The following is a 57274-nucleotide window of genomic DNA, read 5'->3' as shown; positions in this document are numbered from 1 at the left end:
CGCTCTGCTCGCCCCACTTCGCCACGCTGCTGCGCATTTCCACCGGGCGCATGCGTCCGTCGGGACCGTGCAGCTCGCCGGTGACGGCGCCGTCGGCACGGTGCAGCAAGGGCACGAACAAGCGGGACAGCTCGGTACCGATCAGCACCTCCGTGCTGAGTCCGGTCCATTCACGCGCCGTGCGATTCGCGCCAAGCACGCGGCCGCTCGCCTCGTCCACCATCACGATGGCGTCGGCGGCGCTATCGAACAGCAGGCTGTAACGCTCTTCCGTGCCGCGAATGCGCGACAGCGCCCGCTGCGCCATGCTTAGCCACAGCAAGGAAGCCAGGCAGGCGGCGAAGAACACGCCAACGAACAACACGCGCCCCAGCCAGATCGCACCATGCGCAACCTCCAGCGAGAATCGCTTGGTCAGCGGCTCCAGCTCGTCGTTGAGCGCATTGATTCGCGCCCGCTGTGCGGCAATCAGCGCATCGTCGGGCCGCCCCTGCGCATAGGCGCGCTGCAGATCCCCGGCAATGCCGCCGAGTTGTGCGATGGGACCGTCGGCGGCGCGCCAGGCCTCCACGGCCTCGCGCATGTGGCGCGCGTTGGTCAGATACCGGAGCATGAAGATCATGCCGGGTTCGGCCGCCGGCAGGATCCTGCCGCGGGCGAACGCCTTGTGCACGTCCGCGCGATCGAACACGCCGGATGCAATCGCGTCGCGCGCCCGGCCATCGGAGATCAACAAGCCATAATTGTCATTGAAGCTGGCCAACCGAGCCGCATCGCCGGTCTCGGCGAAGTTCAGCAGGTCGATGACCGTCTGTTTCTCGGCCTTGCTCCAGACACTCTCGCCGTTGAGGAAACCGGCGAGAGTGACCTGGACCTGGAGCGCCCCCCAGGTCAATAGAAGAATCAGACCAATCACGGCCACCAGCCCATAGGCCAGTGGCCTCAAGCGCCGCGACAGAGGTCTTTGAGAGGTGCTACGGATCGAATCCATGGCGTACCTTTTACACGACCACTTCAAAAACCAACATCTCGCTGATCACACTGTCGACGACGCCGTCTGAAACTTAGGCAGCGCGCTCCCCGATCTCCTCGGCCAGCTGCGGCACCATGCAACGCTCCAGTCCGTAATGGAGGCTGGTATAGCTGCGCGCGATGCATTCACGCACATGCTCGACCTGCTCCGGCGCCGGCCGCGTGCCCATCAGCGTGCACACGATTTCCAACGCCTCCCAGGGATGGGTATCGTCATAGGCAGCGTGCAACTGAAGCCAGCGCAACGTCGCCTTGCGCCCCTTCTCCGGCAGGCTCTGCGCGTAGGCTACGCTGTCGTAGACTTTTTGCGACCAGTCGCCGGTCACGCCCTCGATGGCGTAACTGGTTGCGGCGATGCCCGCGGCCAGGGTGTCGCGGCCGCACACCTCATGGCACCAGTCGGCCGCGGTCTGGGTTCCCCGCGGCGGGCGCGCATTCAGCACGTCCTCGCGCGCCACGCCAGAGCCTTCGGCCCAGTCCAGCCAGTATTCGGCATGGTTCTGCTCGACGCGGATGTTGCGCACCAGCCAGCGGCGGGCGAGGTTGTCGCCCGGGCTACGGCCGTACTGGGTCTTCAGCAGGTTCTGCGCCATGAACGAGGGAAAGCGCTCGATCAGCGACCAGGTACCGACCATGAAATTGCGCATGGTCTGGTGATCGATACGCCCCTCGCTCATCAGATCCCACATGGCGTGGTCACGGACGCTCCGGCGGGCGGGTTCGCAGGCGGCGATCATGTTTTGCGCCCACTGCGGGTAGCTGGCGAGTTCAGTCAGCGAGCCGGTGCGTTCAAATTGAGCTTTCATGCAGTTCTCCAATCATCAGTAGGGAAAACCGCCGACCCCTTGCCGGCGGCCCGACGCGGGTAGGCGTCGGAGCCGCATAGTGGTCATGCTCTGGTGCTCTTGCGAACACCCTACTTAATGTTAAACGGCACGAAGTTATCTTAACTAACTGATATTAGTTGATAATTAATCGCAGGCTGATGCCCCGGCGCGAATCCATGCCGCGGAGATGGCGAGTTACTGGCGTCAAGAAATCGACGACCGTCATATGAATGACGGCACTCGTGCCCCAGGCCCACGTGGGCCTGGGGGAGAAGTTGTCGCTGGCGGAGTCGCCGCGGGCTTCGGATCAGAGAAGCGCGAAGGCCACCATCAACAGGCCAGCCAGCGAGGTGGCCCATACCAGGGTGCGCAAATACGGAATGCCGACCACATAAACCGGCAGGTACACCACGCGGGCCCAGAAGAACAATTGCGCACCGAGCGCAGTCGACGCATTCGTGCGTTGCGCCGCGATGACGGCCAGGACGGCCGCCGCAAAGAACACAAACGTTTCCAGGAAATTCCTGCTGGCCCGATCACAGCGGCCGGCAGCCCCAGACAGCAACTTCGACTCGCCTTCCCGGTTGCTGGCAAGCCAGGCCATGCCACGCTGCGGTATACCGAGCGTCGTCGCGAGCAGGACATAAATCACCCCAAGCAGGATCGACCACGCAAGCATCTTCAGTTCGACCGGCATGTTGCCACTCCCCCTATTGGATGTGGCGCCATCATGCGCGCTCGGCTGGGCAGCGCCAAGACTCGGTTTGCTGGGCGGCCGGAGCGGGCGAGCTGAAGCAGGTGCGTACCGCGCTGGGTGGCGCGGTACGCGACCAGGCTCAAAGCATCGGCAGCTTCAGGCCCTGTTCCTTCGCACACTCGATTGCGATCTCGTAACCGGCATCGGCATGGCGCATGACGCCGGTACCAGGATCGTTCCACAGCACGCGCGCGATGCGCTTGTCGGCCGCTTCGGTGCCGTCGCAGACGATCACCACGCCGGAATGCTGCGAGTAACCCATGCCGACGCCGCCGCCATGATGCAGCGACACCCAGGTGGCGCCACCGGCCACGTTGAGCATCGCATTCAGCAGCGGCCAATCGCTGACCGCGTCGGAGCCATCGCGCATCGCTTCGGTTTCGCGATTCGGGCTGGCGACGGAACCGGCGTCGAGATGATCACGGCCAATCACCACCGGCGCCTTCAACTCGCCGTTGCGCACCATCTCGTTGAACGCGAGGCCAAGCTTGTGGCGCAGGCCCAGGCCAACCCAGCAGATACGCGCCGGCAGGCCCTGGAAGCTGATGCGGTCCTTCGCCATGTCCAGCCAGCGATGCAGGTGCGGATCGTCGGGGATCAGCTCCTTCACCTTCTGGTCGGTCTTGTAGATGTCTTCCGGATCGCCCGACAGCGCGACCCAGCGGAACGGGCCCACGCCACGGCAGAACAGCGGGCGCACGAACGCGGGCACAAAACCCGGGAACGCAAACGCGTTGGCCAGCCCTTCGTCCTTCGCCATCTGGCGGATGTTGTTGCCGTAGTCGAACGTGGGAATGCCTTGCTCGTGGAACGCGAGCATCGCTTCCACATGCTTGCGCATGGACTGCTTCGCGGCCTTGGCGGTACCTGCCGGATCGCTCTTGCGACGCTCGAACCACTGCTCCACCGTCCAGCCACTCGGCAAATAGCCGTTGACCGGATCGTGCGCGCTGGTCTGGTCGGTCACGGCATCCGGGCGAACGCCGCGGCGCACGAGTTCGGGCAATACATCCGCTGCGTTGCCGAGCAGCGCGATGGACTTCGCCTCACCGGCGGCGGTGTATTTCGCGATGCGGGCAAGCGCATCGTCCAGGTCAGTCGCCTGCTCGTCGACGTAACGCGTCTTCAGGCGGAAATCGATGCTCTTCTGCTGGCATTCGATGTTCAGCGAGCAAGCGCCTGCCAAGGTCGCGGCAAGCGGCTGCGCGCCGCCCATGCCGCCAAGGCCGGCGGTGAGAATCCACTTGCCCTTGAGGCTGCCGCCGTAGTGCTGGCGGCCCATCTCGACAAACGTCTCGTAAGTGCCCTGCACGATGCCCTGCGAACCGATATAGATCCACGAGCCGGCCGTCATCTGGCCATACATCATCAAGCCCTTCTTATCGAGCTCGTTGAAATGCTCCCAGTTTGCCCACGCCGGCACGAGGTTGGAATTCGCGAGCAGCACGCGCGGCGCATCCACGTGGGACGGAAACACGCCGACCGGCTTGCCGGACTGGATCAGCAGCGTCTCGTCGTCGCGCAAGTCGCGCAGCGCGCGCAAGATCGCGTCGAAACATTCCCAGTTGCGCGCGGCACGGCCAATGCCGCCATAGACGACGAGTTCGGCGGGATTTTCTGCCACTTCGGGATCGAGGTTGTTCTGCAGCATGCGGAACGGCGCCTCGGTGAGCCAGCTCTTGCAGCTCAGCTCGGTGCCGCGCGGTGCACGCACGGTGCGGGTGGTGTCGATGCGGGTGGGAGCGTTCATGGACGAAGGTCACGATCGGTGGGAAAAGCCGATTGTGGCGGGGCGGGCCGGCACCCGCAAACCGCACTGCGGCAAAAAGCGCGTCCACGGCGGTCCGATGCGCGCAAGCGGCCGTGACGCCCGCGCCGGCACGAGCCGTCTCAAGCCGCTCTGCCATCCGGCTGATTGATTCGCGATTTCTCCGCACCCAGGCTGGGCAAGGGGATCCAGGTGGGCCATCGTGAATCCACATGGGAGTACACGTCCATGAGCGCGAAATACCTGATCGGACCGGTCATCGTCGTCACGGCCATGGTGAGCATCAGCGCCGGCGCCTGGGCGGCGGACAAGGCGATCCCGACGGACGCGGCGCTGATCGCGAGTGCGATGAGCGCGGCGCCAGCGGGCATCGCGAAAAACGCAACGATCGTGGTGGCGGACGAGAAAGGCGGCATGCGCACGCTGCGCGAGGGCACGAACGGCTTCACCTGCATGCCGGACAACCCGGCCACGCCAGGGCCGGACCCGATGTGCATGGATAAGAATGCGTTGGACTGGGCGAACGCCTACATGTCGCACAAGCCGCCGCCGAGCGGCAAAGTCGGCTTCATTTACATGCTGGCGGGCGGCACGGATGCGAGCAACACGGATCCGTACGCAACGAAACCGACGGCTGGCAATCATTGGATCAAGACGGGGGCGCACGTGATGATCGTGGGCGCGGAGCCGTCGTTCTACGACAACTATCCGAAAGGCGCGGACCCGGATACGAGCGCGCCGTATGTAATGTGGGCTGGCACGCCGTACCAGCACCTGATGGCGCCGATCAAATGAGCGGCCGAAAACCACGCCGGCATTGATGTCCGAAAACGGCGAGTCTGGTCACCCGATCGGTGCTAGCCTGCAGGCATGGCACCGATCCATGACCCGCAACTTCCCGATGAGCGCGCCTGCGAACAGGCTCGCCTGAGCCGCGATGCGCGCTTCGACGGCCTCTTCTTCACGGCCGTCACCAGCACGCGTATCTATTGCCGCCCGATATGCCCTGCGCCGTCGCCGAAACCGGGGAACGTGCGCTATTACGGCAGCGCGGCAGCAGCCGAAGCGGCCGGTTTTCGCCCGTGCCTGCGTTGCCGCCCGGAACTCGCGCCCGGCAATGACGCTTGGCAACGCGGTGACCACGTCATCGCGCGAACGCTGAAGCTGATGGAGGACGGCGCGCTGGAAGAGCTGTCGATGGACGCGATGGCCGCGCGCGTCGGCGTCGGCTCACGGCAGTTGCGACGCCTGTTCGTGGAGCGCCTTGGCGCGCCACCGATCAGCGTGCACACGACGCGTCGCCTGCTGTTCGCAAAACAGCTGCTGACGGAGACCGCCCTGCCCGTCACGGAAGTTGCGCTGGCGTCCGGCTTCCGTAGCCAGCGTCGATTCAATGCGGCGTTCCTGCAGGCAAACCGCATGCAGCCACGCGAACTCCGGCGCCACCCGGGTGCAGTGAGCGGCGACGCGATCACGCTACGGCTAGGCTACCGTCCGCCGTACGACTTCGAGGCGATACTCGCGTTTCTGCGCGGGCGCGCACTGCCTGGCGTGGAACTGGTGGACGAACACAGTTACGCGCGTGTGTTCGGTCCCGCCGATGCACCGGGATGGCTGCGCTTGAGCGCGTGGCCAAATGGCGAGCATGCGCTGCAGCTACAGCTGCATTGCCCGCAACCGGCGCACATGCTTGGCGTCGTCGCGAAACTTCGCCGCATGTTCGATCTGGATGCGAACCCTGGTTCGATCAGCGACACGCTGAAACAAAGTGCTGTGCTGGCGCCGTTGCTGCGCAAGCGTCCCGGTCTGCGTCTGCCAGGTGGCTGGGACGGCTTCGAAATCGCCGTGCGTGCGATTCTTGGCCAGCAAGTCAGCGTGGCCGCCGCGCGCACGCTCGCGACGCGCATCGTGCAGCGCTACGGCATGCCGCTCGCGGCGTCGCCGATACCCGGCTTGGAGCGGTTGTTTCCGAGCCCGCACGCGTTGGCCGATGTCGATCTGCGCGAGTGCGGCCTGACCACGGCACGGGCGGCAACGGTTCGTGGCGTGGCCCAGGCGCTGCTGGATGGTCGCATCGATTTTCGCAGCGAACAGCCGCTCGACACGTTCGTCGAACGCTGGGTGGCCTTGCCGGGTATTGGTGAGTGGACGGCGCACTACATGGCGATGCGCGCGTTGAGCCATCCCGACGCGTTCCCTGCGGCGGACCTGATCCTGCGCCGGGCTGCCGCCGGCGATGCCGCGGAACTGAGCACGAAGGCGCTTGCCGCACTGGCGGAAGCGTGGCGTCCCTGGCGTGCTTATGCGGTGATGCATTTGTGGCGCAGCGCCAGCGATGCGGCGAGCGCCGCACCGAAGAAGCGAGCGAGCTGATGTCATCAAACGAGCCGATCTGGTATGACGAACTGCCGAGCCCGGTCGGGATCCTGCGACTGGTGGCGGACGACAGCGGGCTGCGCGAAATCTGGTTCGAAAACGGACGTCACCAGAAAGCGCCGCATTCGCAGTGGCGGCGCGCGGCCGCACCGTTCGTGCTGGTGCGACGACAGCTGGAGGAATATTTCGCAGGCGAGCGCCAGCAGTTTGAGCTGCCGCTGCACCCGCACGGCACGGCGTTCCAGTTGAAGGTGTGGTGGGAACTGGCGCGCATCCCTTACGGCGCCACGATCAGTTACGGTCAGCTGGCACAGCGCATCGATCAACCGCTAGCCGTGCGCGCCGTCGGCGCCGCGAACGGCCGCAATCCATTGCCGATCGTGCTGCCCTGCCACCGCGTGATCGGCAGTGACGGCAGCCTTACCGGCTTCGGCGGGGGCTTGCCGACGAAGCGTTATCTGTTGGCATTGGAGAACGGCGTCGCCCACGGCGATTTGTTTGGCTCAGCACTGCGAACACGCTGACTGGGCACACGCGCAAACGGCTAGCGACCCTCATCCACCGGCGGCGTCACGGCATTCTGATACTGCCCGATCAGATTGCGCTGGGCCGGTTGATAGTGATCGTCATGCGCTTTGTCGCCCGCTTTGGCCCGCACGCTTGCCATCCGGTTTTCCGCCCGCGTCGTTGTCGCCGGCACGCGGGTGCTTTGCGCTTTGGCGGATGTTGCCGGCGGCCGACGATGACCTGCGTTTACCGCAGCCTGAGGTGACGGCGCGTCCGTTCCGCCTGTGCTCGCCTGTTGCGCACAAGCCACGCCAGCCCAGGCGAGCGTGGCGAGCAGAACAAGCGTGGTGAAACGGTAAAAAGATCGTGTAATGGTCATATGACTAGGCGATGATACGGCGTTTGATTCCATCGTACGGACCGTCGCATGAAATTCCTGTTTCGCCTGCTGCTTTGCTCGCTGATCGCGTTCAGTGCGGGTTGCGCCAATCAACCCTCACCCGCGCGCCCCGCGCCTACCGCCAGCACGGCGAAACCAGCAGTCACGCCCTTGCTGCTGATTTCCATTGATGGCTATCGCGCCGACTATATCCAGCGTGGCCTCAGCCCCGCGCTGGACGCGCTTGCGAACGACGGCGTGCATGCCGCCAGCATGCAGCCCTCGTTTCCTTCGCTGACATTCCCGAATCACTACACGATCGTGACCGGCCTGCGGCCCGATCACCACGGCATCGTGAACAACACGATGGTCGATCCGGTGCTGGGCAAATTCTCGTTGAGTGACCGCGATGCGGTCGGCGACGGCCGCTGGTGGGACCAGGGCACGCCGTTATGGATAACCGCGAGTCAGCACGGCCTCAAGAGCGCCACCATGTTCTGGCCGGGCTCCGAAGCCGGCATTCATGGCCAGCACCCGGACTTCTGGCAACCGTACGACGGCCATGTCACGCCCGACCAGCGCGTAGACCAGGTGCTGGCCTGGCTGGATCTTCCTGCCGACCAGCGCCCCAGCTTCCTCACGCTGTACTTCGATGAAGTCGATCATGCCGGCCACACGTTCGGCCCGGACACGCCGCAGGTGGACCAGGCGCTGCGCGAGACCGATGCCGCCCTCGCCCGCCTCGTGCAAGGCCTGAAGCAACGTGGCTTGTTCGACCGCGTGAACATGATCGTGCTGGCCGACCACGGCATGGCTTCCGTGCCTGCGCAGAACAGCATCCTGCTGGACAAGGTCATTCCGCTCACGCGCGTGGACGTCGTCAGCCTGGGCGTGCTGGCAGGCCTGAATCCCACGCCAGGTCATGATTTCGCGAAGATCGAAGCGCAGCTGGAGAAGCCGCAGAGGCATATGACGTGCTGGGACAAGTCACGGGTGCCCGCGCGACTCGCCTATGGCAGCAACCCGCGCGTGCCCCAGCTGCTGTGCCTGGCCGATGTTGGCTGGCGCATCACCACGACGGACTTTATCGCGAAGAAGCATGGCAAGCTCAGCCTCGGCGAGCATGGCTACGACAATGCATCGCCGCTGATGCAGGCCGTGTTTGTGGCGCACGGCCCGGCGTTCCGCGAGGGCATCAAGGTCGCCTCGTTCCCGAATGTCGACGTCTATCCGCTGATGACTCACCTGCTCGGCCTGCCCGCGGCTGCAAATGACGGCGATTACCAGGCCGTGAAGGACATGCTCAGGCCGGAAGCGCAGTAAGCGCTTCCACAGCCGTGGCGGCTCCGCCAGGCAGCGGGGCCGCTGCCGTTCCGGCTTATTGCGGCAACGGCGGCTCGGTGCCGGGGGACGGCGGACCGGGCAGCGGCGGCAGGAAGTACAGCCGCCAGGCGATCAGCAGCCCCGCGATCACCAGCGCCGCCACGAACAACGCCACGCCATTCCAGCCGTGCGACGCATAGAACAGGCCGCCACTCGCCCCTGCCAGGCTGGAGCCCATGTAGTACGAAAACAGATACATCGACGATGCCTGGGCCTTGGCATTGCCGGCGCGGCGCCCCACCCAGCTGCTCGCGATCGAGTGTCCCCCGAAGAAGCCAAACGTCACCGCCACGATACCCGCAACGATCAAGATGAGCGGACGCGTCATGGTCAGCCCCACGCCGAACAGCATCAGCGCGAACGCCGTCCACAACACTTTGCGCCGCCCCAATCGCCCGGCCAGATGTCCCATCCACGCCGAGCTGAACGTGCCGATAAGGTACACACTGAAGATCGTACCCACCACGGCCTGGCTCAGTCCGTAGGGTGGCGCCAGCAAGCGATAGCCGATGTAGTTGTAGATCGTGACGAACGCGCCCAGCAGCAGGAAGCCCTCGGCAAACAGCCACGGCAAGCCGGCGTCACGAAACGCCAGCCGGAAGCGTCCCATCAAGGCACCCAGATGCAACGGCTGCCGCATATGGTGTCGTGACGGCGGCAAGCTGCGCCAGAACACCAGGCCAGCAATCAGTCCGATCGTGCCGACGGTGGCGACGCCGACGCGCCAGCTGAAGAAATCGGCCATCACGCCGGCGACCAGGCGCCCACCCATGCCACCAATGGCATTGCCGCTGATGTACAAGCCCATGCCCAGGCCAATCGATTCCGGATGCATCTCTTCGCTGAGATAGGTCATCGCCACCGCGGGCAAGCCGCTCAGGGTCAGCCCCAGCAGGGTGCGCAGGATCAGCAGCATGTGCCAGTCCGGCACCAGGGCGGTCAACAGCACCAGCACGGCCGAGGACAGCAGCGATGCCGCCATCACCGACTTGCGTCCCCAGGCATCGGACACGCCGCCGGCAAACAGCATGGCAACCGCCAGCACGCCGGTGGTGAGCGACAAGGACAGCGATGCCGTGGCGGCACTCACGCCGTAGTCCTTGCTGAATTCCGGCATCAGCGGCTGGGTGCAATACAGCAGCCCGAACGTCGCCAAGCCCGCGGCGAACAAGGCCAGGTTGGTCTGCCTGAAGATCGGCGTGCCGTGGCGAATGAATGGTGCCGGCTCAAGCTCCGGCGGTGCTGGCCGATGTCCTGAGTGAGGCACCGATTCCACTTCGCCCTGACTTGCCATGTTGCAACCGCCTTGCCCACGTCTCGAAGTGGCAAGCATAGAACTTGCGGCGGCCGTGATCGAGGGTCACTCAAACGTCTGTTCGCATTGCAGTTTCTTACGCGCCAAATTTTTCGCCGGTAGCCTGCAAGCGGCCCGCCGAACGTGATACATAGTGCACAACGAGGTATCAGCCGATCGATCGGCTGCACTCGGGGTACCGGCAACGGGGGGCCGGACAATGGGGGGATTTATGTATCGCGGACCCATCGTGGTTTTCGTTGCATGCCTGTTCGCCGCGCTCTATGTGCTGGTGGCGCATGCGGCGCCTGCCGCGGAGCCCGGAAGCGCACTGCAGATAGCGGCGCTGCCAGCGACGACGCAAGTCGTCGATCCGGCGCAAGTCGTGCATGGCCCAATGGACGCCTTGTTCGTGCCGAGCCACTCGGCTTATACCCCCAACGCCGTCGAAAGCGAACGCTGGTATCGACTGGATACGAACGCGGACTGGCAGGGCGAGACGTCGCCGGTGCTGAGTTTCACGGGCGCGACGTACATACGGATCACGGTTTACGCGCCGCCCGACTACCAGCCGCGTGCACTGTGGTTTGCGCAAACCGAGGAGAACTCGCGCTTCTCGCGCCATCGCCTCGCGATGGAGCTGCCGCATGACCTGCACGCTGGACAGCCGATCTACGTGCAGATCGCTGCCGACAGCTTCACGCGGCAGATCAAACCCGCACTGACGGACCTGGCCAGCTACCAGTCCGAGGATCTCAACCACGTCCGCCTGACCACCATGTTTGCCAGCGTGCAGGTCACCATGATCCTGGCGGCGCTGTGCCTGTGGATGGTGCTGCGTGACCGCGTGCTAGTGTATTTCATCGGCTACACCACGTTCCAGCTGATGTTCCAGATGCTCACCAGCGGCGAGATCTACGAGCTGCCGGGCGGCAAGCTGCTGGTGCCCCTGGGTACGCACGCGCCCTGGCTGTTCGCGGCGCTGAGCACACCGCTGCTGGTCTCGTTCATCCTTGAATTCTGCGAACTGCGGCAGATCACCCCCACGGCCGCGAAGATCCTGGGCTGGATGCGCTGGCCGTTCCTGCTTGCCGCGCTGCTGCTATGCCTGCCGTTTGCCGTGCGCACGCACTTGCTGGCCAGCAGCTTCAACGTGTGGTTCATGCTGACCGAGTTGTGGACCTTGAGCACGGTCGTGCTGGCGGTGTCGCGTCACGGCCGCCAGGCCCGGTTCTTTCTGATCGCCTGGATGCCGCAGGTGATGTTTACCCTGCTGCGCCTGAGCCAGGTCCTGCTCAACCTCGACCAGCCACGCTGGCTCGAATACGGCTACCCGTTCACCATGGCGTTCGCCAGCATCGTGGTCACGATCGGTTTGGCGGATGCCTCGCTGCGCGCACGGCGCGAGCGCGACATGGCGCATCACCTCGCCGACCATGACGCGCTCACCGGCGTACTCAATCGCCGTGCCCTGGTGCGCCGCCTCAACGCCGCGATCACCGAGGCGCGCCTGCAGAAGGAACCGTTTGCGCTGTTGTTCCTGGACATGGACCACTTCAAGTCCATCAACGACCGTTTCGGGCATGCGGTCGGCGATGCCTGCCTGCGCGCCGTGGTCGTGGCGATCGCCGAAGAGCTGCGTCCAGCGGACTGGCTAGGCCGCTATGGCGGCGAGGAATTCATCGTCGGCCTGCCTGGTGCCAGCCATGACAACGCCGTGGCGATTGGCGAGCGCATCCGCAAGCGTATCGAGACCTTGCACGTCCATTCCCGCGGCACCACGCTACAGACGACAGTAAGCCTCGGTGCGGCCAGCCTCGACGGCCCCACCGACACGGCCGATGAACTGCTGGCGCGCGCCGATGCCGCGCTTTATCGCGCCAAGAGCGACGGTCGCAATCGCATCGTGTCGCATCCGCCACTCGCCGCCACGGGCACCTGAGGCGCCCGCTGGCGCCGGCTCATTCAAGGCCGGTTGGTGCCGTAGGCCCAGGTCAGGAAAACCGGCAACACGCGCTTCCAGGTGGCCTGGTTGTGTTCGCCATCAGGGAGCACATACAAGGCGACACTGGCACTGCGCGAGGGGTGCTGGAGATAGTCCATGTCCACCGCATAGCCGAGATCGCGCAGCCCGCGCAGCTGCGACCCGTCGGCTGCGCGGTAGCCGCCGACCAGATCCTGTACATCCTCGACCGCATCGATGATGCCGTTGCCATTGCGGTCATTGGTTTCCTCGCGTGCGCCCACGGAGAACCAGAAGCGCAGGTCGCGATGCCGGGTCGAGTCGTTCACCATGGCTTGCGCCAGACGCGATGATTCGATCGCCTGCGCACTGCTGCGATCGCCCGCCAACCAGAACGATGGCGAGAACGCCGCAACACGAGCGAACACCTCGGGATACTGCCAGCCCAGGTTGAACGCGTTGAGGCCACCCAGCGACCAGCCCAGCATGGTGCGCCCGCGTGCCGTTCGCTGCGTGCGGTAATGGGCATCGACATAGGGCACCAGCTGCGTCGCCAGCCAGTCGGAGTACTCGTAGGCACGACGACCGATCGGACCGATGCGCGAATCGCCGACCAGGCTGCGCTTCGCCCGGCGATCGGACAGGCCGTAAGCGGACGCACGGTCGGCAAGCATATCGATCGCGATCACGATGACCGGCTGCAGCGCATGCTCGGCATACAGCTTGTCCAGCGTCTTCTGCAAACCCACCGCGGCCATGTCCTGGCCGTCATTCGCGTATAGAACCGGGTAGCGGATGCTTGCCGACGACGTCGCGTCATAGCCCGGCGGCAGATAGACGGACACCTTGATCTTCTCCGGCGCGAACGCCGGCGCATCCAACACGAGTCGGGTGACAGGCGGCGGCGCCTGCTCGGGTGCCGGCGACGCGTCGGCAACATCAGCGCTCGCAGACGTGGCCCAGAACAACACCAGCGCCACCACCCAGGCGAGCGAACGCGCACCCTTCTTCCGTTTAATCCCGATGCGCATCATTCGACGACCAGCAACCAGCCCTTGCCGGGCTCGACGGGAACCGCATCACCCGGCTTGAACGTCGCCTGCGGCTGGAAGCCGTCGACCGCCGGCGCCACCAGGGTGACCTTGCTGGCCGAAAGACCCAGCGCATGCCAGTCGATGCTGAGCTTCACTGCGGTTTTTTCAGGCGCCCATGAAGCCAGGGCGATCAGCGTCTTTTTGCCCTTGCGCACATAACTGGTCGCCAGCACGTCGTCGCGATCGGTCTTCACCGGCGTGTCGTGCACCCACCAGCCGATCATCTCCGCCTGGGCGATGCCAAAGCCGTCCCATAGCTTCCACAGCCCGCGGGGATCGCTGCCCGGCGACCAGCCCAGCCGGTTCGTCATGCCGAACAGCATGCCGCGCCACGGGTTGCCGTCGTTCTGCAGCATCTCGCCCATCAGGCCATACGGAATGCCCGAGATCTCGGTGAGCCAATAAGCGGGCGAGGTCTTCTCGTAATCGAACTCCTCGCCGAACCACAGCCGGTCGATATAGGGAAACAGCTCCATGTAGAGCAGCGCGCTGTTGATATAGCCGTCGCGCGGGTTGTACTGGCTCGCCGAATGCAGGTCGATCAGCGGATGCGGGCGCCGCGCTTCCAGCACCTTGCGCACGCGCTTCATGGTGGTGCGATCGTATGCGACATCGTCGAGGTACAGGCCATCGATCCCGACATTGCGGGCAAGCCAGTCCAGCCCTTCGATGTAGTAGTTGTGCCAGCGGCTCTGGCCCGCATTGATCACCGCTGCATCGCGATTCTCCGGCACGTGCCATGCCGCGATGTAGTCGCCGTCCAGATGCTCCTGCAGCCACGAGAAACCGCCGCCCTTGCCGGCGCTGATCACTTCATGGCCCAGGCTTTCCAGCATGGGCAGTTCGGGCGCACGGTCGGAAAGCTCGCGTACGGTGTCATAGATCTTCACGCGCATGCCGCGCTGGTGGGCCGCATCGACATACGCACGCATCGCGCCGGCTTCGAGGAACGGGTAGTTGATCCAGGGATTGATCGGCGTGGCGTGATGGATATTCACCACGTTCGCGCCTTCGGCCTTGATTGCATCGAGATCGCCGTACTTGTGGAAGTAGCGTTCGGAGAAATGCTCGGCCGGGTTGATCGTCTTGAACGGCGTCACGCGCATCACGATGTCGTAGCGCAAGGTCTCGCCCGCCTTCATCGTGCGCGGACCACTGAACGCCTCGGCCAGGTACGCGTTTGGCTGGCTGCGCAAGCGGATGCCGCCTTGCCCCTGGTTGTCCCACGACAGGGGCATGCGCAACGGCTGCTGGTGGTAGAAATTCGTATTCAGCGGGCGCAGGTAGTGTTCGTCGCGCAAATGGAAGGCCAGGCCGGCATTCACCGTGCCGATCCAGGCGCCATCCTGGTTGTTCTGAACGTTCCACTTCCAGTCGAAAGCGGCAGGCGCGCGATCGCCTTGGCGGCCAAGGCCGAGCTGATACTTGGCCACGTCGTGATTCAGCGGAATTTCCAGCCGGATATCACGCAGCGTAGTGGCCTGTTTCGCGGTGAGGGCAATCGCATAAGTCAGCGTGCCATCCGCCTCTAGGCTGGCCTTGACCTCGCCCTGCAGCGGCCCCGCACTTCCTGCCACCTGCCAGTGCACCTTGCCGGGGCCATCGCGCTGCATCTTGGCTACCCCGGATGCGTCCAGCGCATGGTCACCCGTGCCGTCCTGCACCACCAGGCGCATGGGAGCTGCCAGCAGCGCCGTCGGTTGTTTAGCAAAGCCGGTCATGCGCTCGTCGAAGGCGCTGGTGATCTGCGCCGGCAGGCCACTGGCCGCTAGTTTCACGTCGCGCCCGAGGATGCCTAGCGTCGGCCCGTTCACGCTGATCGCGGTGAACGGCTTTACCAGCGAATCGTCCTGGGCCAGGGTGGAATTGAGCCAGCGCATGCGGGTCAGCTTGAACGGGTCGTCATCGCCATGCGCCACCGCCTGGCCCTCGCCCACCGTGATGAGCAGCGGCACTTTCTGCGCCGCCACGCCATCGGCAGCGATGGTGACTTCGCCACGGTACACATCCGCCTTGGCAGACGCCGGCACATCAAGCCCCATCCACAAGGGCTGCACTCGCCCCTGCGCCACGTCGACGCGCAACGAGAATGGCTTGCCGATTGAATCGACACCGCCGAGGTTCAAAACGGTGAATGCACTGGCAGGGATGCGCGCACCCTCAGCGCCGACCAGGTCACTGAACTCGACACGCAGGTTGTCGACCTTGCCGCGCGGGGCCCAGGCGCCTATCTGGAAGCTCAGGTATTCGCCGCGCAGCGCGCGCTCGCTCAAGCTGCCGCCCGCTCCACGCTGCGCCCAGCTTTCGGGAATGCTGTCGAACATGCGTACCGGGTTGGCCCGCGTTTCCGGGAACAGGAGCAAGGATTCGGACGGATGCGCTGCCAGCAACGCCTGCACTTGCGCCGGCGTGGCGGTTCGCTCCATCCCGGTATAGGCGTCGAAATCGTCCACGGCTTCATAGCGCAGCACGCTTGCCTGCGGCAGCTTGGCCCAGGCCTGCGCGCCACTGCCGATCTTGCGTGACCAGGCGGCCTCGGCGCTGTCCTTCGGCGTCGCATAGGTGACCGTGGGATAGTTGCTGCGACCCACGCTGACGTAGGGCTGGTAATAAATCGCGTACACACCCGCCTGCGCCGCCTGAAACACGAGTTCGCCGCTGGCGCGGTCGATGTTTCCACGCAGCACATTGCCGACCGGCTTGCCGCTTGGATCGGTGACGACGACGGCGACCTGCTCGGGGTGCGCGTCGCGGCGACGCCACGGGATCACCACATGCACCGCGGCAGCCGGCGCATCCACTTGCACCAGATACCGATGGTTGCCCAGGGTCGATGCGTCCCAGCGCAATGATGGCGGCATCTCTGGTGCTGTCGCGTTGACCCAGGACGTTGCTCCCAGCAACACGCCCGCCATGATCCATGCACTACGCCGATAACCCATCACCACCCCAGATTGCGAAAGGAAGCCGGCAACGCGCTGCAGCTTCGGATGCGCGCGCAGCTGCCGGAACCTAGGGTGTAACCCGAGCCTGCGGCTGGAGGCAAGGTCCAAACGTCCGGGTCAGGCGCCGCGATCGGTGCGCAGCGTGCGCACGACCTCATCGTGCCCGGCCGCCGAGCGTCCGCTGACCCAGCCAAACAGGCCAATGCCGACGATGATCATCAGTGCGCCGGCTGCCGAGAAACCGTGCGGCCAGGCTTCGCCGAGAAAACTCGCACCGATCACCGTGGCGAACAGCAGCTCCGCCGCCTGCATCGCTTCCACCGCCGCCAGCGAGGTCGGCTCGCTGCGCACCATGTCGGTGGCGCGGAAAAACAGCACGGTGGCGATCACACCGGACGATAGCGCCACGCCACCGGCCAGGCAGACTTCACGCAAGCTGGGCGGCCCGATCGTCCACCACGCCACCGCCGCCAGCAGCCACCACAGCGGCCAGCTGCACAAGGTCATGCCGAACACGCGTTGCGTCGCGCCAATACGCAAGCCGCTCTGCTCGAGATGCAACAACAGCATGCGGTTGCCCAGCGGATAGGCGAAGGCGGCGAACACCACGGCAGCCATCGCCAACCAGTCGCCCGGCCGCAGGCGCCCCTGCGCGTGCCCCCACTGAAGCGCGAACACGCCGGCCACAATCAACACGCCGATGGCCACGCTGCGCCAAGGCAGCCGCCGCCTTTCGTCGCGATAAATGAAAGGCGACAACAATGGCCCCGCCAGTACCGTGGTCTGGAAGCTGCCCGCCACCAGCCACGAAGGTCCGCTATTGGCCGCCCAGGTGAGCGGCAGGCCGAACAGGACGAAGCCGACCGCGCTCCACAACAACCACGTGCGCGGGGACTGGCGCAGTTCCCTGGGCAACTCGCCCAGGCCGCCTTGCCAGGGCAAGGCCAGCGCCAGCAGGGGCAGCGTGATGAGATAGCGCAGGATGACCGCCCACGCCCAATGGCCACCACCCGCCACCAGGCTGCGGTTGAGCACATAGGTCATGGTGAAGAACAGCGCCGCGCATAGCGCCAGACCCACTGCGGCTAGAGCGTTCGAGCGCATCGGCGACCCACGGCAAAGGAACCGAGTGTGGCAAATGTCGCGGCGTTTTCGTAGAGCTGCAAGGGAACAAGCCCTGCCCGGTTTCCTGCCGGCAAGACCTCAGGCCCGCTCCGCCGGTGCCAGCGGCAGGTCCAGTTGCACGATCAGGCCACCGCCATCGGCATTGCTGGCGCGGATATCGCCACCATGCGCGCGCACCACGCGCTGCACGATCGCCAGCCCCAGGCCGTGACCGTCAGCGCGTGCAGCGTTGCTGCCGCGAAACAGCGGCCGGAACAAGGATTCCAGCTCGGCGGACGGCACGCCGGGACCATGGTCGCGGATCGACAACGCGACCTTGTCCTTGCCGGCCTGCACGGACAGCTCGACACGACCACCCACCGGGCTGAACTTGATGGCATTGGAGAGCAGGTTGTCGAACGCGCGCTCCAGCAATAGCTCGTTGCCGGACACCATCACCGCCGCGGCCGGGTGCAGCGCCAGCGTGATCTCGCGCGCATGCGCCTCCAGCCCGGCGCGGCGCACGCATTCGCTCAACAGCCCGACCAGCTCGACCGGCTCACGGCTGACGCCCGGAATGCCACCTTCGAGGCGCGAGAGCGCGAGCATCTCGCCAGTCATGCTGTCGAGCCGGTCGATTTCCTGCTCGGCCTGCTGAAAATAGCCAGCCGCTTCGTCGGCATGCTTGCTGCGCCGGGCCAGATCGAGGATCAGGTGCAGGCGCGCCAGTGGCGAGCGCAGTTCGTGCGACAGGTCCTGCAGCACGCTGCGATCGTGCGCGACCAGCGCTTCGATGCGTTCGGCCATCGTGTCGAAATCGCGCGCCAGCTGGGCGAGCTCGTCATGCGCGTGGCCTTGGTCGCGACCCACGCGGGCGGACAGCTCCCCCGCTGCCATGCGTTGCGTTGCATGCCGAATCGCTTCCACCGGTCCCGCCACGTTGCGCGCCACCCACCAGCCCACCATGCCGATGAAGATCAGCGACAGCACGCCCTGAATGGCCAGGAAAATGGTCTGCCGCGTCTGCGGCCGCAAGCGCGTGTGCACGCGACTCAAGGCGACCAGTTGACGCGTCTTGCCGTCCGCCCCCGTCACTTGCTGCACGGCGAGATAGAGATTCGGCCATGGCTGCAACACCACGTCGCGTTTGGCGTCGAGCCAGGTCTGCAGCGAGCCCTGCACGGATGACGGCAGGCGAATCGGCACCAGCGCCTGCCCTTGTTCGTACAAGCTGGCCTCGATGCCCTCGTGACGCTGCTGCAGCGCCCACTCGGCCAGCGCGGCGGTACCGCCTGCCTCATACGCCTGGTCGGCACCCTGGGCCAGATTGGCCCAATTGATTTCCACGGCCGTGGTGTACGCGGCAAAGCGCGTGGTGAGGAAACCACCGAGCGCCAACGCCAGCAGATTGACGGCGCAGAAGCTGATCAGCAGGCGCCAGTACAGCGAACTCTTGAACGGACTCACGCGCCCCCCGCGACCAGACTGTAGCCGGCGCCGCGCACCGACTCGATGCGCGGCGACTGCGCCGAGGCTTCGGTCAGCTTGTGGCGCAAGCGGCTCACATGCACGTCGATGCTGCGATCGAAGCGCTCCAGCTCGCGCCCCAGCGCCATGCGCGTCAAGGTCGCCTTGTCCACCAGCTCGCCGGTGCGCTGCGCCAGGGCCAGCAGCAGCTGGAATTCCGCGCCGGTCAGGGACAGTTCCTGCTCCTCCACATAGGCGCGCCGCTCGCTGGGCTCCAGCCGCAACGCGCCGACCTGGAGCGTACCCGCCGCGATCGGCGTATTGCGCCGCAGCTGCGCGCGCACCCGGGCCAGCAGCTCGCGCGGCAGGCAAGGTTTGGTCAGGTAGTCGTCCGCCCCCAGCTCCAGCCCGATCACACGATCCACCGGTTCACCTCGCGCAGACAGCATGATGACCGGGAGGCGGTGTTTCAGGCGCAGCTCGCGCAGCGTCTCCAGCCCGTCGCGGCCGGGCATCATCACATCCAGGATCAGCAGGTCGGGGCGCGTGGACTGGTTATGCAACTGGGCCAGGCCAGACTCGCTGTCATGGGCGACATCCACCACAAAGCCTTCACGCTGCAAATACTCCGCCAGCAAGCTGCACAGGGCACGATCGTCGTCGACAATAAGGATTCTTGGCATGGGTGATCCGTAGCTGCGAGGCCATTCAAGCCGCGCCACCGGGCGAACTCTATCGGCTTTACGCTTCTTTACCTTTCGGCAAAGAACATACACATAGCGCTGTCGTCAAATGGACACCAGCAAGTCCACCCCAACGACCAAGGAATTCCCCATGCGCAAGAATGTAACTGTCGCCCTGGTGCTGGCATCGGCCATGGCCCTCGCCCCGTTCGCCATGGCTGCCGCCCAGGATGGCGGTTTTCATGGTGGCCACGGCCACCATGGCGGCTTCGAGGCATACAGCAAGCTCAACCTGACCGACGCGCAGAAGGCCAGCATCAAGCAGGTCATGCAGAACGCGTTCGCGCAGAACAAGCCGCAGCGCCAGGCCCTGCAGCAGCAGCGTCAGGCGTTTGAGGCGATGGCGCCGAACGCCAGCGGCTACCAGGCCGCCGCTACCGCCCTGGCCCAGGCCGAAGGCGCCGCGATGCAGGCCCGCGTGCAGCAGCGCGCCGCCATCCGCGCGCAGATCTATTCGATCCTGACCCCGGCACAGCAGAGCCAGCTTGCCACCATCCAGGCGCAGAACCAGGCTCGCCGCCAGCAGTGGCAGCAGTTCAAGGCCCAGCATCCGGTGAGTGGTTCCAGCTCGGCCCAGTAAAGAGTGATTCGGACGACGTCATAACAAGACCACGGCGCTCCTCACGCCGGCAACACCAACGGCGCCAGCCTGCATGCTGGCGCCGTTTTTTTTGGCTCAGTCCGCCTTGAAGCCGCCCTGCGCCTGGGCAGGCACATAAACCGGCGGCGCATAACCCGCCGGCTTGTTGCCCACGGCCACGCCGCCATGCAGGCGCGACTGCTGCACGTCGCTGAAGAACCAGTAGGGAAAGGTCGGCTCCAGCGCGCTGGCGGCATCCAGGCGGGCGCGCAACTCGAGCGGGATCTCGAAGGACAGGGCCGCGAGGTTGTCGTCCAGCTGCGCAAGCTTGGTAGCGCCTACGATGACCGACGCCACGCCAGGCTGCGTCGCCACCCAGTTCAGCGCCACCTGGGCCATCGGCCGGCCCATCGCCGCCGCCACTTCCTCCAATGCCGCGACGACACGCCAGTTGCGCTCGGTAAAACGATCAAATCCCGGCGCTCCCGAAATCTTGGCCAGGCGTCCCTCGCCGCTGCCGCCGGCCTCGCTGGCCTTGTACTTGCCCGACAACAGGCCCATGCCCAGCGGACTCCAGGCCGTGATGCCCATGCCCAACTCGGCGCTCATCGGCACGAACTCGTGTTCGATATGCCGCTCGATCAGGGAGTACTCCAACTGCAGGTTCACCAGCGGGGTCAGCGCATGCGCCTCGGCATAGGTCTGCGCCCGCGCGGCATACCAGGCCGGCACGTCCGACAGCCCCGCGTAGCGGATCTTGCCGGCCCGCACGAGGTCGTCGAGCGTGCGCACCACTTCCTCGGCCGGGGTCAGGCGGTCCCAGGTATGCAGCAGGTAGAGATCGATGTAGTCGGTGCGCAGGCGACGCAGCGAGCCGTCCACCGCGCGCAGGATGTGCTTGCGACCGTTGCCCCCCGCATTCGGGTTGCCCGGCTGCGCGTTGTAGCTGAACTTGGTGCTGAGTACGACGCGATCGCGCGTCCCCGTCTCGGCCATGAAGCGTCCCAGCAGCTCCTCGCTGGCGCCGTCGGTGTACAGATCGGCGGTGTCGACGAAGTTGCCGCCCGCGGCCAGGTAACGGTCGAACATGGTGCGGGCGGTGTCCTCCGCCGCGCCCCAGCCCCAGTTGTCACCGAAAGTCATCGTGCCCAGGGCGAGGCGGCTGACGCGCAGGCCGGAGCGGCCCAGGGTGTAGTAGGTGTCGAGCGACATGGCGAGAACTCCCGGTGGATGGATCGGATGGGCGCAGTCTGCGCCTTGCCATTGCGGAGAAAAATCGGCATTTTGTAGATGCTTTATTAAGCATGGCTAACTAATGCGCCTCGATGACACCACCGCCCTGCGCGCGTTCCGGCTGATCGCCCGGCATGGCAGCTTTACCCGTGCCGCGGCCGAGATGGAGGTCACCGCCTCCGCCCTCAGCCAGTCGCTGCGCCATTTGGAGGCCCATGTCGGCGTGCGCCTGCTGCATCGGACCACGCGCCGCGTCGGCCTGACCGAGGCCGGCCGCGCGTTTCTGGAACGCATTTCCCCTGCCCTCGGCGAAATCGATGCCGCCATCGAGGCGCTGCGCCAGCACGGCGACAGGCCCATCGGCACGCTGCGCATCGCCGTGCCGCAGATGGTGCTCGATCACCTGATCGCGCCGATGCTGGCGGACTTCATCCGCGCATGGCCGGAACTGAAACTCGACATCCACGTCGAGAACCGGCTGACCGATCTGATCGCCGAGGGTTTCGATGCCGGCATCCGGCTCGGCGAGCGCCTTGCGCGTGACGTGGTGGCGATACCGCTGGGCGGTCCGCAACGCGCCGTCGTGGTGGGCTCACCGTCTTACTTCAATCAACACGGCAAGCCACGGCATCCACGCGAGCTGGCCGCACACGACTGCGTGCGCTTCCGCTTCAACAGCGGTGCGATCTATCGCTGGGAATTCGCGCATCCCGCCGGCCCATCCAAGGGACAATGGTTCGAAATCGACGTGGATGGTCCGCTGACCACCAACGAGCCCGCCATGGCGATACGCGCGGCGCTCGACGGGCTGGCGTTGACGCATATGGTGGAACCATCCGTGCGTGCAGCCATCGCTGCCGGCCAACTGGAAACCGTGCTGGACGACTGGCTACCGCCGTTCGATGGCTTCTATCTGTATTACCCCAGCCGGCTGCAGGTGCCGCCGAAGCTGCGCGTGTTCATCGAACACTTGCGCAGGCAACTCGTGACGGGCACCTGAGCGGCACCATCATCAGCGCCAGTGTCCGGACACATAAACACTGCCCGGTGCATAGTAGGCCGGCACCCAGACACGTGCCGCGTAATGCGGCCTTGGCGCCACCACCACGCAGCCGGTGAGCGAGAGGCTCGCGCTGAACATCACGACGAGGCCGAGACCAATCAGCATGAGTCGACGCATGGTGTTCTCCTTGGTGGGTGTTAGCCACGGAGAACGCCAGCCTGGAGGAGTCGATGACGAAATCACCCGAACGCGATGGCTGCGGTTCATGCATTTCGCAGCCACCATTCAGCCTGACGGAAAGCTTACGCGTCACTGCTGCGCCAAGCGTTCCATGGTCGAGCGATAGCGCGCGGCGATGCGCTCCTCATCGCGATGCATGAAATGGCGCACGACCCATTCGCCGCCCACCATCACGTCACGCACCAGCGCTGCATTGCCAGCAAACAGGAAGCTGTCGATCACGGAACGCTCATCACGCGCCGCCAGCAGTGGCGCGCGATCGTCCAGCACGAGCAGATCGGCACGCGCGCCCTCCCGCAGTTCGCCGACCGGCAGGCCCGCTGACAGCGCGCCACCACGCAGCGCGGCACGCCACAAGGTTTCACCCACGCTATCGCCCTGATGGCGCGCGGCGATATTGCGATGGCGCGTCGACAGGCGCTGACCGTATTCGAGCCAGCGCAATTCCTCTACCGGCGACACCGAGATATGCGAATCCGAACCGACGCCGAGCGTGCCCTGCGCGTCCAGATAATCGGCGAGTGGGAACAGGCCATCGCCTAGATTCGCCTCGGTCGTGGGACACAGGCCAGCCACGGCCCCGCTGCGCGCCAGCCGCGAGGTTTCCTGCGCGCTGAGATGCGTGGCATGCACCAGGGTCCATCGCGCATTCACCTCGGCGTGGTCGAACAACCATTCCACCGGACGGGCGCCGCGGGTAGCGAGGCAGTCCTGTACCTCGCCGATTTGTTCGGCGATATGGATGTGAATGGGACAATCCCGCGCCGCATCGCTGGCGAGCACGCTTTGCAGCGCCTGCTCCGGCACGGCGCGCAACGAGTGCAACGCGATACCTATCCGCAGCTTCTCGTTTTCATGGGCTCGCAACGCTTCCAACAGGCGCAGGTAGGAAGGGACGTCGTGACCAAAACGACACTGACGCGGCGTCAGTGGCCGGCCATCGAAACCACCACTCATGTACAGCACCGGCAGCAAGGTCAAGGTGATCCCTGCTTCGCGCGCGGCCTCGATCAACGCCAGCGACATCGCCTCAGGCTGCGCGTAGGGCGTGCCGTCCGGCTGATGATGCAGGTAATGAAACTCGCACACCTGGGTGTAGCCGCTCTTGAGCATTTCCACGTAGAGCTGCGCAGCAATGGCCTTGAGTTCCTCCGGACCGATGGCGGCAGCGAACGCGTACATGGTTTCGCGCCAGGTCCAGAAACTGTCGTCACTCTTGCCTTTGCGTTCCGCCAGCCCGGCCATGGCGCGCTGGAAGGCGTGCGAATGCAGGTTGGGCATGCCCGGTAGCACCCAGTGTCCCAGGCGTTCGGCCCCAGCAGCGCTGGCGCCGACCAGGTAACCGCGATCGTCGACCGCGAGCCCGGCATCGCGGCTCCAGCCTTGGGCCGTCCAGAGTCGATCTGCAACGTAGTGGGTCGGAATGGTGGCGCCCATCAGCCTGCTCCTTGGGATATCCCGCGGAGTTTAACCGCCCTGCCCGGCCGCGTCGTTCAGCGTGCTGCGGCATAATGCGCAAATGGCCAAGAAGATCCGCGAAGACGCCCCGAAGCTGCTGGTCCGCCAGGCCAAGCCCGCCGATGTCCCCGGGCTGGTCGACCTCACCGCCCGTGTCTATACGCCCGAGTGGGGTCATTCCGCGGAAATGCTGCGATCCCAGCAGACGCACTTCCCCGAAGGCCAGTTCGTGGTCGAGTACGAAGGCAAGATCGTCGGCTATTGCGCCACCTTCCGCATCGACGAAGCGACCGCGCTGGCGCCGCATACATGGATGCAGATCACCGGTGGCGGCATGGGCTCGCGCCACAAGACCGATGGCAACTGGCTGTACGGCATGGAGGTGGTGGTCCATCCCGACTACCGCAACATGCGCATTGGCCAACGCCTGTACCAGGCACGCAAGCGCCTGTGCACCGACCTGAAACTGCGCGGCATCGTGTTCGGCGGACGCATCCCGGGCCTGGCGCGCAACCTGCACCGCTACGGCAGCGCCGATGCCTACGTGCATGCCGTGGTGGAAGGCAAGCGGCGCGACCCCACGCTGAGCTTCCAGCTGAGCAACGACTTCGAGGTGATCGGGCTGCTGCGCGGCTACGTGCCGTCCGATTACGAATCGCTGGGCTACGCAGCGCATCTGGTCTGGCGCAATCCGGAGCTGCTCAACCAGCCGGATATCCCGTCGATTCCGTCGACCCAGCGACTGCCCGACCTGGTACGCGTCGCTTCGGTGCAGTACCTGCAGCGGCGCATCCGTTCGTTCGAGGAATTCGCGACCCAGGTGGAATACTTCACCGATATCGCGGCCGACTACAGCGCGGATTTCGTCACCTTCCCCGAATTGATCACGCTGCAGCTGCTGTCGATCGAGAACGAGGAACTGTCGCCTGTCGAGTCGATTCGCAAGCTCAGCCAGTACACACCGCAGGTGAAGCAGCTGTTCAGCCATCTGGCGGTGCACTACAACATCAACATCATCGCCGGCTCGCACCCGACCGAGCAGCCCAACGGCGACATCCACAATGTCTGCTATGTATGCCTGCGCGACGGCTCGATCCACGAGCAGGAAAAAATCCATCCGACGCCGAGCGAACGCACGGTGTGGAACATCACCGGCGGCGACAGCGCGGCGACCATCCCCACCGACTGCGGCCCGATCGGCGTGATGATCTGCTATGACGCGGAGTTTCCCGAGGTGGCGCGCCACCTGGTCGACCAGGGCGCGCTGATCCTGTTCGTGCCGTTCTGCACCGATGTGCGCGAAGGTTACCTGCGCGTGCGCTACTGCTCGCAGGCGCGCGCGATCGAAAACCAGTGCTACGTCGTGCTGTCGGGCAACGTCGGCAACCTGCCTGGCGTGAACAATTTCGACATCCAGTACGGCCAGAGCTGCATCCTGACGCCGAGTGACTTTCCGTTCGCGCGCGATGGCATCGCCGCCGACTCCACGCCGAATATAGAAACCGTGCTATTCGCCGATCTCCATCTGGGCAGCCTTGCCCGTGCCCGCAACGCCGGCGCCGTGCAAAACCTCAAGGATCGCCGCTTCGATCTTTACGAGACACGCTGGACGCGCAAGTCCGAGGTGAAGAAGTGAGCGATGCCGAGGACGAAGTCGCCGGCACCGCTTCGCCGGGTGCCACCGGACGGCTCAAGCGCCTGACCGATTCCGAGCTGTTTTCGCCCATGCAGTGGCGTCGGCGCGTGCTGTTCTGGAGCGGCGCCGTGCTGGTGGGCTTGGCCGCCGTGGGCTTTGCGCAGGCGGCCGACTATGCCTACGGTTTGTTCCGTGGCGTGGTGACGCACAACCGTTTCTGGGCGTTCCTGATCACGCCGGCCACGTTCGCCCTGCTCGCCTGGCTCACCCAGGGCGCGCTGAAACCCACACGCGGCTCAGGCATTCCCCAGGCCATCGCCGCACTCAAGGTGGAAGACGAAGACTTTCGCCACAGCCTGCTGTCGCTGCGCGTGGCGATCGGCAAGATGGCGCTGACGCTCGCCGCACTGGCCGGTGGTGCGTCGGTGGGACGCGAAGGCCCTACCGTGCACGTTGGTGCGGGTCTGCTCTATTCGCTGGGTCGCCGCTTCGGCTTCGATGAACCCGCTGCGGCGGGTCGTTTCATCCTGGCGGGCTCCGCCGCCGGCCTCGCCGCAGCCTTCAATACGCCGCTGGCTGGCGTGGTATTCGCCATCGAAGAAATGAGCGGCGCGTTCGAGCACCGCATGAGCGGCACCTTGCTGACGGCCGTGATTGTCTCGGGTGTCGTCTCGCTCGGCATACTTGGCAACTACGCTTATTTCGGCCATTTCGATATCGGCCTGCCGCTGGGCGAGGCATGGTGGGCCGTGCTCGCCGCCGGCATCGTCTGCGGCCTGGTGGGCGGATTGTTCGCCCGCCTCATCCAGCCCAGCGACCACGGCTTCCGTGGCGTCGTCGGCCGCCTGCGCGCGCGTCAGCCGGTAGTGTTCGCCGCTGCATGCGGCCTCGCCCTGGTGCTGCTCAGCCAGCTTACGCGCACCGGACTCTACGGCACGGGTTACGCGCAGGCGAAGGAAATCCTCGAGGGTCATGCCGAAACCGTGACGAGCTTTGGCGCGCTGAAGTTCCTCGGCAATATCGCCTCGTACTGGGCGGGCATTCCCGGCGGCATCTTCTCGCCGGCCCTGGCGGTGGGCGCGGGCCTGGGCCAGAACCTCAGCACGATCATGCCCGGCGTCGACGTCTCGGCGATGGTCCTGCTCGGCATGGCGGCCTATCTCGCCGGCGTCACCCAGGCACCGCTCACCGCCACCGTGATCTCCATGGAACTGACCGCCAACCAGCAGATGGTCTTGCCGATCATGGCGACCTGCCTGATCGCGCGAGCTGCGTCATCCATTTTTTCGCACAAGCCGGTGTACCGCGCGCTGGCCGACAAGCTGATCGAGGGCTACGAGCATGAGCTGGCGCGGCGTCATGCAGACGCCCAGCGCGATGAGCTTGCCGACGACGATCTTTCCGCCAGCGATAGGGCGATGCAAGAGCGCGCCAGCAGGCCCATGGTTGAAGACCCGGCCACGCCGATTCCGCCTTCCGACGATCACCCGGACGACCACGCGTCGTCCCCACAACCGCGCTGACGCTCATGACCACACGCTGGGACCACTTGCTGCTCGATGCCACGCTGGCCACGTTTGTCGGCGAAGCGCCTTATGGACTGATCGAGAACGGCGCGATCGCGCTACACCAGGGACGCATTGCCTGGGTCGGACCACAGCGTGAGCTGCCCGGCGATGCCGAGACGCTGGCCACGCGCGTGGACTACCTGGACGGTGCGCTGGTCACGCCAGGACTGATCGATTGCCACACCCATCTCGTATTTGGCGGCAACCGCGCGCACGAATTCGACCTGCGCCTCAATGGCGCCAGCTACGAGGAGATCGCACGCGCCGGAGGCGGCATTGTCTCCACCGTCAAGGCCACCCGCGAAGCCAGCGAAGATGCGCTGTTCGCGCAGGCGCTACCGCGAGCGCATGCCCTGCTCGCCGACGGCGTCACCACGATCGAGATCAAATCCGGCTACGGCCTGGATCTCGACACCGAACGCCGCATGCTGCGGGTCGCACGTCGCCTCGGCAAGGCGCTGGACATCACCGTGCGCACCACCTTTCTCGGCCTGCATGCGCTGCCGCCGGAATTTCGCGACGATCGTGATACCTATGTCGACCTGGTCTGCGACGTGATGTTGCCCACGCTGGCTGGCGAAGGGCTGGTCGACGCCGTTGATGCGTTTTGCGAAAACATCGGCTTCACCCCCGCGGAAACGCTTCGCGTCTTCGAGCGCGCGACGCAACTCGGCCTGCCGGTCAAGCTGCACGCCGAGCAGTTGTCCGATCTCGACGGGGCGGCCCTGGTTGCTTCCTTCAACGGGCTTTCCGCCGATCACCTGGAACATCTCAGCGAGCATGGTGTCCACGCGATGGCCCATGCAGGCACGGTCGCCGTGCTGCTGCCTGGCGCGTACTACGCCCTGCGCGAAACAAAGCTTCCGCCAATCGCCAGCCTGCGCGAACACGGCGTCGCCATGGCCGTGGCTACCGACTGCAATCCAGGCACCTCGCCCCTGCTTTCGTTGCGTCTTGCCGCCGGCATGGCGTGCACGCTGTTTCGCCTGACCCCGGAAGAAGCCCTGCGGGGCGTCACCGTGCATGCCGCCAAGGCGCTTGGTCTTGCCGATCGCGGCACCCTGGCCGTCGGGCAGCGCGCCGATCTCGCGCGGTGGAATGTGCACTCGCCGGCCGAGCTCTGCTACTGGATCGGCGGCAGCAATGTACTGCGGGAAATTTTCCTCGGTGGCGAACTGCTGTCGCCCGAGCCCTGAGCCAGTCGCCTCACCAGGAGGATCGGCCATAAAAAAACCCCCGCAAGCGCGGGGGTTTTGTCGAAGCGAGTACGGCTTATGCCGACTTCTTCTTGGGAGCAGCCTTCTTGGCGGCGGCCGGCTTGGTCACGGTCGCCTTGGCGCCAGCAACGGCCGGCTGCAGCGAATGCGCGCGGGAGTTGCCATAGCTGCCACGGTAAGTCTTGCCACGACGGGTCTTGCGATCGCCCTTGCCCATAAGGGAACTCCTTGATTCATGAGGGTGAACAGTCATCCATCCTATCAGCGACCGCTCAAATCGCAATAGTCAGCGATGGTCGTGACCCGCGCAGTCGCGCTGGTGTTCAGGACATGGCTCCGAATCGATCTGCACCGTGACGTGCCGAATACCGAAACGCTCGGCCAGGACCTGGTTGATGGCACTGATCGCGGCAGCACTGTTGCCGCTTTCGTTCAGCTCTGCATGCAAGGTGGCCATGCGCGAGCCGGTGGCCAACTGCCACACATGCAAATGGTGGATGTCGCGAATCGACGCGTCCGCGACGCGCAACGCATCGGCCACGTCGCCGGTATTCATGCCTTCGGGCACGCCTTCGAGCAGGATGTGCGCGGACCGGCGCAGCAGGCGCCACGCGCTGTTGAGGATCAACAGCGACACCAGCAGCGAAAGCACCGGATCCGCCCAGTTCCAATGCATCCAGCGCACCAGCAAGGCGGCAACCACCGCCGCCACCGAGCCGAGCAGATCACCCAGCACGTGCAGCGTGGCGCCGGCGAGGTTGACGTCGTCATGCGCATGGCCATGCAGCGTGCGCAGCACCAGCAGGTTCACGACCAGGCCGGCGCTCGCCACCCCCAGCATCATGCCGGAGAGGATTTCCGCTGGATGGAACAAGCGCCCAATGGCCTCAAAGGCGATGAAGGCGACCAGTACAAACTGCGTGAGCGCGTTGACGAAACCAGCGAGCACTTCCAGGCGCCCGTAGCCGTACGTGCGCCGCGCATCGGCTGGCCGCCGGGCAAACCACGCGCCGACCACGGCCAATAGCAAGGCCAGCGAGTCGATCAGCATATGGCCGGCATCGGCCAGCAAGGCCAGCGAACCGGACCAGAAGCCGCCAACGACCTCGATCACCATCATCAGCGTGGTGAGCACGAAGGCGACGATCAACTTGCGCTCGCGCCCGCTTACGCCGCGGTGGTCATGCGTCGCGCCATGGGCGTGACCATGATGCCCGTGCTCATGATCGTGGTGGTCATGGTCGTGCGTCCGCACGTGAGCGGTATTCATACGCGAATGCTAGAAAGCACGGGCCCCGTTACACAATCACGGCAGCGCTTACCGGCGTTTTCAGTGCGCACACTGTGGGCCGTGCACGTGCGCGGCGCGATGCGTGCGCAGATTGATGAAATGCGCGGACGCCACCAGCAAACCGCCGCAGGTCACCAGCACGCTGTGCAGAACGATGGAATAGTTTTCGGCAAACGTGACGCCGGTGATCAGCAGGGCGAGGCCGGGCAAGGCCAGCAGCAACGGTCGCTGACGATGGTGGCGCCGATAACCGCTGATCAGGCTGACCAGGGCGAGCGCACAGGCAAACATGACAAAGCCACGCTCGAAGCGGTGGTCGGCAAGAAAACTCAACCCGAGCAGGGGCAGTACCGCCAGTACGAACGGCAAGGCGGCGCAGTGGATGGCGCACAGGAAGGATGCCGTTGCACCAATCCGGTCGGCCATGAACCACCAGCGGGATTTTTTTTCTTGCCTGGCATCCATCGGATAAGACCGAAGCGCACCGCGAGTCGAGCTGGGCCACCCCAGGCGAGACATGTTACATTATAACGTAGCAAACGCAAGCGAAGCGCCGACCAGACGCTTCGCGGCCTTAGCCCTTGCGGCAGTTCTTGCAGAGACCGTGCACTTCCAGCGTCTGCGCCTGCGGCCGGAAGCCGAACGCCTTGGCCTGGGCTTCGATCAGCTCGGCCACGCGCTCGTCGCAGACTTCCTGGGCGCTGGAGCAGTTGTCGCAGATCAGGAACGGCACTTGATGCGCCTCCGCCGGGTGATGGCAGGAGACGAAGGCGTTGATCGATTCCAGCTTGTGGATGAAGCCGTGTTCGAGCAGGAAGTCGAGGGCGCGGTACACCGTGGGCGGCGCCGCATTGCCATGGCGCTCACGCAGCTGGTCGAGCAGATCGTAAGCCTTGACCGGCTGGCCCGCAGCGGCGACCAATTCCAGCACTTCCTTGCGCAACGGCGTCAGCCGCAGGCCGCGCGCCTCGCTGGCATGCTCCACCGCACGCACGAAGCTCTGGGCGTCGTCGTGATCATGGTGGTGATGCACGTGCAGCTTGTCGGAAGCGATATGACTCAAAGAATTCACCTCGGTAGCCATCATACACTCCCGCCCGAGAACCTCCGTTAGCGCCTGCGCGGCAGCGGCGGCGGCTCGGGTCGCGGCTTGGGGCGGGAACGCCCCAGCACCACGATCCAGCCGAGCGGCCCCAGCACCACGGCCCAGACGATGCCTTCCACCAGCCGTCCACGCCACCAGCCCAGCACGGCCCCCACCACCACAAAGACCACGCTCCACCAGAACAGCGCCGCCCAGGGCAGCAAGGCCATCAGGTTCAGGAAGATGTGCATGAAGGCATCGGGACTGTCGGGATCCACGCCCTGCATTGCCTTTTCCAGCCATTGCTCCACGTCGACCCCGCCGAATCACTACGATAGTGCCGATGATGAAGCGTCGACACCCGGCTTGCACCCACGGGCGTCGCATACCGGACGGAAACCATGCGCTGCCTGTTGATCGAGGATGACCTCCACACCGCCGACCTGATCCGCGAAGGCCTCCACGAAGCTGGCCATCAGGTCGAGGTATGCCATAGCGGCACGGACGGCGTAGAGCGCGCCAATGGCGAGCTGTGGGACCTCATCGTCCTGGACCGCATGCTGCCTGGCGGCGTGGATGGACTGGAGATCCTCGCGACGCTGCGTTCGCGCGACGACCGCACGCCGGTGCTGGTGCTCAGCGCACTCAGCAGCCTGGATGAACGTATCCGCGGCCTGCGCAGCGGCGGCGACGACTACCTGACCAAGCCGTTTGCCCTGGACGAGCTGCTGGCTCGCATCGAAGCCCTGGCACGGCGCGCCAGCCCGCGCATCGAGCCGGAGTTGCTGAGCGTTGGCGACCTGACGCTGGACCCGCGCACCCGCCGCGTGTTCCGCGACAACCTGCCGATTCCGCTGCAACCACGCGAATACCTGCTGCTGGAATACCTGATGCGTCATCAGGACGAGGTGGTCACGCGCAAGATGCTGCTGGCCGCGGTCTGGGGCTATCACTTCGATCCGGAGACGAATGTGATCGACGTGCAGATGAGCCGCTTGCGCAACAAGATCGACAAGGACAACACGCAGCCACTGATACGCACGGTGCGTGGCGTGGGTTTCACCCTTGGTATGCGTAGCCAGGACTCCAGCGATGGCTAGCTTTCGCCACTCGGTGGTGTTTCGCATGTCGGCCGGCTACGGCGCGCTGCTGCTGCTCTCGGTGGCCTTGATTTCCACCGTGTTCTATATCGGCACGGCCGGCCTGCTTGGCCGCAACATCGACACCCAGCTGCGCAGCACCTCGCGCCACCTGGTGCAGGTACGCGAGCAACGCGGCAGCGACGCGCTGGTGCGCGAGATCCACAACCTGCTGACCGACAACCAGGACAGCGATACGGAGATCTATCTGCTGCTCGATGCCGACGGCCACAAGCTCATCGGCAACCTCACCGCATGGCCGCGCCCGGCAACGATTGCCGAAGGGCTGGAAAAGGTCGACGTGGAACGCGTCGGCCGGCAATCCAGCAGCCGCCTGCTGACTTATCGTTTCGCCGACGGCGGCATGCTGCTGGTCGGCCGCGACATGCAGGACGTGCGCGAACTGGAGCACATGGTGCTGGTGGCGCTGGGGCTGGGTGGCCTGCTCGCGATCCTGCTGGCGGGCGCGGGCTCGATCCTGTTTCGCGACCAGCTGCAGCGGCAGCTGAAGGCCATCCACCATGCGACCACAGAGATCGCCGCGGGTCGGCTGGACCGCCGCATCACCATCGGCGCCTCCAAGGACGAGTTCGCCGTGGTGGCCCGCGACGTCAACGACATGCTCGACGAGATCGAGCGTTTGATGGATACCTCCCGCCAGGTGTCCAATGCCATCGCGCACGATCTGCGCACGCCGCTGGGCCGCATTCGCGCGGCGCTGGAACAGGCGTTGCGCTCACCCCAGCGCCCCGAGCGCCTGCCCCAGGCCGGGCAGTACGCCATCGACGAGATCGACGGCCTCATTACGGTGCTCGACAAGCTGTTGCAGATCGCCGAGGCGGAATCAGGCGTCCGGCGACAAAGCTTCGAAACCCTGCCGGTGCGCGAACTGCTCGACGACATCATCGAGCTCTACCAGCCCGCAGCGGAGTCCCTCTCGATCCATCTGACCCATGACGTCGACGGCGAACCCCAGATCCTCGCGGATCGCCATCTACTGGCCAACACCTTGGCCAATTTGCTGGATAACGCGTTCAAGTACGCCGGCCATGGGGCAACGGTCGACGTGCGTACCGTGGAAGCGAACGGGATGGTGGCCATTACCGTGCAGGACAACGGGCCGGGCATCCCCGCCGCCGCGCTGTCGCGCGCCACCGAGCGCTTCTTTCGGGTCGATAGCAGTCGCCACCAGCGCGGCAACGGCCTGGGCCTCAGCATCGTGGCTGCCGTGGTTTCGCTGCACCGAGGCCAGCTGACCCTGGAAAACACCTCGCCTGGGCTGAAAGTGAGCATGCTGCTGCCCGCCGCCAACCTTTCCAAACCGTAACTGTTGCCGGCGCCAGCGCGCGACTAAGGTGCGCGCGGGCAGCTCTTGCGTCATCCCCGTCACGACGGCCGTCGTCGATACCGTGCGCGAGCGCCAGCCAGACCAAAACGCCACTCCCGGCGTTTGGCGCGATCGGCAATGAGGGCCATGAAGAAACTCGGCGAACGATTCATCGCTGGCGGCTGCCTGTTGGCGGCCATGTTGCTCGCCTGGTCTTGCCAACAGCACGGCACTACACCACCGGGTGCCGCGTCACGCACCGCGCCGGCATCGAGCCAGACCGTCACGATCAATGCCGAGCAGGCGCGCCAGGTCCATGTGACCTCGACTACCGATCGCGATTTTGCGCCTTACATCCAGGCCGTCGGCTATGTGGACTTCGATCAGGATCACCTGGCCCAGGTCACCTCGCCGTATGCAGGGCGCGTGCGCGAGGTATTCGCCAAGGCCGGCGACGCCGTGACGCGGGGCCAGCCGCTGTTTTCGGTGGACAGCCCCGACCTCGCCCAGGCGGAAGCCACCCTGGTCAGTGCCGCGGCCAGTTGGACGCAGACCCGGGCCGCGCTGACGCGGGCCAAGGGCATGGCGCAAGTCCAGGCCAATGCACCGCGTGACCTGGAACAAGCCGTAGCCGACCAGCAAACCGCCGAGGGCAATTACCAGGCGGCACGTCGCGCCTTGCTGATTTTTGGCAAGAGCGAGGCCGACATCGACCGCATCGCGGCCGCACGCCGCGTCGATGGCGAATTGCGCATCAACAGCCCGATCACCGGCCTGGTGGCCACGCGCAATATCGCTCCCGGCAGCCTGATTCAGCCCGGCAGCAGTCCGGCGCCGTTCAATGTCGCCGATGCGTCCAGCTTGTGGCTGGTTGCGAACGTCGCCGAGACTGATTCGCCCCTGTTGCATCCAGGCCTGCCGCTGGTCGCCAACCTGGACGCACTACCAGGCCAGCGCTTCGAGAGCCCGATCGACTACGTGGGCAGCAGCTCCGATCCGAATACGCATCGCGTCGTCGTGCGCGCCACCTTGCATGCGCCGGCCGCCGGCCTTCGGCCGCAGATGTTGGCCGACTACACCATCCGTACCGCCGAACCGACACGCCACATTGCGGTGCCTGAAGACGCGGTGGTGCGTGAGGGCGACGGCAGCATGGTGATCTTCACGACCCGCGACGGCCGCAGCTTCACTCGTCGTCCGGTGAAACTCGGCGCACCGCAGGACGGCTACTTCCCGGTGCTGTCCGGCCTTTCGAGCCACGAGCAGATTGCGGCGGAAGGCGCGCTGTTCCTCAGCAACGCACTGACCCTGCAGTCGCAGTAGGGCCGGTGGCGCCACTCCCCTTCCTTATCAGGGACTGATCGTGCTCAGAGGTATCGTCGCGTTCGCGCTGACCCGTCGCGCCATTGTGCTGATGGCGCTGGCCGCCTTCGCCGTGGCCGGCGTGGCGGCTTACTCCAGGCTCAATATCGAGGCCTATCCCAACCCTGCACCGGTCATCCTGGAGATTACTGCGCAGGCGCCCGGCCTGTCGGCCGAGGAGATGGAGCGCAGCTATACCCGTCCGATGGAAGTCGGGCTTGCCACCACGCCCGGCGTGGAAAGCATCCGCTCCACCTCGTTCTACGGCTTGTCCTTCGTGCGCGTCACCTTCAAGTACGGCACGGACTATTACTTCGACTACACGCAGGCCGCGCTGGCACTGCAGCAAAACGTCAGCTTGCCAAACAACGTGCAGCCGCAGATCCAGGCCTCCAGCCTGGTCGGTGAGATCTTCCGCTACCAACTGGTGGGGCCGCCGGGCACCAGCCTTACCGATCTGCGCACGCTGCAGGACTGGGTGGTAACGCGCCGGCTGCTGTCGGTGCCGGGTATCGCGCAAGTCGTCACCTGGGGCGGCACGACCAAGGAGTACGACGTCGAAGCCGACCTGCACAAGTTGCAAGGCTACGGCATCACCCTGCCCCAGCTGGTCGCAGCGATCGGCAACGCCAACACCAACGTGGGCGGCCGGACGATCAATATCGGGCAACAGTCGGTGAATATCCGCGGCGTCGGCTTGATCAAGGACGTCGACGACATCGGCAACATCGTGCTCAACCAGTCCAACGGCACGCCCGTGCTGGTCAAGGACCTGGCCAAGGTCAAGATCGGCTTCGTGCCGCGACTGGGGCGCGCCGGCCGCGACCACCAGGACGACGTGGTCACCGGCATCGTGGTGATGAATCGCACGCTGCAAACCAAGGAAGTGGTGGCCAGGGTCCAGGACGAAATCACCAAGCTCAATAGCGATGGCACGCTGCCAGCGGGCGTCAAGCTGGTGCCGTTCTACGATCGCTCGACCTTGATTGCGGTGACCACGCACACGGTGCTGCACAACCTGATTTTCGGCTGCCTGCTGGTATTCCTGATCCAGTGGATCTTCCTGGGCGACCTGCGCAGCGCCATTATCGTCAGCGCGAATATTCCCATCGCGCTGTTCTTCAGCATCATCATCCTGGTCCTCCTGGGCGACTCGGCCAACCTGCTCTCGGTAGGCGCCGTGGACTTCGGCATCATCGTCGACTCGGCGGTGATCCTGATCGAGAACATCTTCCGCAATTTCCAGAAATCCTCGGCAGAACACCAGGAGCTGCTGCAGGACCTCGCGCAAAGCGACATGGCCGGCTATGTGCGCGGCGGTGCCGCCAAGGGCTGGACCGACCGCTTGCGCCTGCTGTTTGTCAGCACGATCCAAGTCGATCGCGCCGTGCTGTTTTCGTCCGCCATCACGGTGGCCGCGTTCATCCCGCTGTTCACCATGCAGGGCGTGGAAGGACAGATCTTCAATCCGATGGCGCGCACCTATGCGTATGCGCTGACCGGCGCCTTGATTGCCACGTTTACCATTTCGCCCGTGCTGGCATCCTTGCTGCTGCCCAAGCACATCAAGGAAACCGAGACGATCTTCGTGCGCGCGATCCGTCGCGTGTATTCGCCGGTGTTGCGCTGGGCGCTGGATCGTCGCAAGACCACGGTGGCGGTCGGCGTGGGCTTCCTGTTGTTCGCCACGCTGCTGTTGACGCGGGTCGGCACCGAATTCCTGCCGGCGCTGGAAGAAGGCAATTTGTGGATTCGTGCATCGATGCCAACCACGATCTCGCTTGAGGCCGGCAAGGACAAGGTCGACCGCATGCGCGAGATCCTGTTGAAGCATCCCGAAGTCATCACCGCGGTGTCGCAGCACGGTCGCCCCGACGACGGCAGCGATGCCTCCGGCTTCTACAACGTCGAGCTGTTCGTGCCACTGAAACCCGAGGGTGAGTGGCCTCGCGGTCATACCAAGGCCCAGCTGGTCGCCTCGCTGCAGCAAGAGTTCGACAACGCCTTGCCGGGCGTCGACTTCAATTTCTCCCAATACATCCAGGACAACATCGAGGAAGGCCTGTCCGGCGTGAAGGGCGCGAATTCGGTAAAGATCGTCGGTCCCGAGCTACCGGAACTGGAACGCCTGGCGGACCAGGTGATGCATGAGATGCGGCAAGTGCCCGGCGTGCAGGATCTGGGCGTATTCCATGTACTGGGCCAGCCCAACCTCAACATCACGGTCGACCGCGCCAAGGCGGCCCGCTATGGCCTCAATACCGGCGATATCAATACCGTGGTGCAGGCAGCCGCAGGCGGTACGGAAGCGACCGTGGTGCAGGAAGGCGAACGACAATTCTCGCTGCAGGTACGGCTGGCGCCGCAGTTCCGTTCCAGCATCCAGGCCATTGGCAACATCCAGGTGGGTTACGCGCTGCCGAACGGCGGTACGGCCTATGTGCCGCTGCGCGATGTCGCGGCCATCTCGCTGGACACGGGTGCCTCGTACATTTATCGCGAGCGCAACGAGCGCTTCGTGCCGGTGAAATTCAGCGTGCGTGGTCGCGACCTGGGCAGCACCGTGGCCGAAGCCCAGCAGCGCATCGCCGAACACGTCATCCTGCCCACTGGCTATCACCTGGCCTGGGCAGGCGAATTCGAGGACCTGCAGCAGGCCAAGCATCGCCTCGCGGTGGTGCTGCCCATCGCGATCGGCCTGATCCTGGCCCTGCTGTTCGCCTTGTTCAACTCCATGCGCGACAGTCTGTTGACGCTCGCCGCGATTCCGTTCTCGATTGCGGGCGGCATCATCGCGCTTTACCTGTCCGGGCTTGATTTAAGCGTCTCCGCGGCGATCGGCTTCGTGTCGCTGTTTGGCGTGTCGGTGATGAACGGCATCCTGGTGATCACTTATTTCAACCATCTGCTGTTCGAGGGCCATACGCCGATTGAGGCGATGTATCGAGCCGCCGAGCAACGCATGCGACCGATGCTGATGACCGCGCTGTCGGCCTGCATCGGACTGTTGCCGGCGGCACTGTCCACCGGCATCGGCAGCCAGGTGCAGCGACCATTGGCCACCGTGGTGGTCGGCGGCATGCTGCTGGGTCCGGTGATGCTGCTGGTCGTGGCACCGGCCCTGCAGGTGCTGGTGGTGGAATGGTCGCAGCGACGCAAGCAGCGACGCCTGGAAGGAGCTGCGCCATGAGCCGTCCCATGAAAACCTGGCGCCGCACCTTGCTGGCCACGACCCTGGCGACCTGCTGCGGCGGGTGCGCCGTAGGCCCGAACTACCAGCGTCCGGAAACACCCTCGCCTGCGCAGTTCACGCGCGAGGCGCTACCTGCCGCGACCGGCTACGACGAGGCCAAGTTGCAGCAGCTGGCCGCCGGCCAGGCCATCGCGCAGACGTGGTGGCAGGTGTTCGGCTCCGCTGCGTTGAACGATCGCGTGCAGCGTGCGCTGGCCCACAATCCGGACCTGGATGCCGCGATGGCGGCACTGCGCCAGGCACAGGAGAACGTCGCCGCACAGCGCGCCACTTATTTCCCGTCGGCCCAGCTCAACTACACGCCATCGCGTCAGCGCGACGCCGTGGGCACGCTGGCGCCCACGCTCGCATCCAATGCCACCTACTACACGCTGCACACCACGCAGCTGAATATCAGCTACGCACCGGACGTGTTTGGGCTCAACCGGCGCACCGTGGAGTCACTGCAGGCGCAGGCCGAGAACCAGCGCTATCAACTCGAAGCGGCACGCCTCAGCCTGGCCTCCAACGTGGTGAATGCGGCCATCCAGGAAGCATCGCTGCGCGCGCAGATCGACGCGACCGAGGCGGTCATTACTGCGCAGACGCGAGCGCTGGACATCCTGCATAACCAGGCACGGCTTGGTTACGCCTCCGGGCTGGATGTCGCCGCCCAGGAAAGCGCGCTCGCCCAGGCCAGACAAGCCTTGCCCGGGCTGCAGAAGCAGTTGGAGCAGAATCGCGACCTGCTGGCCGTGCTGTGCGGCGACACGCCCGACCAGGCTGGCGCTGCGCAGTTCGATCTCGAACACCTCAACCTGCCGGTGACGCTGCCGCAAGGCGTGCCCTCGCAGCTGGTGGACCAGCGTCCCGACGTGCGCGCCGCCGAGGAGAATGTGCATGCGGCCAGCGCCGAAGTCGGCGTGGCCCTGGCCAATCGCCTGCCACAGTTCACCCTCTCCGGTGCCTATGGCGGTAGTTCCACCTCGTTCACCCGCATGTTCACCGACGACAATATTTTTTGGGCGCTGGCCGGCAGCGTCAGCCAGACCGTGTTCGACTTCGGTGCGCTGAAGCACAAGCAACGGGCCGCGGAAGCCGCCTTGCAGCAATCAGCCGCGCAATACCGCAGCGTGGTGCTCGGCGCGTTCCAGAACGTGGCCGACACCTTGTATGCCATCGACAGCGACGCACGGGCCTTTGCCGCGGCCGACGACGCCGAACACGCGGCAGCGCGCACGCTGGAACTCACCCAGAAACAGCAGCAGCTTGGCTACGTGAACGTGTTGGTGCTGATCAATGCGCAACAGGCGTACCAACAGGCGCGCATTGCGCGCATCCAAGCCCAGGCAGCGCGGCTTAGTGATACGGCGGCGTTGATACAGGCGCTGGGCGGTGGGTGGGAGGCGAGCGAGAAGTCAGGTTGACGACTCCGTCATCCCCACGGCTTTCAACAGCCGAAGGGCTGGTCAAGCGGGGATCCAGTGTCTTGGCTTCGGCCAGTAAAGTCGCTGGATCCCCGCTTTCGCGGGGATGACGATGAGGGAGACCAGCCGATTTTATGCCGCTGCTCGCCTCAGCTTCCTCTTGCGCCTCAGCCCTTCGCCTTGGCGATGGCGTCATCGACCCGCTTGAGCGCTTCCGCGCGGCCCGCCAGATACACGGTGTGCTCGATCGACGGCGACACTTGTGTACCGGTCATCGCCACGCGCAGCGGCTGGGCGATCTTGCCCATGCCCAGCTCCAGCTTGGCGGCGACCTGCTCGATCACCTGATGGATCGCCTCGGGCGTCCAGTCGCACCCCGCCAGCAGCGCCTTGGCGGCCTCCAGCACCGCTACGGCGCTATCGTTCTGCAGGTGCTTGGCGACGGCCTTGTCGTCCCACTCCAGGATTGGCCCGTACCAGATCTTCGCGCGCTCGGCCATTTCCTTCAGCGTCTGCACGCGGTCGCGCAGCGCCACGATCACTTCGGACGGCTTCGGTCCCTGGTTGAAATCGATCCCCGCCTGGCTCAGGTGCCACTCGAATTCCGGCGCGATCGCGGCCGGATCTTCGGACTTCAGGTAGTGCTGGTTGAGCCAGGACAGCTTGGTCACGTCGAAGCGCGAGGCGGCCTTGTTGACGTCGCCGATGTCGAACAGACGCACCATCTCCTCGGCGGAGAAGATTTCCTGGTCGCCATGCGACCAGCCCAGTCGCACCAGGTAGTTCAGCAGTGCGTGCGGCAGGAAGCCGTCGTCGCGATACTGCATCACGCTTACCGCACCGTGGCGCTTGCTGAGCTTCTGGCCGTCCGGGCCCAGGATCATCGGCAGGTGCGCGAACTCCGGCACCGGCGCGCCCAGCGCGTGGTAGATATTGATCTGGCGCGGCGTGTTGTTGACATGGTCGTCGCCACGGATCACCTCGGTGATGCCCATGTCGATATCGTCGACCACCACAGCGAAGTTGTAGGTGGGCCAACCGTCGGATCGGAAGATCACCAGGTCGTCCAGCTCGCTATTGCTCCACTCCACCCGGCCCTTGACCTTGTCGTCGAACACCACCGAGCCTTCGGTCGGGTTCTTGAAACGGATCACGCGGTTCGGATCGTCGCGATACGGCTCGTTGCGCTCGCGGTAATAGCCGTTGTAGCGGGGCTTCTCGCCCTTGGCCATGGCCTCGTTGCGCATGGCCTCGATCTCGTCCTTGCTCTCGTAGGCGTAGTAGGCCTTGCCGGCCTTCAACAGCTCGTCGGCGACCTGCTTGTAGCGCTCCAGGCGGGCGGTCTGGTAGATCGGACCTTCATCGTGATTGAGGCCAAGCCAGTGCATGCCGTCGAGGATGGCCTGGACGGCCTCCTCGGTGGAGCGCTCGCGATCGGTATCCTCGATGCGCAGCACGAATTCGCCACCGCGGCGACGCGCCTCCAGCCAGCAATAGAGTGCGGTGCGTGCACCGCCGATATGCAGGAAGCCGGTGGGACTGGGGGCAAAGCGGGTGCGGACGGTCATAGGACGCGGCTGTCTTGAAAGGCGAAAACGAAGATTTTAGCCGATCCGCACCGTCGACCGGCGAGCCGGAGGCGGCGATCGCATCGGACCGCCGCCCCGGACCGGATTTACTTCACGTGCACGGTGATCTTCGGCGACACCAGCGGCGGGTCGAACGGAAGATGATTCTCGTCGGCCAGCTCCAGCTGCAGGGTGTGCGTGCCCGGTGCGAGCTTGAGCGTGGTTTCGGTCTGGCCGTTGCCGAAGTGCAGGTGGTGCTCGTCCTTTGGAATCGGCTGGCCGGCGGCCGGCATGTCGGTCACATCGACCAGCAGGTGATGGTGGCCGGTACCTTCCTTCTTCACCCCGGCGGGCGCGACACCCATGCCCTTGAGGCCGAATACCACGGTGAATTCCTGGCCCACGGTGGCACCGTCCTTCGGCGAGACGATGTAGACCTCGGCACCCGCGGGGGCCTTTGTCACCGGCAATCCCGGTGCATCGGCGGCGAAGGCACTGCAAGTCAAGGTGGCCAGGGCCAGGGCGAGCAAGATGCGTTTCATCGACGTGTCTCCTCGGTGACAGGTGCGGGGAGTGTACTCGTCCAAAAGCATTCTCAGCGTTTGCAGCGACGCTGCGGAACCGCCGTCACGCCGTCGTCATACGTACGCCACGCCCCGGCAACGCCACGGGTGGAATCTGCTCCGGGCCAGCAGACGGTATGTACAAGTGCGCATCGGCATTGTCAGCGAGACTTATCCACCCGAAATCAACGGCGTGGCACTGACCGTGCACAGCCTCGCCGCCGGACTGGCGTCGCATGGCCACACGGTCGATCTGATCCGCCCCCGCCAACAGCAAGTGTTCGACGACGAACCGGGCATCACCACGCTGGAAGTCCGTGGGGCCTCCCTGCCCCGCTACCCAGGCCTGCGCTTCGGCCTTCCCGCCAGCAGCGCACTGCGGGAGCGCTGGACCCGCCTGCGTCCCGACGCGATCTACGTCGCCACCGAAGGCCCCTTGGGCTGGTCTGCCGTGCGCACTGCCAAGCGGCTCGGCATCCCCACCGCCACCGGCTTCCATACCCGCTTTGACACCTATGCCGACCACTACGGCGTCGGCTTTCTTACGCCGGTGGTGAGGAATTACCTGCGTCGATTCCATCGCCGCGCGGCAGCCACCCTGGTGCCGACGGAGGCCTTGGCCAAGGAATTGGCCGCCCTCGGCGTCGACACGGCTCGCCTGCTTCGTCGCGCGGTCGACACCCAGCTGTTTCATCCGCGCTACCGCGATGTCGAACTGCGCCGTAGCTGGGGCGTGGATGGCAACACGCCGGTCGTGTTGTATGTGGGACGCATCGCGCCGGAGAAGAACCTCGATCTTGCCGTGCGTACGTTCCGCGCCATCCAGCAGCTGGTGCCCAACGCACGTTATGTGTGGGTGGGCGATGGCCCGGCTCGCGCGGCATTGCAGGAAGCGAATCCGGATTTCATTTTCGCCGGCATGCAGCGCGGTGAAATGCTTGCGCGCCATTACGCCAGCGCGGACCTGTTTCCGTTTCCCAGCCTCAGCGAGACGTTCGGCAACGTCATCCTCGAAGCGCTCGCCTCCGGCCTGCCCGTGGTCGCCTACGAGGAAGGCGCCGCGCGCGAGCATCTGCACAGCGGCCACAACGGCTATCGCATCGACGTCGGCGACGAGAAAGCCTTTATCCAATCCGCCACGACCCTGGCCAGCAACGCGAGCCTGATTCGTCACATGGGGCGCGCGGCGCACGCCAGCATCGCCAATCTCTCGCCGGATGCGGTTATCGGCGAGTTCGAAAACCTGTTGCGTGAACTGGCCCAGGAGCTCACTCATGAACGCCATGCCGCCGTTGCACACGCCTGAGTTGCCTGCCGGCCCCAGGCTGGCCATTGACCGCCGCATGTGCGTGGCGGCGAACCGCTGGGGCACACGCCGCGCCGTCGGCGTGTTCTTCGGCATCATCAGCCGACTCGGTGATGGGGTGTTCTGGTATTCGCTGATGCTGGTGCTCGCCCTGGTCGGCGGCCGCCACGGCCTGCTCGCGGCCACGCAGATGGCGGTGACGGGACTCGCCGCATTGCTGCTCTATCGCCTGCTCAAACGCTATACGCGCCGGCCACGCCCGTTCCGCGCCTGCCCAGGCGTGATCGCGCACGTGCCGCCGCTGGACGAATTCAGTTTTCCTTCCGGCCATACCTTGCAGGCGGTGAGCTTCACCGTGGTGGCACTCGCCTGGTATCCGGTGCTGGCCCCGTTGCTGCTGACGTTCACCACCCTGGTGGGCGCGTCACGCGTGATACTGGGATTGCACTATCCCAGCGATGTGTTCGCGGCGACGCTGATTGGCAGCGCGCTGGGTGCGCTCTCGCTGTGGTTGCTGCCGTTGCATTCGCTGATGCTGTGATTCACCGCGCTGCGCATTTCGTGGCCAGTGCGTCGCAGTTGCTTTGAACTCAAGCGGATAGCACACCTATCCACAGGCTTTACCGTCGCGCATCCACATCGGCTGTGGAAAACACACGGGCCCTCGTCACCGATTCGCGCGCGCGTGCTGATCAAAACATCGTCACGGCGTAACAAGTGCCTGTTCGCAAAGGTCACATTCAAGCTTGTCCACAGGCTTACGCAAACACCATCCACAATCGCTGTGGAAAACTCCGCATCAGCCGCTGCCAGCAGCTGCGCAAATAGTGATCACGGTGTAGCAAGTGCCTGACCGCAAAGCATGCAACAGCACTTTTCCACAGGCTTACCCCGAGCGCGTCCACAGTGGCTGTGGAAAAGTGCAGCGCACTTGCGCGCGTTCTGGTCATATCTTCATCACGGTGTAGCAAGTGCTTGTCGTCAAAGGCCCCAAGCGGGCTTTTCCACAGGCTTACCCAGGTTGCATCCACATTAGTTGTGGAGAACTTCAATCGACGCAAACGAAAACAGCGCCTCGCTGGGCGAGACGCTGTTCTTGATCAAGCCTCGTTGTAGCGCGATCAGGCGACGCGCGGCGCCTTCATCAGCAGGCCGAGCAGATCGGCCAGCTTGTCGCGCATCTCACGACGATCGACGATCAGGTCGACGGCGCCATGCTCGACCAGGAACTCCGAACGCTGGAAGCCTTCCGGCAGCGTCTCGCGCACGGTCTGTTCGATCACGCGCGGGCCGGCAAAGCCGATCAGCGCCTTCGGCTCGGCGACATTGATGTCACCCAGCATGCCCAGGCTGGCCGACACGCCGCCGGTGGTGGGGTGCGTCAGCACGCTGATATACGGCACGCCGGCATCGCGCATGCGCGCCAGCGCCGCCGACGTCTTCGCCATCTGCATCAGCGAGAACAGCGACTCCTGCATACGCGCGCCACCGGTGGCGGAGAAGCACACCAGGGCACTGCGATCGGCCAGCGCGCGTTCGGCGGCGCGGGTGAACTTCTCACCCACTACCGAGCCCATCGAACCGCCCATATAGGAGAACTCGAACGCGACGGCCATCAACGGACGACCCTTGAGGCGACCGCTCATGGCCAGCAGAGCGTCCTTTTCGCCGGTCGACTTTTGCGCCGCGATGATGCGGTCGCGATACTTCTTGGAGTCGCGGAACTTCAGCGGATCGCTGGGCTCCATGCTGGCCCACAACTCCTGCGTCGAGCCCGCGTCGAGGAAGGAATCGAGACGCGCGCGGGCGTCGATGTTGTGGTGATGGCCGCACTTGGGGCAGACCATCAGGTTGCGTTCCAGCTCCGGGCGATACAGCACGGTGCCGCAACCGCCGCACTTCTCCCACACGCCCTCGGGCACCTTGCCCTTGCCGGCGGTGGAGGAAGCCTGCGTGCGGGCACGCGGAGTCATGATTTTCTGCAGCCAGTTCATCGCAACACCTCAAACGTTCATGACGCGACGCCGCGTCAGACGCAGCGTGTGCTCAATGCGCATCCAACGCGGCGCGAATCGGGGCGAGGAAAGCGCGTGCCCGCGCGGTGACGTCCTCGACGTCCTCCGCACCGGCCAGCCGCTCCACCAGCGCGCTGCCGATCACCACCGCATCCGCAAAACCGGCGATTGCCGTGGCGGTCTGCGCATCGCGCACACCAAAGCCAACGGCCACCGGAGCCTTGGACTTCGCCCGGATCTCGGCCACGCGCGCGGCGATGTCGCCGGTGCTCAATCGCGCTGCGCCTGTGATGCCGGCGAACGAGACATAGTACAGGAAACCCTGGGCCGACCCGCACAACTCCACCATACGCCCGGGTGCGGTGGTGGGCGCCGCGAGCAGGATCTGCTGCAGGCCAGCATCGCGCAGTGGCTGCAGCACGGCCGATTCTTCCAGCGGACAATCGACCACCAGCACGCCATCGACCCCCGCCTGCACCGCCTCGGCAGCGAAACGGGCGTAACCATGGATCTCGATCGGGTTGAGGTAGCCCATCAACACCACCGGGGTGTCCGCATCACGCCGCCGGAACTCGGCCACATAGCCCAGCACATCGACCAGGCCGACACCCTTCTCGATGGCGCGCTCGCTGGCGTGCTGGATCACCGGGCCATCGGCCATGGGATCGGAAAACGGCACACCGAGCTCGATCACGTCGGCGCCCGCCTCGACCAGGGCATGCATCAGGGCTACTGCATGTTGCGGCGCCGGATCGCCTGCGGTGACAAAAGGAATCAGGCCGGTGCGGCCAGCCGCCTTCAGCTGGGCGAAGCGGCGATCGATGCGACTCATACCTGCACTCCTTCGCGTGCGGCAATCGTGTGAACGTCCTTGTCGCCGCGACCGGAGAGGTTGCACAGCACCAGGCCGTCCTTCGGATACTCGCGCGCCAGCTTGATCGCCTGCGCGACGGCGTGGCTGGACTCCAGTGCAGCCAGGATGCCTTCGGTGCGCGCCAGGAGATGGAAAGCCTCGAGCGCCTCGTCATCGGTGACACCGACATATTCCGCGCGGCCGGCATCCTTGAGGAATGCATGCTCGGGACCGACCCCGGGATAGTCGAGACCGGCCGAGACCGAATGCGTCTCGGTGATCTGGCCGTTGTCGTCGCACAGCACATAGGTGCGATTGCCGTGCAGCACGCCTGGACGACCCGCCGCCAGCGAGGCTGCGTGGTGCCCCGTCGCAATCCCCTCGCCCGCCGCCTCGGCGCCCACGATGCGCACCTTGGCATCGTTGAGGAAAGCGTGGAACAGGCCGATCGCGTTCGAGCCGCCGCCGACGCAGGCCGTCAGCACGTCCGGCAGGCGACCGAATTGTTCCAGCATCTGCTCGCGCGCTTCCCGGCCGACGATCGCGTTGAAGTCGCGCACCATCAGCGGATACGGATGCGGGCCAGCCACGGTGCCAATGATGTAGAAGGTGTCGGCCACGTTGGTGACCCAGTCGCGCATGGCCTCGTTAAGCGCGTCCTTGAGCGTCTTCGAGCCGGAGGTGACCGGCACCACCTCGGCGCCGAGCAGCTTCATGCGGTAGACGTTGATCTTCTGCCGCTCGATATCGACCGCGCCCATATAGACCACGCACTTCAGCCCGAAGCGCGCCGCCACGGTGGCGCTGGCCACGCCGTGCTGGCCGGCGCCGGTCTCGGCGATGATGCGCGGCTTGCCCATGCGCCTGGCTACCAGGGCCTGGCCGATGGTGTTGTTGATCTTGTGCGCGCCGGTGTGATTCAGGTCTTCGCGCTTGAGCAGGATGCGTGCGCCGCCGACGTGCTGCGACAGCCGCTCGGCGTAGTAGATCGGGCTGGGCCTGCCCACGTAGTACTTCAGGTCGCGGTCCAGCTCGGCCAGGAATTCGGGGTCCTGGCGGAGCCGCAGATAGGCCTCGGTCAGTTCGGCCAGCGGCGCCATCAGGGTTTCGGCGACATAACTGCCGCCGTAGTTGCCGAAGCGGCCGTGCTCGTCGGGATAGACGCTGAAATCAGTGATCTGGCTCATGAATCCACTCGTGAAACGGCGGCGGAACGCTCCCGCCATGCGCTGGTCACCCTACCCCAAAGAACGCATGGCCAAAAGCGATATGATGGCCACAAACTGTCAGGAAAACTCACATATCCCATGCCCCGCCCGCTGCCCTCGCTAAACGCCCTGCATGCTTTTGAAGCCGCAGCACGCCTGGGCAGCGTCAGTCGTGCGGCGACCGAATTGCACGTCACCCACGGCGCCGTCAGCCGACACATTCGCGCACTGGAAGACGAAATGGGGCTCAGCCTGTTTCAGCGCCAGGGGCGGGGACTGGCGCTGACGCCCGCAGGCCAGCGCCTGCGCGACACCAGCACGGCCGCCTTCGCCCAGCTGCGCGAAGCCTGCGAAGAACTGCGCCAGGACGCCTCGCTGGCGCCGTTCGTGCTGGGCTGCCCGGTCAGCCTGTTGGCGCGCTGGATGATTCCGCGGCTGGAGCGCCTGATGGCCGACCTGCCTGAGTTGTCCCTGCATCTTCGCCCACAGGAAACGCGATTCGACGAGGCGCTGAACGGACTCGATGCCGCCCTGCTGGCCGGCGAACCACCGTGGCCGGCGACCTGGCAGGTTCGACCGCTGGCGCGCGAACGGATCGGCCCGGTGGTCAGCCCGCAGTACGCCCAGGACCAGGCACTCGTCCACGCCGCGCCTGAAGCCTTGCTGGACCTGCCCTTGCTGCACACGCTATCGCGACCGAAGGCGTGGCAGACCTGGTTTCAAGGCGTCGGCCTACCGGGCGATGCGCTGCTGCTCGGACCGGGCTATCCCCACCTGTACCACCTGGTTGAAGCTGCCGTGGGCGGCCGCGGCGCTGCCATCGCCCCGGCGCAGCTTGTCGCCGATGACCTGGCCAGCGGGCGCCTGATCGCGCCGTGGGGGTTTCAGGAAACAGCAGGCCAATGGGTGCTGGCCGTGCCAGCCCGCGGGCCGTCCCTGCGGGCTGAAGCGCTGACCTTCTGGCTGCAGCGGGAATTCATGGCGCCATCGTAGGCGCGCGGCAACCCAAGCCCGCCGACTTGCTCAGCCGGCGCTCGCCTCGCGTACGGCGCGCACAAAATCCGCCATCTTGTGCGGGTCCTTGATGCCCGGCGCCGACTCGATGCCACTGGCCACGTCCACCGCCCAGGGCTGGGCGATGCGGACCGCTTGCGCCACGTTCGCGGGCGTGAGCCCGCCGGCCAGGATCAAGGGCTGCGCCAGATCCTTCGGCATCAAGGTCCAGTCGAACGCCTTGCCGCTGCCGCCCGCCTCGCCGAGACCGTGCCCATCCAGCAGCAGGCCAGCGGCGCCGGGATAGTCGCGCAGGCGCGGCAACGCGGCAGCGCCCTCGCCCATCGCGATGGCCTTCAGATAGCGCCGGCCGAATTGGGCGCACCAGTCGTCGCGTTCGTTGCCGTGGAACTGCAACAGATCGGGCTGCACCGCGTCGATCGCGTCCTGCACCAGTCCCGCATCGTCGTCCATGAACAACGCCACGGTCGAAACGAAGGGTGGCAAGGCACGGCAGATCGCGCGCGCCTGCTCCAACGACACCCGACGGCGACTGCGCGCGGTGAACACCACACCGATGGCATCCGCACCCAACCGCGCTGCCAGCAGCGCATCCTCGACCCGGGTCATGCCGCAGCATTTGATGCGGGTCATTGGCTTACCTCGGCTGGCAGGCCCCAATGCGCTTCGTAACGCGGACCGATAAAGGTCAGCCCCGACGCCAGCGCGGTAGGACCGGCGACCTCCCGGCTGCGACCCGCCAGCAGCTCGCCCATCCACGACACCGGCTGCTCGCCGCGCCCGATCGGCAGCAGCGAGCCGACGATGTTGCGCACCATGTGGTGGAGGAACGCATTCGCCTCGATCTCGATGATCACCTGCTCGTCCTCGCGCCGCACGCTGACCGCTCGTACTTCGCGGCGCGCGTGCGCTGCCTGACAGGAAATGGCGCGGAACGCGCTGAAATCATGCTCGCCCATCAGCACCTGGGCCGCGTCATGCATGCGCGCGGCATCCAGGGGCAAGCGCTCCCAGGTCACATAGCGCGCTTCCAGCGCCCCGCGGACCTGGCGATTGAGGATGCGGTAGCGATAGCGTCGGCTGCGCGCCGAGAACCGCGCATGGAATGCCTGGTCCACCGGTTGCGCCCACAACACCGCCACGCTGGACGGCAGGTTGGAGCAGCCGCCCAGCACCCAGCTGCGCGGATCGCGCTGCACTTCCGTGTCGAAATGCACCACCTGGCAACGGCCATGCACGCCGGCGTCGGTACGCCCCGCGCAGGTGACTTCGACGGGCTGGGCGGCGACGAACGACAACGCCCGCTCCAGCGCACCTTGCACGGTTTCGCCGTGGCTCAGGCGCTGCCAGCCGGAGAAGTCGGTGCCGTCGTACTCGATACCCAGGGCAAGTCGCATGAAAAAATAAACGTGAAAAACAAGGGCGCACAGGTTAGCAGGCTCCATACGAACTCGGGCCGGCAAAGGCCGGCCCGAGTGGGAGTCTCAATGATGCACCGGGTACGTCAGTGCAGGCTGTCGAGCAGGCGCTTGGCCACGTCCTTCTGCATCTGCGTGCCTTCGTGCATCACTTCCTCGAGCATGGCCTGTGCACCATCCGGGTCGCCCATGTCCACGTAAGCGCGGGCAAGGTCCAGCTTGGTATCGACCGGGTCGTCGCTGAGCTGGCCCAGCTCATGATGGGATTCCTCGGCCAGCATGTCCTCTGCCGGCTCGGTGAACTCCCAGGTCGAAGCATGCCGCGGCTCGAGCTCTTCCTCGACGTCCTTGCCGGCCATGACGGCCTCCGACTCATGCGCCGGGGCCTTAGCGGCGCCGTGTGCCGGGCGCGGCGTCAGGTCGAAGTCGAAGTGATACTCGCTGACCTTGTGGTTTGCCGCATGCTGCGGGGCCGGCGGCGGCTCGCTCGCCTTGCTCTCGTTGACATAGCTGTCCAGGTCGAAATGATGCAGCGCATCACGCTCGTCCGCACCACGCGGCGGCACCGGTGCAGCGGCAGCGAACAGCGGGTGCTCCGGCACCAGGTCCTCGCCCATGTGCACGACGTCCTGCCATTCCGGCTGATGCGGATCGGCAATATGCGCATGCATGGCCTCGGCCGCCGCCTCGAAATGTTCGACGTCGCGGCGCACGTAATAAAGGCTGACCAGTTCCAGGTGCAGGCCGACGTCGTCCGGATGCTCGGCCAGCTGGTCGAGCAGTTCGTCCTGATCCAGATCGGGGCCGCCGTGACCTGCTGCAGGGATGGTGCCGAAGTGATCGGCCAGCGACGAAGCGCCCGCCGCTCCGGCCGCGGCCGGCTTGCGGCTGCGTCCGCGCATGGCCAGCAGCAGCAGTCCGACCACCGCTACCGCACCAGCGCCCCAGGCCCAGGTCTGCATGTACCAGGGATCTTCCTCAGCCACGGGTGCCGGCTTGAGCGCCGGCTTCACCACCGGCTTGGCCGGCGCTGGCTTCGCCGCGGCCGGTGTCGCGCTGGCCTGCGGCGCGCTGGCGCTGGCAGCCGGCGTGGCAGTGGCCGTGGTGGCGGCAGCATGCGCGGTGCTGGCTGGGGCGGGCTGGGCCGTCGCGGCGTCAGCCTTGACCACGGTCTCCGCGGTAACCGCCTTGGCCGGCGCACTGGCCGGCGCAGTCGCCACCGTCGTCGCCGCAGCCGGCTTGGCCACCATCGCGTCAGCAGGCGCGCCGGCCGCCTTGCGAGCTTCGGCCAGCTTGTGCTGCAGCTCGGCGATCTCATTGTCCTTGAGCGAGAGCAGGCGCTCGTTCTTGCTGTTGATGTCTTCCAGGTCTTTCAGGCGCGCCTTCAGCTCGTCACCCTGCTTGGTCAGGGTGGTGAGCGATTCCTGGCTGCGCAACAGATCCTGATGCAGGGCAGCCATGCCCTTCTCGGCCTTGTCGCCCTTGCCGCCGTGACCGGCGGCGCTATCGGCGCCCTCCTTGGCCGGGACCAGGGCCAGGTGATCGCCGGCAGGTGCCGTGGCCGTGGGTGCCGACGACGCATTGGCGCGCGTGCCAGCGTCGGCCACGGTGGTCGGCGCGCGGGCGGCGCCCGAGCGCCAGTCGCCGTTCTGGCGGCGCACCTCGGCCATGGCAGCGGCCAGGGCGGTGGCCTGTGCATCCTCGCGAGACGGCACGCGCAGCACGGCGCCGGTCTTCAGGGCATTGATATTGTCGCGGTAGAAGGCATCCGGGTTGGCCTGCTTGAGCGCCAGCATCATCTGGTTGACGTCGACGCCATCCGGCGCAGTTTCATGCGCGATCGCGGTGAGCGTCTGGCCACTTTCGACCGGACCGAAGCTGCCGCCGGCCGCCACGCGAGGCGCGGGGGCTGGCTTGGCCGGCTTCGCTGCGGGAGCCGGTGCGGGTGCCGCGGCAGCCGTGCTCTGGGTGCTGGCAGCCGCCGGCGTCGGCGCAGTGGCGTGACGCGAAGCCTTGGGGCTGGCCTGCGCCGGCGCGCGCGTGGCAGGCACGCTGGCGGTCGAATTCGGCGGATCGAGCAGGATGGTGAATTCGCGCAGGCTCTTGCCGGCGCCGTTGTTGACCTCGACCAACAGGTCGAGATAGGGGTCATTGACTGGCGCACTGCTGGTGATGCGGATGACCTTCTTGCCGTTGGCAGCGTCCACCACGGCAAATTCCAGGGGAATCGTCGGGCCGGCGGCGACGCCGGCCGAGGCCGCGTCCTGGGCCGACGCGAGCCGCGCGGTGAGGTTCTGCAATTCCGCCGGACTCTCGGGGTTTACCGGTATCTCGGCCAGCAAGGGCTGTCCCAGGGCTGACTTCACCTGGATCTGGCCCAGCTCCAGTGCCATTGCCTGGCTGCTGCCCAAGGCAAGCGCCATTAGCATCGACAGCTTCAACGAACGATTCATCGCGTATTCCCCCGAACGACCCCGTGACGTTTCTTATCGGCTTACCGCTTGGCGGCAGCACCCGGAACGAGGCGTCACTTTAGTTAGGTAAAGGCCAATCAACAATAGCGTTGGCCAATGCTTACGACATCTTGCTACGGTTTGTTCTTGCTTGGAAAGGCGCCCCGGGCGCGCCCCGCCCGCCTAAGGGTGCGCGTTCCCCGGTGGCGCCGCCTTGAGTGCCTTGAGTTGTTGCTGCAGCTCGGCGATGGCCTGGTCCTGCTGCTTCAGTTTCGCATCGTTCTGGTGCGTGAGGGATTCCTGCCGCTCAACGCCCGTTTGCAGCTCCTTGACCTTCGCCGCCTGGGTGGCGATTTCGTGATCCAGTCGCTTCGGGTCCTTTATCGGGCCGGCCGACTGGACATCCGCTGCCCGGACCGGCGCAGCCAGCGCCAGCACACACCACGCCAACCCGGACAGCATGCCTTTCATTACAGGTAATCCTCGATCAGCAATTCAGCGATCTGCACGGCATTGAGCGCCGCGCCCTTGCGGATATTGTCCGCGACGATCCACAGGTCCAGGCCGCGCTCGTGCGAAATGTCTTCGCGAATGCGGCCCACGAAAACCGGGTCCTTGCCGGCGGCGTCGCTGACCGGGGTGGGGTAGCCGCCGGCCTTGCGCTCGTCCATCACCACCACGCCTTCGGCCTGTTCCAGCAGGGCACGCGCCTGTTCCGCGGTGATCTTGTCGCGCGTCTCCACGTGCACGGCCTCGGCATGGCCGTAGAACACCGGCACGCGCACGGCGGTCGGATTCACCTGGATGGTGTCGTCCTCGAGGATCTTGCGCGTCTCCCACACCATCTTCATTTCTTCCTTGGTGTAGCCGTTGGGCTGGAAGTCGTCGATGTGCGGAATCACGTTGAAGGCGATCTGCTTGGAGAATTTCTTCGCCTCGACATCCTTGAAGCTGAGCATGGCCGCGGTCTGCTGGCCCAGCTCTTCCATGCCGCTGCGACCGGCGCCGGAGACCGACTGGTAGGTCGCCACGTTGATGCGCTCGACGCCGACCGCACGGTGGATCGGCGCCAGGGCGACCAGCATCTGCATGGTCGAGCAGTTCGGGTTGGCGATGATGCCGCGACGGGTGTACTCGGCGATGGCGTGCGGATTGACCTCGCTCACCACCAGCGGGATATCGTCCTGGTAGCGGAACTCCGAGGTATTGTCGATGACCACCGCGCCCGCGGCCGCGGCGCGGTGCGCATGCTCGCGACTGACCGAACCGCCGGCCGAGAAGAACGCGATATCGACGCCGTCGAAATCGTAGTCGGCAAGATTGCGCACGGTGACCTGTTTGCCGTCGAAGGCGATTTTTTCGCCCGCCGAGCGCTCGCTGGCCAGCGGCACCAGCTCGCTGATCGGAAATTCGCGCTCGGCCAGGATCGCCAGCAGGGTTTCGCCCACGGCGCCTGTCGCGCCAACCATTGCCACCTTGTAACTGCTCTTCTTGCTCATATTCCGGTATCAGGTAGGGGTAATCGGAAAACCGTCCGCCGATCTCCGCCTTAGCGGAAATCTAGCCGGGACGGCGCGCAAAACAACCTGCGACACGCCCGAGCGTGAATATCGTCACGCTTTGCGTGTCGCCCAGTGGCTCATCACCGCCGGATTGAGCGGCGTCGGCGGCTTTCCGGCCGCTTCACCGCAACCCAGGGCAGCGATCACATTTTCGGCCGCCACCCGGGCCATGGAGCGGCGCGTATCTTCGCTGGCGCTGGCGATATGCGGGCTCAGCACCACATTGTCCAACGCCAGCAGGTCCGGATGCACCACCGGTTCGCCCTCGAAGACATCCAGGCCGGCTGCCGCCAGTTTGCCATCGCGCAAGGCGGCCGCCAGCGCCGCATCATCCACGATGCCGCCCCTGGCGATATTCACCAGCACCGCCGAGGGCTTCATCTGGGCCAGCTCTTCGGCGCCGATCGCATGCCGGTTCGCGACCGTGAAAGGTAGCACCAGCAGCAGATGATCTGCCTGGCGCAGCAGTTCGGGCTTGCCTACCAGGGTGGCGCCGGATTCGCGCTCGACCGCCTCGGGCAAGCGTGAACGGTTGTGATAGATCACCCGCATATCGAAGCCGGCAGCCCGGCGCGCGATCGCGCGACCGATGCGCCCCATGCCCAGGATGCCGAGCGTCCGACCGTGCACATCGACGCCCAGCCAGTCGTCGAAACGCATGCGGCTGGTCGCCCAGTGCCCTGCCCGCAGCCAGCGTTCCGCCGCACCCATGCGACGGGCGGCGGCCAGCATCAGGGCCCAGGCGTAGTCGGCCACGGTTTCCGTCAGCACGTCGGGCGTGTTGCAGGCGAGCACGCCGGCCTTGGACATCGCATCGAGATCGAGATTGTTGTAGCCGACGCCCAGATTGGCCACCACCTTGAGCCGCTGGTTGCCCTCGAGCACGGCGGCGTCGATGCGGTCCGACAGCCCGATCAAGGCGCCATCGACATGGGCCAGTTTCTCCCGCAATTCCGCCGCGCTGTGCTTTCGCTCCACGGCCTCGGCCTGCACGTCCACGTATTCGGCCAGACGCGCCAGCACATCGGGAAACAAAGGGCGCGCGACCCAGACTTTCGGTTTGGCGATCATCAGCGGTACTTCAAACTCTCTGCATGGGGCGAGGCATCAAGCCAGGCACCCGAAATCTAGGGAATGCGGGGACTCACCTCACCCACGTCACCGCATTGGGCGCGATGGCGCAGCGCGTGATCCATCAGCACGAGCGCCACCATCGCCTCGGCAATCGGCGTGGCGCGGATACCGACACAAGGGTCGTGACGCCCCTTGGTCACCACCTCGACCGCCTCGCCAGCCAGGTTCACGCTACGCCCGGGGATGAGGATGCTGGAGGTCGGCTTGAGCGCCATCGAGGCGATGACCGCCTGGCCGGTGCTGATGCCACCCAGGATCCCGCCCGCATGATTGGACGTAAAGCCGTCCACGGCCATTTCATCACGATGCTGGCTGCCGTGCTGGGTGACCACGGCGAAACCATCGCCAATCTCCACGCCCTTCACTGCATTGATTGACATCAGCGCGGCGGCCAGGTCGCCATCGAGCTTGCCGTAGATCGGCTCGCCCCAGCCTGGAGGCACGCCCTCGGCCACCACGTTCACGCGGGCACCGACCGAATCGCCGGACTTGCGCAAGGCGTCCATATACGACTCCAGCGCTGCCACCTCATGGGCATCGGGCCAGAAGAACGCATTCTGCTCGACCACATCCCAATCGAAGGTGCCGGGGGTGATCTCGCCGATCTGCGCCATGTAGCCGCGCACACGCACACCATGGCGCTCGGCCAGCCATTTCTTCGCGATCACGCCAGCGGCCACGCGCATGGTCGTCTCGCGCGCGGACGAACGCCCGCCGCCGCGCGGATCGCGAATGCCGTACTTCTGCCAATAGGTGTAATCGGCGTGCCCGGGGCGGAACGTCGCCGCGATATCGCCGTAATCCTTGCTGCGCTGGTCGGTGTTGCGGATCAGCAGCGCGATCGGCGTGCCGGTAGTGCGACCCTCGAACACGCCGGAAAGGATTTCCACCTCGTCGGCTTCGCGCCGCTGCGAGGTGTGTCGACTCTTGCCGGTGGCGCGACGATCGAGATCGGCGCGGAATTCCTCCGGCGCAATGGCCAGGCCCGGCGGACAACCATCGATCACGCAGCCAATGGCCGGTCCGTGGCTCTCGCCGAAGGTGGTGACGGTAAACAGTTTGCCGAAGGAATTGCTGGACACGGGCGCAATGACAAGCGGGAAAGCGTCACAGCTTACCCTCTGTGGCGCGCCAGCGGGTGGGCTTGCCCCCGTATCGCCGATGGTTTTACTTGCAACCAAACACGGCCCAGGCTCCGGCGCGGACCGTGGGGGCCCCGGCTTATCGACGTGCCTCGGCCGCCGCACGAATCGCCCCGGCATGCTCGATGAGATCGCGCCGCTCCAGCGCGAACACGCCCATCGCACCCACCTTGAACTCGATCCATACAAACGGGACTTCCGGCAGCAGGGCCGCCAGCGCGTGCTCGCTCTCGCCCACCTCGACGATCAGCAGGCCGTCTTCAGTCAGGTAATCAGCCGCCTCGTTCAGCATGCGCACGCAGATATCCAGGCCATCCTCGCCCGAAGTCAGGCCAAGCTTGGGCTCATGGCTGTACTCGCCCGGCAGCGCGGCGTATTCGTCTTCGGTGACATAAGGCGGATTGGAGACGATAAGGTCGTAACGGCGTCCCTTCAGCCCATTGAACAGGTCAGACTTGACCGCCTCGACGCGACCTTCGACATGCTGGAACACGATGTTCTCGCGCGCCAGCGACAGCGCCTCGTCACTGACATCGACGATATCGACCTGCCAGTCCGGGTTGTACTCGGCCATCGCGATGCCGATGCAGCCCGAGCCGGTGCACAGGTCCAGCGCCCGCTCGACCTGGCGGTGATCCAGCCACGGCGTGAAGCCCGACTCGATCAGCTCGGCGATCGGCGAACGCGGCACCAGGGCGCGGCGATCGCTCTTGAACTTCAAGCCGGCGAACCAGGTTTCACCCACCAGGTAGGCGACCGGCAGGCGCTCGGTGACGCGACGCTCGATCAAGGCCAGCACGCGCTCGCGTTCTTCGGTGGTCAGCCTGCCTGCCCCATAGGCCGGCGGAATATCCGGCGGCAGGTGCACGCTGGCGAGCACCAGATGGGTGGCCTCGTCGATGGGATTGTCGTGGCTATGCCCGAAGGTCAGCCCGGCCGCCGAGAAGCGGCTGGCGCCGTAACGAATGAAGTCGATGATGGAGGCGAGTTCGTGGGTCACGGCGGTTACTGGTTCTTTGGGGGTCGCAAAGTATAGCTGGTGTGGGGCTGGGGGCCGTTGTGGCCCTTCTCCTCTCCGGGTGACCCGAAGGTAGTCCCTGTGGGGTGCAACGGGCGAGCTCTGCTCCTTCTCCCCCTTGGAGAGAAGGTTGGGATGAGGGGCGGGTGCTCCCGGTCACGCGACAACCGAGCGATATGGCCAGCTTGCCGCTTACGCCCGAAGGAAGTGCCCGTGGGACGAAGCGGGTGCTGCTGTGCTCCTTCTCCCCAAAGGGGAGAAGGCTGGGATGAGGGGTGGGTGCTTGCGGTTACGCTACAACCGAGCGTTTTGGCCAGGTTGCCGCTTACGCAGCGGGCGTTTCGATCGCCTGCCGGCGCTCGAGTCACTTTTCTTTGCTGGCCCAAAGAAAAGTAACCCAAAGAAATGGCCTCTAGAAGCTGGTAGCACTCCGTTGAATAGAAGCGTTGGAAGGTCGAGGCGAGCAAATGGCGGGCGGCCCACGGCCGCTACACAGCGGCTACACCGCAACGCGCCAAAGCGGTGAGGACTTAAAGCAGGTCCAGCCGACGGTCGAAACGCTCGCAGTATCCGAAGGCGCGAAA

51 protein-coding genes (1 of these 51 cut by a window edge) are annotated in these 57274 nt (G+C 65.4%); 19 read left to right on the top strand and 32 right to left on the bottom strand.

Annotated elements, in window-relative coordinates; all coding sequences use genetic code 11:
* The 4 genes from OUZ49_RS18945 to hutU form a co-directional block, all read right to left on the bottom strand.
* Positions 1-916, bottom strand: the start of a protein-coding gene (locus tag OUZ49_RS18945; protein ID WP_323134950.1) for a putative bifunctional diguanylate cyclase/phosphodiesterase. The gene continues 1760 nt to the left of window position 1, outside the view; 916 of the gene's 2676 nt are visible here — the first part of the coding sequence; it begins with the start codon at positions 914-916; the stop codon falls past the left edge of the window.
* A 148-nt stretch (positions 917-1064) separates the two neighbouring features.
* Complete coding sequence (locus tag OUZ49_RS18940; protein WP_266152171.1) at positions 1065-1838, bottom strand: iron-containing redox enzyme family protein; 774 nt, start codon at positions 1836-1838, stop codon at positions 1065-1067.
* Between the two features lie 328 nt (positions 1839-2166).
* Entirely contained in the window at positions 2167-2556 is a 390-nt protein-coding gene (locus OUZ49_RS18935; RefSeq protein WP_266152170.1) for an MAPEG family protein, read from the bottom strand.
* A 139-nt stretch (positions 2557-2695) separates the two neighbouring features.
* The gene (hutU, locus tag OUZ49_RS18930) at positions 2696-4366 is read right to left on the bottom strand and encodes a urocanate hydratase (protein ID WP_266152169.1); all 1671 of its coding nucleotides are present in this window, start codon (positions 4364-4366) and stop codon (positions 2696-2698) included.
* Between hutU and OUZ49_RS18925 the strand changes: the two genes are divergently transcribed.
* The 4 genes from OUZ49_RS18925 (at position 4365) to OUZ49_RS18910 (ending at position 7284) form a co-directional block, all read left to right on the top strand.
* Positions 4365-4535, top strand: a complete 171-nt coding sequence (locus OUZ49_RS18925) for a hypothetical protein (protein WP_266152168.1) — start codon at positions 4365-4367, stop codon at positions 4533-4535. The genes hutU and OUZ49_RS18925 overlap by 2 nt on opposite strands.
* 77 nt (positions 4536-4612) lie before the next feature.
* Complete coding sequence (locus OUZ49_RS18920) at positions 4613-5179, top strand: hypothetical protein (protein ID WP_266152167.1); 567 nt, start codon at positions 4613-4615, stop codon at positions 5177-5179.
* Between the two features lie 75 nt (positions 5180-5254).
* Positions 5255-6757, top strand: a complete 1503-nt coding sequence (locus OUZ49_RS18915; RefSeq protein WP_266152166.1) for a DNA-3-methyladenine glycosylase 2 family protein — start codon at positions 5255-5257, stop codon at positions 6755-6757.
* A complete protein-coding gene (locus tag OUZ49_RS18910; RefSeq protein ID WP_266152203.1) occupies positions 6757-7284 on the top strand; it encodes a methylated-DNA--[protein]-cysteine S-methyltransferase in 528 nt (175 codons plus the stop codon). Before OUZ49_RS18915 ends, OUZ49_RS18910 begins: the two co-directional genes overlap by 1 nt.
* Before the next feature lie 20 nt (positions 7285-7304).
* Here OUZ49_RS18910 and OUZ49_RS18905 read toward each other — a convergent pair whose 3' ends face one another.
* Entirely contained in the window at positions 7305-7646 is a 342-nt protein-coding gene (locus OUZ49_RS18905) for a hypothetical protein (RefSeq protein WP_266152165.1), read from the bottom strand.
* Between the two features lie 48 nt (positions 7647-7694).
* Here OUZ49_RS18905 and OUZ49_RS18900 point away from each other — a divergent pair, with 48 nt between their 5' ends.
* Complete coding sequence (locus OUZ49_RS18900; protein WP_266152164.1) at positions 7695-8969, top strand: alkaline phosphatase family protein; 1275 nt, start codon at positions 7695-7697, stop codon at positions 8967-8969.
* 55 nt (positions 8970-9024) lie between these two features.
* Here OUZ49_RS18900 and OUZ49_RS18895 read toward each other — a convergent pair whose 3' ends face one another.
* On the bottom strand, positions 9025-10323 hold the full coding sequence (locus OUZ49_RS18895; RefSeq protein ID WP_266152163.1) for an MFS transporter: 1299 nt from the start codon (positions 10321-10323) through the stop codon (positions 9025-9027).
* A 232-nt stretch (positions 10324-10555) separates the two neighbouring features.
* On the opposite strand from OUZ49_RS18895, the gene OUZ49_RS18890 reads away from it, so the two are divergent.
* Positions 10556-12265, top strand: a complete 1710-nt coding sequence (locus tag OUZ49_RS18890) for a sensor domain-containing diguanylate cyclase (RefSeq protein WP_266152162.1) — start codon at positions 10556-10558, stop codon at positions 12263-12265.
* 23 nt (positions 12266-12288) lie between these two features.
* Here OUZ49_RS18890 and OUZ49_RS18885 read toward each other — a convergent pair whose 3' ends face one another.
* The 5 genes from OUZ49_RS18885 to OUZ49_RS18865 form a co-directional block, all read right to left on the bottom strand.
* Positions 12289-13317, bottom strand: a complete 1029-nt coding sequence (locus OUZ49_RS18885; RefSeq protein WP_266152161.1) for an alpha/beta hydrolase — start codon at positions 13315-13317, stop codon at positions 12289-12291.
* Positions 13317-16322, bottom strand: a complete 3006-nt coding sequence (locus tag OUZ49_RS18880; RefSeq protein ID WP_266152160.1) for a glycoside hydrolase domain-containing protein — start codon at positions 16320-16322, stop codon at positions 13317-13319. Before OUZ49_RS18880 ends, OUZ49_RS18885 begins: the two co-directional genes overlap by 1 nt.
* 120 nt (positions 16323-16442) lie before the next feature.
* The gene (locus tag OUZ49_RS18875) at positions 16443-17429 is read right to left on the bottom strand and encodes a multidrug resistance efflux transporter family protein (protein WP_266152159.1); all 987 of its coding nucleotides are present in this window, start codon (positions 17427-17429) and stop codon (positions 16443-16445) included.
* Positions 17430-17528: 99 nt separating this feature from the next.
* The gene (locus tag OUZ49_RS18870) at positions 17529-18896 is read right to left on the bottom strand and encodes a HAMP domain-containing sensor histidine kinase (protein ID WP_266152158.1); all 1368 of its coding nucleotides are present in this window, start codon (positions 18894-18896) and stop codon (positions 17529-17531) included.
* Positions 18893-19579: a response regulator transcription factor gene (locus OUZ49_RS18865; RefSeq protein WP_266152157.1), complete on the bottom strand. Its 687-nt coding sequence runs from the start codon at positions 19577-19579 to the stop codon at positions 18893-18895. Before OUZ49_RS18865 ends, OUZ49_RS18870 begins: the two co-directional genes overlap by 4 nt.
* Positions 19580-19730: 151 nt before the next feature.
* On the opposite strand from OUZ49_RS18865, the gene OUZ49_RS18860 reads away from it, so the two are divergent.
* Positions 19731-20219: a Spy/CpxP family protein refolding chaperone gene (locus OUZ49_RS18860; RefSeq protein WP_266152156.1), complete on the top strand. Its 489-nt coding sequence runs from the start codon at positions 19731-19733 to the stop codon at positions 20217-20219.
* Between the two features lie 96 nt (positions 20220-20315).
* Here the strand turns inward: OUZ49_RS18860 and OUZ49_RS18855 are convergent, their stop codons facing one another.
* Entirely contained in the window at positions 20316-21431 is a 1116-nt protein-coding gene (locus OUZ49_RS18855) for an aldo/keto reductase (RefSeq protein WP_266152155.1), read from the bottom strand.
* A gap of 103 nt (positions 21432-21534) precedes the next feature.
* Here OUZ49_RS18855 and OUZ49_RS18850 point away from each other — a divergent pair, with 103 nt between their 5' ends.
* Complete coding sequence (locus tag OUZ49_RS18850) at positions 21535-22452, top strand: LysR family transcriptional regulator (RefSeq protein WP_266152154.1); 918 nt, start codon at positions 21535-21537, stop codon at positions 22450-22452.
* Between the two features lie 12 nt (positions 22453-22464).
* On the opposite strand, the gene OUZ49_RS18845 is transcribed toward OUZ49_RS18850, so the two are convergent.
* Together OUZ49_RS18845 and OUZ49_RS18840 are read right to left on the bottom strand one after the other, a co-directional pair.
* Complete coding sequence (locus tag OUZ49_RS18845; RefSeq protein ID WP_266152153.1) at positions 22465-22632, bottom strand: hypothetical protein; 168 nt, start codon at positions 22630-22632, stop codon at positions 22465-22467.
* Between the two features lie 132 nt (positions 22633-22764).
* The gene (locus OUZ49_RS18840) at positions 22765-24132 is read right to left on the bottom strand and encodes a formimidoylglutamate deiminase (RefSeq protein ID WP_266152152.1); all 1368 of its coding nucleotides are present in this window, start codon (positions 24130-24132) and stop codon (positions 22765-22767) included.
* An 82-nt stretch (positions 24133-24214) separates the two neighbouring features.
* Between OUZ49_RS18840 and OUZ49_RS18835 the strand changes: the two genes are divergently transcribed.
* The 3 genes from OUZ49_RS18835 (at position 24215) to hutI (ending at position 28553) form a co-directional block, all read left to right on the top strand.
* Positions 24215-25789, top strand: a complete 1575-nt coding sequence (locus OUZ49_RS18835; RefSeq protein WP_266152151.1) for a bifunctional GNAT family N-acetyltransferase/carbon-nitrogen hydrolase family protein — start codon at positions 24215-24217, stop codon at positions 25787-25789.
* Positions 25790-25878: 89 nt separating this feature from the next.
* Positions 25879-27312, top strand: coding sequence for a chloride channel protein (locus tag OUZ49_RS18830; RefSeq protein ID WP_266152202.1), 1434 nt, complete (start codon positions 25879-25881; stop codon positions 27310-27312).
* Positions 27313-27317: 5 nt separating this feature from the next.
* On the top strand, positions 27318-28553 hold the full coding sequence (gene hutI, locus OUZ49_RS18825; protein ID WP_266152150.1) for an imidazolonepropionase: 1236 nt from the start codon (positions 27318-27320) through the stop codon (positions 28551-28553).
* 76 nt (positions 28554-28629) lie between these two features.
* Here the strand turns inward: hutI and OUZ49_RS18820 are convergent, their stop codons facing one another.
* The 5 genes from OUZ49_RS18820 to OUZ49_RS18800 form a co-directional block, all read right to left on the bottom strand.
* Positions 28630-28791 carry a 30S ribosomal protein THX gene (locus OUZ49_RS18820; RefSeq protein ID WP_201316151.1) on the bottom strand — a complete coding sequence of 54 codons (162 nt, stop codon included), beginning with the start codon at positions 28789-28791 and terminating at the stop codon, positions 28630-28632.
* Positions 28792-28860: 69 nt separating this feature from the next.
* On the bottom strand, positions 28861-29844 hold the full coding sequence (locus OUZ49_RS18815) for a cation diffusion facilitator family transporter (RefSeq protein WP_266152149.1): 984 nt from the start codon (positions 29842-29844) through the stop codon (positions 28861-28863).
* Between the two features lie 60 nt (positions 29845-29904).
* Entirely contained in the window at positions 29905-30330 is a 426-nt protein-coding gene (locus tag OUZ49_RS18810; protein ID WP_266152148.1) for a MerC domain-containing protein, read from the bottom strand.
* A 109-nt stretch (positions 30331-30439) separates the two neighbouring features.
* Positions 30440-30949, bottom strand: a complete 510-nt coding sequence (locus OUZ49_RS18805; protein ID WP_380004234.1) for a transcriptional repressor — start codon at positions 30947-30949, stop codon at positions 30440-30442.
* Positions 30950-30975: 26 nt separating this feature from the next.
* Positions 30976-31236, bottom strand: a complete 261-nt coding sequence (locus OUZ49_RS18800) for a hypothetical protein (protein ID WP_323134948.1) — start codon at positions 31234-31236, stop codon at positions 30976-30978.
* A gap of 114 nt (positions 31237-31350) precedes the next feature.
* Between OUZ49_RS18800 and OUZ49_RS18795 the strand changes: the two genes are divergently transcribed.
* From OUZ49_RS18795 to OUZ49_RS18775, 5 genes are all read left to right on the top strand, one after another.
* Positions 31351-32049, top strand: a complete 699-nt coding sequence (locus OUZ49_RS18795) for a response regulator transcription factor (RefSeq protein WP_266152145.1) — start codon at positions 31351-31353, stop codon at positions 32047-32049.
* Positions 32042-33415 (top strand): sensor histidine kinase, encoded by a 1374-nt coding sequence (locus OUZ49_RS18790; protein ID WP_266152144.1) that lies wholly within the window; start codon positions 32042-32044, stop codon positions 33413-33415. Before OUZ49_RS18795 ends, OUZ49_RS18790 begins: the two co-directional genes overlap by 8 nt.
* Before the next feature lie 147 nt (positions 33416-33562).
* Entirely contained in the window at positions 33563-34738 is a 1176-nt protein-coding gene (locus OUZ49_RS18785) for an efflux RND transporter periplasmic adaptor subunit (protein WP_266152143.1), read from the top strand.
* A 40-nt stretch (positions 34739-34778) separates the two neighbouring features.
* Positions 34779-37967, top strand: coding sequence for an efflux RND transporter permease subunit (locus OUZ49_RS18780; RefSeq protein ID WP_266152142.1), 3189 nt, complete (start codon positions 34779-34781; stop codon positions 37965-37967).
* A gap of 8 nt (positions 37968-37975) precedes the next feature.
* Positions 37976-39436: an efflux transporter outer membrane subunit gene (locus tag OUZ49_RS18775; protein WP_266152201.1), complete on the top strand. Its 1461-nt coding sequence runs from the start codon at positions 37976-37978 to the stop codon at positions 39434-39436.
* A gap of 167 nt (positions 39437-39603) precedes the next feature.
* Here OUZ49_RS18775 and gltX read toward each other — a convergent pair whose 3' ends face one another.
* Entirely contained in the window at positions 39604-41004 is a 1401-nt protein-coding gene (gene gltX, locus OUZ49_RS18770) for a glutamate--tRNA ligase (protein WP_266152141.1), read from the bottom strand.
* Between the two features lie 107 nt (positions 41005-41111).
* Entirely contained in the window at positions 41112-41546 is a 435-nt protein-coding gene (locus OUZ49_RS18765) for a DUF4399 domain-containing protein (RefSeq protein ID WP_266152140.1), read from the bottom strand.
* A 166-nt stretch (positions 41547-41712) separates the two neighbouring features.
* Here OUZ49_RS18765 and OUZ49_RS18760 point away from each other — a divergent pair, with 166 nt between their 5' ends.
* Both OUZ49_RS18760 and OUZ49_RS18755 read left to right on the top strand, forming a co-directional pair.
* A complete protein-coding gene (locus tag OUZ49_RS18760) occupies positions 41713-42873 on the top strand; it encodes a glycosyltransferase family 4 protein (protein WP_266152138.1) in 1161 nt (386 codons plus the stop codon).
* Positions 42842-43414: a phosphatase PAP2 family protein gene (locus tag OUZ49_RS18755; RefSeq protein ID WP_266152137.1), complete on the top strand. Its 573-nt coding sequence runs from the start codon at positions 42842-42844 to the stop codon at positions 43412-43414. Before OUZ49_RS18760 ends, OUZ49_RS18755 begins: the two co-directional genes overlap by 32 nt.
* Positions 43415-43994: 580 nt before the next feature.
* Here OUZ49_RS18755 and accD read toward each other — a convergent pair.
* The 3 genes from accD to trpB are packed head-to-tail and all read right to left on the bottom strand — an operon-like array spanning position 43995 to position 46928.
* A complete protein-coding gene (gene accD / locus OUZ49_RS18750; RefSeq protein ID WP_266152136.1) occupies positions 43995-44867 on the bottom strand; it encodes an acetyl-CoA carboxylase, carboxyltransferase subunit beta in 873 nt (290 codons plus the stop codon).
* Between the two features lie 52 nt (positions 44868-44919).
* On the bottom strand, positions 44920-45720 hold the full coding sequence (trpA, locus tag OUZ49_RS18745; RefSeq protein WP_266152135.1) for a tryptophan synthase subunit alpha: 801 nt from the start codon (positions 45718-45720) through the stop codon (positions 44920-44922).
* Complete coding sequence (gene trpB / locus OUZ49_RS18740; protein WP_266152134.1) at positions 45717-46928, bottom strand: tryptophan synthase subunit beta; 1212 nt, start codon at positions 46926-46928, stop codon at positions 45717-45719. Before trpB ends, trpA begins: the two co-directional genes overlap by 4 nt.
* Positions 46929-47048: 120 nt before the next feature.
* On the opposite strand from trpB, the gene OUZ49_RS18735 reads away from it, so the two are divergent.
* A complete protein-coding gene (locus OUZ49_RS18735; RefSeq protein WP_266152133.1) occupies positions 47049-47942 on the top strand; it encodes a LysR family transcriptional regulator in 894 nt (297 codons plus the stop codon).
* 30 nt (positions 47943-47972) lie between these two features.
* On the opposite strand, the gene OUZ49_RS18730 is transcribed toward OUZ49_RS18735, so the two are convergent.
* From OUZ49_RS18730 to prmB, 8 genes are all read right to left on the bottom strand, one after another.
* Positions 47973-48596 (bottom strand): phosphoribosylanthranilate isomerase, encoded by a 624-nt coding sequence (locus tag OUZ49_RS18730; protein WP_266152132.1) that lies wholly within the window; start codon positions 48594-48596, stop codon positions 47973-47975.
* Positions 48593-49360, bottom strand: a complete 768-nt coding sequence (gene truA / locus OUZ49_RS18725) for a tRNA pseudouridine(38-40) synthase TruA (RefSeq protein ID WP_266152131.1) — start codon at positions 49358-49360, stop codon at positions 48593-48595. The genes OUZ49_RS18730 and truA overlap by 4 nt, the downstream gene beginning before the upstream one ends.
* Before the next feature lie 107 nt (positions 49361-49467).
* Entirely contained in the window at positions 49468-51834 is a 2367-nt protein-coding gene (locus OUZ49_RS18720; protein ID WP_266152130.1) for a motility hub landmark protein FimV, read from the bottom strand.
* 183 nt (positions 51835-52017) lie between these two features.
* Entirely contained in the window at positions 52018-52305 is a 288-nt protein-coding gene (locus tag OUZ49_RS18715) for a hypothetical protein (RefSeq protein WP_266152129.1), read from the bottom strand.
* A complete protein-coding gene (locus tag OUZ49_RS18710; protein WP_266152128.1) occupies positions 52305-53333 on the bottom strand; it encodes an aspartate-semialdehyde dehydrogenase in 1029 nt (342 codons plus the stop codon). Before OUZ49_RS18710 ends, OUZ49_RS18715 begins: the two co-directional genes overlap by 1 nt.
* A gap of 114 nt (positions 53334-53447) precedes the next feature.
* Positions 53448-54467 (bottom strand): 2-hydroxyacid dehydrogenase, encoded by a 1020-nt coding sequence (locus tag OUZ49_RS18705; protein WP_266152127.1) that lies wholly within the window; start codon positions 54465-54467, stop codon positions 53448-53450.
* Positions 54468-54523: 56 nt separating this feature from the next.
* Positions 54524-55612: a chorismate synthase gene (gene aroC, locus OUZ49_RS18700; RefSeq protein ID WP_266152126.1), complete on the bottom strand. Its 1089-nt coding sequence runs from the start codon at positions 55610-55612 to the stop codon at positions 54524-54526.
* 139 nt (positions 55613-55751) lie between these two features.
* Complete coding sequence (gene prmB, locus OUZ49_RS18695) at positions 55752-56672, bottom strand: 50S ribosomal protein L3 N(5)-glutamine methyltransferase (protein WP_266152125.1); 921 nt, start codon at positions 56670-56672, stop codon at positions 55752-55754.
* Between the last annotated feature and the right edge of the window lie 602 nt (positions 56673-57274).

Source organism: Dyella halodurans (genome assembly GCF_026283925.1).
In the GTDB taxonomy this organism is placed as follows: domain Bacteria; phylum Pseudomonadota; class Gammaproteobacteria; order Xanthomonadales; family Rhodanobacteraceae; genus Dyella; species Dyella halodurans.
The sequence above is the reverse complement of the archived record's forward strand: the minus strand, read 5'-3'. Positions and strand labels throughout refer to the sequence as shown.

What these genes read in the sequence shown, in the direction of transcription:
- OUZ49_RS18940 (WP_266152171.1), bottom strand. Translation starts at nt 1,838, where the DNA reads ATGAAAGCTCAATTTGAACGCACCGGCTCGCTGACTGAACTCGCCAGC.
- OUZ49_RS18935 (WP_266152170.1), bottom strand. Translation starts at nt 2,556, where the DNA reads ATGCCGGTCGAACTGAAGATGCTTGCGTGGTCGATCCTGCTTGGGGTG.
- OUZ49_RS18925 (WP_266152168.1), top strand. Translation starts at nt 4,365, where the DNA reads ATGGACGAAGGTCACGATCGGTGGGAAAAGCCGATTGTGGCGGGGCGG.
- hutU (WP_266152169.1), bottom strand. Translation starts at nt 4,366, where the DNA reads ATGAACGCTCCCACCCGCATCGACACCACCCGCACCGTGCGTGCACCG.
- OUZ49_RS18920 (WP_266152167.1), top strand. Translation starts at nt 4,613, where the DNA reads ATGAGCGCGAAATACCTGATCGGACCGGTCATCGTCGTCACGGCCATG.
- OUZ49_RS18915 (WP_266152166.1), top strand. Translation starts at nt 5,255, where the DNA reads ATGGCACCGATCCATGACCCGCAACTTCCCGATGAGCGCGCCTGCGAA.
- OUZ49_RS18910 (WP_266152203.1), top strand. Translation starts at nt 6,757, where the DNA reads ATGTCATCAAACGAGCCGATCTGGTATGACGAACTGCCGAGCCCGGTC.
- OUZ49_RS18905 (WP_266152165.1), bottom strand. Translation starts at nt 7,646, where the DNA reads ATGACCATTACACGATCTTTTTACCGTTTCACCACGCTTGTTCTGCTC.
- OUZ49_RS18900 (WP_266152164.1), top strand. Translation starts at nt 7,695, where the DNA reads ATGAAATTCCTGTTTCGCCTGCTGCTTTGCTCGCTGATCGCGTTCAGT.
- OUZ49_RS18895 (WP_266152163.1), bottom strand. Translation starts at nt 10,323, where the DNA reads ATGGCAAGTCAGGGCGAAGTGGAATCGGTGCCTCACTCAGGACATCGG.
- OUZ49_RS18890 (WP_266152162.1), top strand. Translation starts at nt 10,556, where the DNA reads ATGTATCGCGGACCCATCGTGGTTTTCGTTGCATGCCTGTTCGCCGCG.
- OUZ49_RS18885 (WP_266152161.1), bottom strand. Translation starts at nt 13,317, where the DNA reads ATGCGCATCGGGATTAAACGGAAGAAGGGTGCGCGTTCGCTCGCCTGG.
- OUZ49_RS18880 (WP_266152160.1), bottom strand. Translation starts at nt 16,322, where the DNA reads ATGGGTTATCGGCGTAGTGCATGGATCATGGCGGGCGTGTTGCTGGGA.
- OUZ49_RS18875 (WP_266152159.1), bottom strand. Translation starts at nt 17,429, where the DNA reads ATGCGCTCGAACGCTCTAGCCGCAGTGGGTCTGGCGCTATGCGCGGCG.
- OUZ49_RS18865 (WP_266152157.1), bottom strand. Translation starts at nt 19,579, where the DNA reads ATGCCAAGAATCCTTATTGTCGACGACGATCGTGCCCTGTGCAGCTTG.
- OUZ49_RS18860 (WP_266152156.1), top strand. Translation starts at nt 19,731, where the DNA reads ATGCGCAAGAATGTAACTGTCGCCCTGGTGCTGGCATCGGCCATGGCC.
- OUZ49_RS18855 (WP_266152155.1), bottom strand. Translation starts at nt 21,431, where the DNA reads ATGTCGCTCGACACCTACTACACCCTGGGCCGCTCCGGCCTGCGCGTC.
- OUZ49_RS18850 (WP_266152154.1), top strand. Translation starts at nt 21,535, where the DNA reads ATGCGCCTCGATGACACCACCGCCCTGCGCGCGTTCCGGCTGATCGCC.
- OUZ49_RS18845 (WP_266152153.1), bottom strand. Translation starts at nt 22,632, where the DNA reads ATGCGTCGACTCATGCTGATTGGTCTCGGCCTCGTCGTGATGTTCAGC.
- OUZ49_RS18840 (WP_266152152.1), bottom strand. Translation starts at nt 24,132, where the DNA reads ATGGGCGCCACCATTCCGACCCACTACGTTGCAGATCGACTCTGGACG.
- OUZ49_RS18835 (WP_266152151.1), top strand. Translation starts at nt 24,215, where the DNA reads ATGGCCAAGAAGATCCGCGAAGACGCCCCGAAGCTGCTGGTCCGCCAG.
- OUZ49_RS18830 (WP_266152202.1), top strand. Translation starts at nt 25,879, where the DNA reads ATGCAGTGGCGTCGGCGCGTGCTGTTCTGGAGCGGCGCCGTGCTGGTG.
- hutI (WP_266152150.1), top strand. Translation starts at nt 27,318, where the DNA reads ATGACCACACGCTGGGACCACTTGCTGCTCGATGCCACGCTGGCCACG.
- OUZ49_RS18820 (WP_201316151.1), bottom strand. Translation starts at nt 28,791, where the DNA reads ATGGGCAAGGGCGATCGCAAGACCCGTCGTGGCAAGACTTACCGTGGC.
- OUZ49_RS18815 (WP_266152149.1), bottom strand. Translation starts at nt 29,844, where the DNA reads ATGAATACCGCTCACGTGCGGACGCACGACCATGACCACCACGATCAT.
- OUZ49_RS18810 (WP_266152148.1), bottom strand. Translation starts at nt 30,330, where the DNA reads ATGGATGCCAGGCAAGAAAAAAAATCCCGCTGGTGGTTCATGGCCGAC.
- OUZ49_RS18805 (WP_380004234.1), bottom strand. Translation starts at nt 30,949, where the DNA reads ATGGCTACCGAGGTGAATTCTTTGAGTCATATCGCTTCCGACAAGCTG.
- OUZ49_RS18800 (WP_323134948.1), bottom strand. Translation starts at nt 31,236, where the DNA reads ATGCAGGGCGTGGATCCCGACAGTCCCGATGCCTTCATGCACATCTTC.
- OUZ49_RS18795 (WP_266152145.1), top strand. Translation starts at nt 31,351, where the DNA reads ATGCGCTGCCTGTTGATCGAGGATGACCTCCACACCGCCGACCTGATC.
- OUZ49_RS18790 (WP_266152144.1), top strand. Translation starts at nt 32,042, where the DNA reads ATGGCTAGCTTTCGCCACTCGGTGGTGTTTCGCATGTCGGCCGGCTAC.
- OUZ49_RS18785 (WP_266152143.1), top strand. Translation starts at nt 33,563, where the DNA reads ATGAAGAAACTCGGCGAACGATTCATCGCTGGCGGCTGCCTGTTGGCG.
- OUZ49_RS18775 (WP_266152201.1), top strand. Translation starts at nt 37,976, where the DNA reads ATGAAAACCTGGCGCCGCACCTTGCTGGCCACGACCCTGGCGACCTGC.
- gltX (WP_266152141.1), bottom strand. Translation starts at nt 41,004, where the DNA reads ATGACCGTCCGCACCCGCTTTGCCCCCAGTCCCACCGGCTTCCTGCAT.
- OUZ49_RS18765 (WP_266152140.1), bottom strand. Translation starts at nt 41,546, where the DNA reads ATGAAACGCATCTTGCTCGCCCTGGCCCTGGCCACCTTGACTTGCAGT.
- OUZ49_RS18755 (WP_266152137.1), top strand. Translation starts at nt 42,842, where the DNA reads ATGAACGCCATGCCGCCGTTGCACACGCCTGAGTTGCCTGCCGGCCCC.
- accD (WP_266152136.1), bottom strand. Translation starts at nt 44,867, where the DNA reads ATGAACTGGCTGCAGAAAATCATGACTCCGCGTGCCCGCACGCAGGCT.
- trpA (WP_266152135.1), bottom strand. Translation starts at nt 45,720, where the DNA reads ATGAGTCGCATCGATCGCCGCTTCGCCCAGCTGAAGGCGGCTGGCCGC.
- trpB (WP_266152134.1), bottom strand. Translation starts at nt 46,928, where the DNA reads ATGAGCCAGATCACTGATTTCAGCGTCTATCCCGACGAGCACGGCCGC.
- OUZ49_RS18735 (WP_266152133.1), top strand. Translation starts at nt 47,049, where the DNA reads ATGCCCCGCCCGCTGCCCTCGCTAAACGCCCTGCATGCTTTTGAAGCC.
- OUZ49_RS18730 (WP_266152132.1), bottom strand. Translation starts at nt 48,596, where the DNA reads ATGACCCGCATCAAATGCTGCGGCATGACCCGGGTCGAGGATGCGCTG.
- truA (WP_266152131.1), bottom strand. Translation starts at nt 49,360, where the DNA reads ATGCGACTTGCCCTGGGTATCGAGTACGACGGCACCGACTTCTCCGGC.
- OUZ49_RS18720 (WP_266152130.1), bottom strand. Translation starts at nt 51,834, where the DNA reads ATGAATCGTTCGTTGAAGCTGTCGATGCTAATGGCGCTTGCCTTGGGC.
- OUZ49_RS18715 (WP_266152129.1), bottom strand. Translation starts at nt 52,305, where the DNA reads ATGAAAGGCATGCTGTCCGGGTTGGCGTGGTGTGTGCTGGCGCTGGCT.
- OUZ49_RS18710 (WP_266152128.1), bottom strand. Translation starts at nt 53,333, where the DNA reads ATGAGCAAGAAGAGCAGTTACAAGGTGGCAATGGTTGGCGCGACAGGC.
- OUZ49_RS18705 (WP_266152127.1), bottom strand. Translation starts at nt 54,467, where the DNA reads ATGATCGCCAAACCGAAAGTCTGGGTCGCGCGCCCTTTGTTTCCCGAT.